At 61.6% G+C, this 57671-nt stretch carries 44 protein-coding genes, 1 rRNA gene and 3 pseudogenes (1 of these 48 running past the window's edge); 18 read left to right on the top strand and 30 right to left on the bottom strand.

The annotated features are described in order from the left end of the window. The 3 genes from GCM43_RS14095 to GCM43_RS14085 form a co-directional block, all read right to left on the bottom strand. A protein-coding gene (locus GCM43_RS14095) for a paraquat-inducible protein A (RefSeq protein WP_152245314.1) crosses the window boundary here: on the bottom strand, nucleotides 1-1073 show its 5' portion. It extends 232 nt beyond the left edge of the window; 1073 of the gene's 1305 nt are visible here — the first part of the coding sequence; it begins with the start codon at nucleotides 1071-1073; the stop codon falls past the left edge of the window. Nucleotides 1074-1192: 119 nt separating this feature from the next. Further along, nucleotides 1193-2437, bottom strand: coding sequence for an ArgE/DapE family deacylase (locus GCM43_RS14090; RefSeq protein WP_152245312.1), 1245 nt, complete (start codon nucleotides 2435-2437; stop codon nucleotides 1193-1195). Next, nucleotides 2434-3666, bottom strand: coding sequence for a urate hydroxylase PuuD (locus GCM43_RS14085; RefSeq protein WP_152245310.1), 1233 nt, complete (start codon nucleotides 3664-3666; stop codon nucleotides 2434-2436). The genes GCM43_RS14090 and GCM43_RS14085 overlap by 4 nt, the downstream gene beginning before the upstream one ends. A gap of 142 nt (nucleotides 3667-3808) precedes the next feature. Between GCM43_RS14085 and GCM43_RS14080 the strand changes: the two genes are divergently transcribed. Beyond that, entirely contained in the window at nucleotides 3809-4747 is a 939-nt protein-coding gene (locus tag GCM43_RS14080; protein WP_152245308.1) for a LysR family transcriptional regulator, read from the top strand. Between the two features lie 74 nt (nucleotides 4748-4821). Next, complete coding sequence (locus tag GCM43_RS14075; RefSeq protein ID WP_152245306.1) at nucleotides 4822-6579, top strand: allantoate amidohydrolase; 1758 nt, start codon at nucleotides 4822-4824, stop codon at nucleotides 6577-6579. Nucleotides 6580-6753: 174 nt separating this feature from the next. Here the strand turns inward: GCM43_RS14075 and GCM43_RS14070 are convergent, their stop codons facing one another. The 8 genes from GCM43_RS14070 to aptA all read right to left on the bottom strand — a co-directional run bounded on the left by GCM43_RS14070 (nucleotide 6754) and on the right by aptA (nucleotide 18086). After that, nucleotides 6754-8100, bottom strand: coding sequence for a tetratricopeptide repeat protein (locus tag GCM43_RS14070; RefSeq protein ID WP_152245304.1), 1347 nt, complete (start codon nucleotides 8098-8100; stop codon nucleotides 6754-6756). A gap of 32 nt (nucleotides 8101-8132) precedes the next feature. After that, nucleotides 8133-9377: a Zn-dependent hydrolase gene (locus tag GCM43_RS14065; protein ID WP_152245302.1), complete on the bottom strand. Its 1245-nt coding sequence runs from the start codon at nucleotides 9375-9377 to the stop codon at nucleotides 8133-8135. Then, complete coding sequence (hydA, locus tag GCM43_RS14060; protein WP_226929487.1) at nucleotides 9374-10813, bottom strand: dihydropyrimidinase; 1440 nt, start codon at nucleotides 10811-10813, stop codon at nucleotides 9374-9376. Before hydA ends, GCM43_RS14065 begins: the two co-directional genes overlap by 4 nt. A gap of 22 nt (nucleotides 10814-10835) precedes the next feature. Further along, the gene (locus GCM43_RS14055; RefSeq protein ID WP_152245300.1) at nucleotides 10836-12317 is read right to left on the bottom strand and encodes an NCS1 family nucleobase:cation symporter-1; all 1482 of its coding nucleotides are present in this window, start codon (nucleotides 12315-12317) and stop codon (nucleotides 10836-10838) included. A gap of 118 nt (nucleotides 12318-12435) precedes the next feature. After that, nucleotides 12436-13716, bottom strand: a complete 1281-nt coding sequence (gene preA / locus GCM43_RS14050; RefSeq protein ID WP_226929486.1) for an NAD-dependent dihydropyrimidine dehydrogenase subunit PreA — start codon at nucleotides 13714-13716, stop codon at nucleotides 12436-12438. Then, nucleotides 13716-15083, bottom strand: coding sequence for an NAD(P)-dependent oxidoreductase (locus tag GCM43_RS14045; RefSeq protein WP_152245296.1), 1368 nt, complete (start codon nucleotides 15081-15083; stop codon nucleotides 13716-13718). Before GCM43_RS14045 ends, preA begins: the two co-directional genes overlap by 1 nt. A gap of 45 nt (nucleotides 15084-15128) precedes the next feature. Further along, nucleotides 15129-16631 (bottom strand): CoA-acylating methylmalonate-semialdehyde dehydrogenase, encoded by a 1503-nt coding sequence (locus GCM43_RS14040; RefSeq protein WP_152245294.1) that lies wholly within the window; start codon nucleotides 16629-16631, stop codon nucleotides 15129-15131. 138 nt (nucleotides 16632-16769) lie between these two features. Beyond that, complete coding sequence (gene aptA / locus GCM43_RS14035; RefSeq protein WP_152245292.1) at nucleotides 16770-18086, bottom strand: omega-aminotransferase AptA; 1317 nt, start codon at nucleotides 18084-18086, stop codon at nucleotides 16770-16772. A gap of 184 nt (nucleotides 18087-18270) precedes the next feature. Here aptA and GCM43_RS14030 point away from each other — a divergent pair, with 184 nt between their 5' ends. Then, on the top strand, nucleotides 18271-19749 hold the full coding sequence (locus GCM43_RS14030) for an aminotransferase-like domain-containing protein (protein ID WP_413770956.1): 1479 nt from the start codon (nucleotides 18271-18273) through the stop codon (nucleotides 19747-19749). A gap of 4 nt (nucleotides 19750-19753) precedes the next feature. Continuing rightward, a complete protein-coding gene (locus tag GCM43_RS14025; RefSeq protein ID WP_152245290.1) occupies nucleotides 19754-20431 on the top strand; it encodes a TetR family transcriptional regulator C-terminal domain-containing protein in 678 nt (225 codons plus the stop codon). Between the two features lie 28 nt (nucleotides 20432-20459). Here the strand turns inward: GCM43_RS14025 and GCM43_RS26570 are convergent. Continuing rightward, nucleotides 20460-20558, bottom strand: a pseudogene (locus tag GCM43_RS26570) (PEP-CTERM sorting domain-containing protein); the annotation flags it as partial. A 42-nt stretch (nucleotides 20559-20600) separates the two neighbouring features. Further along, a pseudogene (locus tag GCM43_RS14020) lies at nucleotides 20601-21374 on the bottom strand (choice-of-anchor A family protein); the annotation flags it as partial. Between the two features lie 368 nt (nucleotides 21375-21742). On the opposite strand from GCM43_RS14020, the gene GCM43_RS14015 reads away from it, so the two are divergent. From GCM43_RS14015 to GCM43_RS14000, 4 genes are all read left to right on the top strand, one after another. Continuing rightward, entirely contained in the window at nucleotides 21743-22156 is a 414-nt protein-coding gene (locus GCM43_RS14015; protein ID WP_413770958.1) for a hypothetical protein, read from the top strand. Between the two features lie 116 nt (nucleotides 22157-22272). Continuing rightward, nucleotides 22273-22530 (top strand): hypothetical protein, encoded by a 258-nt coding sequence (locus GCM43_RS14010; RefSeq protein ID WP_152245286.1) that lies wholly within the window; start codon nucleotides 22273-22275, stop codon nucleotides 22528-22530. Between the two features lie 78 nt (nucleotides 22531-22608). Continuing rightward, nucleotides 22609-23031, top strand: a complete 423-nt coding sequence (locus tag GCM43_RS14005; protein ID WP_152245284.1) for a VOC family protein — start codon at nucleotides 22609-22611, stop codon at nucleotides 23029-23031. Then, nucleotides 23025-24212 (top strand): dipeptidase, encoded by a 1188-nt coding sequence (locus GCM43_RS14000; protein WP_226929485.1) that lies wholly within the window; start codon nucleotides 23025-23027, stop codon nucleotides 24210-24212. Before GCM43_RS14005 ends, GCM43_RS14000 begins: the two co-directional genes overlap by 7 nt. Here the strand turns inward: GCM43_RS14000 and GCM43_RS13995 are convergent. From GCM43_RS13995 to xapA, 5 genes are all read right to left on the bottom strand, one after another. Continuing rightward, nucleotides 24209-25426: a nucleoside deaminase gene (locus GCM43_RS13995; protein WP_152245282.1), complete on the bottom strand. Its 1218-nt coding sequence runs from the start codon at nucleotides 25424-25426 to the stop codon at nucleotides 24209-24211. The genes GCM43_RS14000 and GCM43_RS13995 overlap by 4 nt on opposite strands. Nucleotides 25427-25440: 14 nt before the next feature. Then, complete coding sequence (locus GCM43_RS13990) at nucleotides 25441-25848, bottom strand: cytidine deaminase (RefSeq protein ID WP_152245280.1); 408 nt, start codon at nucleotides 25846-25848, stop codon at nucleotides 25441-25443. A gap of 154 nt (nucleotides 25849-26002) precedes the next feature. After that, on the bottom strand, nucleotides 26003-27325 hold the full coding sequence (deoA, locus tag GCM43_RS13985) for a thymidine phosphorylase (RefSeq protein WP_152245278.1): 1323 nt from the start codon (nucleotides 27323-27325) through the stop codon (nucleotides 26003-26005). Nucleotides 27326-27336: 11 nt separating this feature from the next. After that, nucleotides 27337-28530 (bottom strand): phosphopentomutase, encoded by a 1194-nt coding sequence (locus tag GCM43_RS13980; protein WP_152245276.1) that lies wholly within the window; start codon nucleotides 28528-28530, stop codon nucleotides 27337-27339. Between the two features lie 114 nt (nucleotides 28531-28644). Next, nucleotides 28645-29484 carry a xanthosine phosphorylase gene (gene xapA, locus GCM43_RS13975; RefSeq protein WP_152245274.1) on the bottom strand — a complete coding sequence of 280 codons (840 nt, stop codon included), beginning with the start codon at nucleotides 29482-29484 and terminating at the stop codon, nucleotides 28645-28647. 270 nt (nucleotides 29485-29754) lie between these two features. On the opposite strand from xapA, the gene GCM43_RS13970 reads away from it, so the two are divergent. The 7 genes from GCM43_RS13970 (at nucleotide 29755) to GCM43_RS13940 (ending at nucleotide 37763) form a co-directional block, all read left to right on the top strand. After that, the gene (locus GCM43_RS13970) at nucleotides 29755-30891 is read left to right on the top strand and encodes a carbohydrate kinase (protein ID WP_152245272.1); all 1137 of its coding nucleotides are present in this window, start codon (nucleotides 29755-29757) and stop codon (nucleotides 30889-30891) included. 19 nt (nucleotides 30892-30910) lie between these two features. Beyond that, the gene (locus GCM43_RS13965) at nucleotides 30911-31840 is read left to right on the top strand and encodes a pseudouridine-5'-phosphate glycosidase (protein WP_152245270.1); all 930 of its coding nucleotides are present in this window, start codon (nucleotides 30911-30913) and stop codon (nucleotides 31838-31840) included. A gap of 78 nt (nucleotides 31841-31918) precedes the next feature. Further along, entirely contained in the window at nucleotides 31919-32818 is a 900-nt protein-coding gene (locus GCM43_RS13960) for a LysR family transcriptional regulator (RefSeq protein WP_152245578.1), read from the top strand. A 288-nt stretch (nucleotides 32819-33106) separates the two neighbouring features. Next, complete coding sequence (locus GCM43_RS13955; protein ID WP_152245268.1) at nucleotides 33107-34102, top strand: BMP family lipoprotein; 996 nt, start codon at nucleotides 33107-33109, stop codon at nucleotides 34100-34102. A gap of 80 nt (nucleotides 34103-34182) precedes the next feature. Continuing rightward, on the top strand, nucleotides 34183-35712 hold the full coding sequence (locus GCM43_RS13950) for an ABC transporter ATP-binding protein (protein ID WP_152245266.1): 1530 nt from the start codon (nucleotides 34183-34185) through the stop codon (nucleotides 35710-35712). After that, complete coding sequence (locus GCM43_RS13945; RefSeq protein ID WP_152245264.1) at nucleotides 35709-36788, top strand: ABC transporter permease; 1080 nt, start codon at nucleotides 35709-35711, stop codon at nucleotides 36786-36788. Before GCM43_RS13950 ends, GCM43_RS13945 begins: the two co-directional genes overlap by 4 nt. A 3-nt stretch (nucleotides 36789-36791) precedes the next feature. Continuing rightward, nucleotides 36792-37763, top strand: a complete 972-nt coding sequence (locus GCM43_RS13940; protein WP_152245262.1) for an ABC transporter permease — start codon at nucleotides 36792-36794, stop codon at nucleotides 37761-37763. 511 nt (nucleotides 37764-38274) lie between these two features. Here GCM43_RS13940 and GCM43_RS26155 read toward each other — a convergent pair. Next, nucleotides 38275-38856, bottom strand: a pseudogene (locus tag GCM43_RS26155) (NUDIX domain-containing protein); the annotation flags it as partial. A gap of 83 nt (nucleotides 38857-38939) precedes the next feature. On the opposite strand from GCM43_RS26155, the gene GCM43_RS13930 reads away from it, so the two are divergent. After that, nucleotides 38940-39713: a DeoR/GlpR family DNA-binding transcription regulator gene (locus tag GCM43_RS13930; RefSeq protein ID WP_152245258.1), complete on the top strand. Its 774-nt coding sequence runs from the start codon at nucleotides 38940-38942 to the stop codon at nucleotides 39711-39713. Here GCM43_RS13930 and GCM43_RS13925 read toward each other — a convergent pair. The 4 genes from GCM43_RS13925 to GCM43_RS13910 form a co-directional block, all read right to left on the bottom strand. Further along, on the bottom strand, nucleotides 39700-40773 hold the full coding sequence (locus GCM43_RS13925) for a S1/P1 nuclease (RefSeq protein ID WP_152245576.1): 1074 nt from the start codon (nucleotides 40771-40773) through the stop codon (nucleotides 39700-39702). The genes GCM43_RS13930 and GCM43_RS13925 overlap by 14 nt on opposite strands. Next, a complete protein-coding gene (locus GCM43_RS13920) occupies nucleotides 40773-41993 on the bottom strand; it encodes a phospholipase D-like domain-containing protein (protein WP_152245256.1) in 1221 nt (406 codons plus the stop codon). Before GCM43_RS13920 ends, GCM43_RS13925 begins: the two co-directional genes overlap by 1 nt. Nucleotides 41994-42009: 16 nt before the next feature. Continuing rightward, the gene (locus tag GCM43_RS13915; protein ID WP_193315619.1) at nucleotides 42010-43710 is read right to left on the bottom strand and encodes a bifunctional metallophosphatase/5'-nucleotidase; all 1701 of its coding nucleotides are present in this window, start codon (nucleotides 43708-43710) and stop codon (nucleotides 42010-42012) included. Nucleotides 43711-43822: 112 nt separating this feature from the next. Next, entirely contained in the window at nucleotides 43823-47239 is a 3417-nt protein-coding gene (locus GCM43_RS13910) for a TonB-dependent receptor (protein ID WP_152245254.1), read from the bottom strand. 559 nt (nucleotides 47240-47798) lie between these two features. On the opposite strand from GCM43_RS13910, the gene GCM43_RS13905 reads away from it, so the two are divergent. Then, nucleotides 47799-47996: a hypothetical protein gene (locus GCM43_RS13905; RefSeq protein WP_152245252.1), complete on the top strand. Its 198-nt coding sequence runs from the start codon at nucleotides 47799-47801 to the stop codon at nucleotides 47994-47996. Nucleotides 47997-48024: 28 nt separating this feature from the next. Here the strand turns inward: GCM43_RS13905 and GCM43_RS13900 are convergent, their stop codons facing one another. The 6 genes from GCM43_RS13900 to puuE form a co-directional block, all read right to left on the bottom strand. After that, nucleotides 48025-49533: an adenosine deaminase family protein gene (locus tag GCM43_RS13900; protein ID WP_152245250.1), complete on the bottom strand. Its 1509-nt coding sequence runs from the start codon at nucleotides 49531-49533 to the stop codon at nucleotides 48025-48027. A 42-nt stretch (nucleotides 49534-49575) separates the two neighbouring features. Beyond that, entirely contained in the window at nucleotides 49576-50889 is a 1314-nt protein-coding gene (guaD, locus tag GCM43_RS13895) for a guanine deaminase (RefSeq protein ID WP_152245248.1), read from the bottom strand. A gap of 9 nt (nucleotides 50890-50898) precedes the next feature. Next, nucleotides 50899-51942, bottom strand: coding sequence for a xanthine dehydrogenase accessory protein XdhC (xdhC, locus tag GCM43_RS13890; protein ID WP_152245246.1), 1044 nt, complete (start codon nucleotides 51940-51942; stop codon nucleotides 50899-50901). Then, on the bottom strand, nucleotides 51939-54281 hold the full coding sequence (gene xdhB, locus GCM43_RS13885; protein ID WP_413770957.1) for a xanthine dehydrogenase molybdopterin binding subunit: 2343 nt from the start codon (nucleotides 54279-54281) through the stop codon (nucleotides 51939-51941). The genes xdhC and xdhB overlap by 4 nt, the downstream gene beginning before the upstream one ends. Before the next feature lie 26 nt (nucleotides 54282-54307). Beyond that, a complete protein-coding gene (xdhA, locus tag GCM43_RS13880) occupies nucleotides 54308-55774 on the bottom strand; it encodes a xanthine dehydrogenase small subunit (protein ID WP_152245242.1) in 1467 nt (488 codons plus the stop codon). 97 nt (nucleotides 55775-55871) lie between these two features. Beyond that, a complete protein-coding gene (gene puuE / locus GCM43_RS13875; RefSeq protein WP_152245240.1) occupies nucleotides 55872-56825 on the bottom strand; it encodes an allantoinase PuuE in 954 nt (317 codons plus the stop codon). 111 nt (nucleotides 56826-56936) lie between these two features. On the opposite strand from puuE, the gene uraH reads away from it, so the two are divergent. Next, a complete protein-coding gene (gene uraH / locus GCM43_RS13870; RefSeq protein ID WP_152245238.1) occupies nucleotides 56937-57290 on the top strand; it encodes a hydroxyisourate hydrolase in 354 nt (117 codons plus the stop codon). Nucleotides 57291-57571: 281 nt separating this feature from the next. On the opposite strand, the gene rrf is transcribed toward uraH, so the two are convergent. Continuing rightward, a 5S ribosomal RNA gene (gene rrf / locus GCM43_RS13865) occupies nucleotides 57572-57671 on the bottom strand; the annotation flags it as partial.

Genomic DNA, 57671 nt, shown 5'->3' with positions numbered 1-57671 from the left:
ATCGACCAGCGGCCGATAAATTCAACCATCCGATAAAGGCGCGTGCGCTGCTCCGGGCGCCAGTGCGAACGGCGCTGCGAGGTCCAGGCCAGCAGCGCCAGCGTGACCAGCTTGAGCATCGGCACCACCACGCTGGCAATGAAAATAATGATGGCCAGCGCTTTTGAGTCAGAAGTCCAGAACAGCACCACGCCGCTCATGATGGTGTCTTCTTCCGCCCCCAGCAGCGTCCTGGTATGCATCACCGGCAGCAGATTGGCGGGGATATACAGGATCACGGCGGCAATCAGCAGCGCCCAGGTGCGGTTGATGCTGTCGGGCTTGCGGCCATGCAGGGTGCTGCCGCAGCGCGCGCAGGCCAGATGACGGCCACGGGCGACGGGCGGCGCCACCAGGCCGCAGCAGTGGCAGGGCAACACCGGCGTATCGGGCGCCAGCGGCTTGTAGCGGATGCCGGGCAGCACCTGGCGGATCTGCTGGTCGCCGATATTCCACAGCGCCTTCGGGTCGAACGACACCACGATGGCCAGCAGCAGCGTCAAGGCGCCAAACGCAAACAGGCCCGGTTGCGGCACCACCGTGGCCAGGCTGGTCATCTTCACGACCGTAATCAGGATGCCGATCATCAGCACTTCCGTCATGCCCCAGTCGCGCGACATCTGCACGGCGCGCAGCACACGGCTGAAACCGGCCACCCGGATGCCCACGCGCAGGCCCAGTGCCACATACAGCAGGGAGCCCAGCTCGATGGCCGGAAACAGCATCGTAAACAGGAACACCATGGTGGCCACGATATGCATCTGCTCATGCCATAGCACGCGGATGGAACCGAGCAGCGTGGCACTGGAAGTCAAGCCATTGACCTCGAGTTCGACGATGGGAAAAAATTGCGCGATCAGGAAGACGAACAGCGTGCCCAGGGTCAGCGCCACCACCCGTGTCAGGTCGGCCGAGGTGCCGCGATACAGCACGGAGCGGCAGCGCGCGCAGCGCGCCTTCTCGCGCGGGCGCAAGGGGCGCTTGCGATACAGCACGCCGCAGTCGTGACAGCTGATCAGATCGTATCGATACACAGTGGGTTGGTCGCCGCAGGGTTGAATGTTGATACAGCTCAATATCACAACATCATACGACAAACCACCGCATTAGCTGCGACACCGCATGAAACGGACAGCGGCGAGTGTGCGCTGCGCTACCGGCCCAGTAAATCGAACAGTGTCATTGCCACGATCTTGCTGGCCTTGCGCAGATCGTCCAGCGCCAGGCGCTCGTCGGCTTTCTTGGCGTTCGATTCAGGCACCGAACGCGGACCGGCGCCATACAGCACGGCCGGGATGCCATGCTCGCCATACAGGCGCGCGTCGGCATACAGCGGCGTACCCTGTGCGGGAATGGCTTCGCCCAGGATCGCCAGCGCGTTTTTCTGCAGGCTGGCCACCAGTTCTGCCGCGCCTGGCAACGGGCGCAACGCCTGCGACAGCAGCAGGCGGCGTATCTCGATGCTGATGCCCGGTTCGCCGCGCACGGCATCTTCGATCAGCGCGCGCACCTGCGCTTCAACGGCCACCGGGTCTTCCTCGGGGATCATGCGCCGGTCCATTTTCATCACCACGTTGCCCGGCACCACATTGGTGTTGGTACCGCCGTCGATGCGCCCGATCAGCATGGTGGGCGAACCGATGCCTGGTACCTGCGATTTTGTCTTCTTCAGCTCGGGCAACTGGCCGTAGATGGCGTTCAGTATCTTGCTCGCTGCCTGCAGCGCATCGACGCCCGTCTCCGGCATGGCGCCGTGCCCCGACTTGCCATGCACGGTGATTTCCAGCTGCAGGCAGGCGTTATGGGCGGTGACGATCTGATAGCTGAAGCCGGCCGCAATCACCAGGTCGGGCCGGCTCAAACCCTGTTCAAGCAGCCAGCCGGGGCCCAGCAGGCCGCCAAACTCTTCGTCGTAGGTAAAGTGCAGTTCGAGCTGCCCCTTGAGCGGCACGCCCAGCGCTTCGAGCGCGCGCGTGGCAAACACATAGGTGGCAAAGTCGCCTTTCGATACTGCCGTGGCGCGGCCATAGATATGGCCGTTATCGATCTGCCCCCCATACGGCGGATACGTCCAGTTCTCGCCGGGCGGCACCACATCGCCATGGGCGTTCAGCGCCACCGTCGGTCCGCCGGCGCCATACGGGCGGCGCACGATCAGGTTGGTAATGCTCTGCATGCCGTAGGCGGCTACCTGGTCAGCCGGGACGGCGTGCTTTTCCGCCTGCCAGCCGTAGTCGGTCAGCAGCTGCGCGACCAGCTCGGCATGCGGCGCATTATTGCCGGGCGGCGTGTCGGTCGGCTGCTGCACCACTTTTTGCAGGAACGCCACTTCTTCGTCAAAGTGCTGGTCGATCCAGTCGCTCAGGCGCGCTGCCATATCGGCTTGTACGGTACTCATTTTTTTCCTTGCAGGTTCTGTTGCAGCCAGGCGCCCAATTGCGCGCGCTCGGCCTCGGTCATATTGGTCAGGTTGCCGATCGGCATGGCTTTCAGTTCGATCGCCTGCTTGTAAATCTGCGCCGCATGCTGGCGGATTTCGGTTTCATTGTCGAACATGATACCGGCCGGTGCGGTGGCGAAGCCGGCCTGGGTCGGATGCGCCGAATGGCAGGTGGTGCAGCGCTGGGCAACAATCGCGCGCACCTGCTCGAAAGCGGCGCCCTGTTCGCTGGCCGGCGTGGCGGCAACGGCGGCCGGCCGCTTCGGTGCAATCGCCACGGCCACCGCCAGCAGCAGGGCCACGCCGATCACCGGATAGCGCCATTCCACGCGCCCCTTGTGGCGCAGGTTGAAGAAGTGGCGGATAAAGACGCCGGCCGCCATGATCATGGCCAGCACCAGCCACGCATGCTGGTGGCGATAGGTCATCGCATAGTGGTTGCTGATCATGATAAACAGCACCGGCAAGGTAAAGTAATTGTTATGCACGCTGCGCTGCTTGGCCTTCTGGCCGTGGCGCGGATCGGGCAGCTTGCCAGCGGCCATGGCTTCGACCATCTTGCGCTGGCCGGGAATAATCAGCATCAGCACATTGGCCACCATGATGGTACCGATCATGGCGCCCACATGGATGTAGGCGGCGCGCCCGCTCAGCAAGTGCGTCAGCACATAGGCGGCGCCGACGATCAGCGCAAAGATCGTCACGCCAAACCACAGTTCATGGCGCGCCAGCGGCGAGCGGCACAGCAGGTCATACACCGTCCAGCCGATCACCAGGGTAGCGATGCCGATGCCGATCGCCTGCCAGCTCGACAGGTCGGCCACCGATTTGTCGATCATCATGGCCTGCGCGTTGAAATAATAGGCGATGGTCAGCAGGGCAAAGCCGGACAGCCAGGTCGAATACGCTTCCCATTTGAACCAGTGCAGCTCCTTGGGCAATTCGCTTGGCGCCACCAGGTATTTTTGCGGATTGTAAAAGCCGCCGCCATGCACCGCCCACAGTTCGCCAGCCACGCCTTTTTTCGCCAGCTCGGAACCGGGCGCCGGCGGACGGATGGAATTGTCGAGCCAGACAAAATAGAACGAGGCGCCGATCCAGGCGATGCCGGTGATGACATGCAGCCAGCGCACCAGCAGGTTCAGCCATTCGAGGCCATAGGGGATCAGGTCAGCCAACACATCCATCGGTATCCTCGCAAAGAACGGAGCAAAAGCGGCGCAAAAACGCACGCCAGTTTGCACAAGATAAAACGGATTAGCCGACTACACATGAAAAATCACGTATATTTGACATATCCAAAATCATATACAAACAAATTCGCCTCTTATGTCCAGCCTGCCGCAGCACCTCGACCTGCACCTGATCCGCATACTGTATCTGCTGCTGATCGAGAAAAACGTCTCGCGCGTAGCGCTCAAGCTCAACCAGCCGCAGCCCTCGATTTCCGCCTCGCTGCGCAAGCTGCGCGAACTGACGGGCGATCCGCTGCTGGTGCGCGGCGCGCGCGGCATGGTGCCGACCCAGCATGGCGAAAGCCTGCTCGATCCGGCCAAACGCATCCTCGACCAGACCGAAAGCTTGTTTATCAAGAAAAGACCGTTCGTGGCGCAGGAGGAAGCGCGCACCTTCCATATTGCGGCCCCCGATTATCTCGACAGCCAGTTCCTGCCCAACGTGGTGGCGATGCTGCGCCGCGGCTCGCCAAGAAGCCGGGTGGTACTGCACAGCCAGGGGCCGGGCGTGGACCATGTGCGCCAGTTGTCCGATGGCGACCTTGACCTGGTCATCGCCAACTGGGAAGAGCCGCCAGCCCACCTGCATATGTCCAAGTTGTTCGAAGACCCGATCATCTGCGCCATGCATGCGGAAAACGCCTATGCGCGCCGCACCGCCAGCGATGCCATGACGGTGGACGACTATCTGAGCCTGCCGCATGTGGCGCCCTCGCCGATGATGCCCGGCTACCACGGCGTGATCGATACCTTCCTCGAACGCCAGAACATGCAGCGCAATGTGGTGGTGGAGTCGGCCTATTTCGGCCTGATTCCGTATATGCTGACGCAGACCGACCTGGTGCTGACGACCGGGCGCCAGTTCGTGCGCTTTCATGAAAAAACGCTGCCGCTGAAAACCTTTACGGTGCCATTGAAGTTTCCGCCGATGCGCTTTTACCAGTTGTGGCACCAGCGCGTACACCAGGCGCCCGAACACAAATGGCTGCGCGACCAGGTCAGCGCGGCGGCCAAGGCGCTGATTAAAAAATAAGGTCTATCAGCATGGACTTATAATCAAAGCGGCAGCCGGCGCTATCATCACAGCTTGCATGATCGGACCCAACCATGACCAGCCTTTCTGACCTGAACGCCAGCAGCCCTGCCCACTTTGTCGAACAACTGCATGGCGTCTATGAACTCTCGCCATGGATCGCCCAGCGCGCAGCGAGCAGGCGGCCGTTCGCCAGCGTGACGGCGCTCAAGACTGCCTTGCAGCAGGTGCTGGCGCAAGCCTCGCCGGAAGAGCAGCTGGGACTGATCCGCGCCCATCCCGAACTGGCCGGCAAGGCGGCCATTGCCGGCCAACTGACAGCCGAATCGACGCGCGAGCAGGCCAAGTCGGGCCTGCACCTGTGCAGCGCGGAAGAATTCGCCACGCTGCAGCGGCTCAATAGCGACTACAAAGCCAGGTTCGGCTTCCCCTTTATCCTGGCTGTCAAAGGGCCGACCGGCCAGGGACTGACGCGCCAGGACATTATCGCCACCTTTACACGGCGCCTGAAGAACCGCCGTGCCGATGAACTGGCCGAGTCGCTGCGCCAGATAAAGCGCATCGCCGAACTGCGGCTGAACGACCTGCTCGATGTGCGCCTGCCGTTCGGCCCCGCCATCATGCAGCAGGTGGAAACGCTGGCCGGCTGGAGCGACAGCGGCTACAACCTGACCTGCGCCTACCTGACTGCGGCGCACCAGAAAACTGTCGCGCAACTGGCGGCCTGGATGAAGGACGCAGGCATGCAGGTGCAGATCGACGCGGTCGGCAATGTGGTGGGCCGCTACCTGTCCGACGCACCGGATGCCAAAACGCTGATCACCGGCTCGCACTACGACACCGTGCGCAATGGCGGCAAATACGATGGCCGCCTGGGCATCGTGCTGCCGATCGCGGTGGTGCGCCATCTGCACGAACGTGGCGAAAAACTGCCCTTCCATCTTGAAATCGTCGGCTTTGCCGAAGAAGAAGGCGTGCGCTTCAAGAGCACTTTCTTGGGCAGCACTGCCGTCACCGGCCATTTCGACCTGGCGCTCTTGAACCAGTACGACAGCGAGGGCGTGAGCATGCGCGACGCACTGGCCGCCGCCGGTCACGATGCGCGCCAGATTGCCGCGATTGCGCGCAAGCCGCAGGACCTGCTCGGCTTTGTGGAAGTGCATATCGAACAGGGGCCGGTGCTGCTCGAACGCGACCTGCCGCTGGGCGTGGTCACGGCCATTGCCGGCAGCTCGCGCTACCTGCTCAAGCTGACCGGCGTCGCCAGCCACGCCGGCACCACGCCGATGACCATGCGCCGCGATGCAGCCAGCGCTGCCGCTGAAATCATTATGCTGGTCGAACAACGCTGCAGCCAGGGCGAAGCATTGGTGGGCACGGTGGGCCAGCTGCAGGTGCCCAATGGCTCGGTCAATGTGATTGCCGGCGCCTGCCAGCTGTCGCTCGACATCCGCGCCGCCAGCGATACGGTGCGCCAGGCCGCCGTCGACGATATCCTCGATGGCATCGCCGCCATCTGCGCGCGGCGCCAAATCGATGTGGAAACTGAACTGCTGCTGTCAGCCAACGCGGCACCGTGCGCGCCGTGGCTGATGGCGCAGCTCGAATCGGCAGTAGCAGCGGTCGATATTGCGCCATACGCCCTGCTCTCCGGCGCTGGCCACGACGCCATGGCCATGGCCGCCATCACCGATGTCGCCATGCTGTTCGTCCGCTGCGGCAACGGCGGCATCAGCCACAACCCGCTGGAAACCATGACCGCCGACGACGCCGATATTGCGGCGCAGGCACTGCTGCATTTGCTGCGTCACTTTCGGGGCGATGGTGTTTGACCAGGCCCGCGGATGCACAGGGCCGTAATCCGAAAACATCATTGACGCCAACGGTGTTTGACGTGACCCATGATCGTCACCAGGCCGTAGGTCGGATTAGGCCCCAAAGGGGCCGTAATCCGACAACACCGCTGACGCCAACAATGTTGTCGGATTACGCGGGGCTTTGCCCCGCTAATCCGACCTACGCTTTGAAAAATCCCGCAGCTTATCAGCCACGTGCGCAATCAATGCCTCCCACCCGCCAAACGCCGGCTGGCGGAATAAGCGCATCGTCGGATACCACGGGCTGTCATTGCGTCCGGCCAGCCAGCGCCAGTCGCACAGGTAGTCGGGTAGCAGCAGCCAGCACGGTTTGCCCAGCGCGCCGGCCAGGTGGGCCACGGCGGTATCGACGCTGATCACCAGATCGAGGCCGGCGATCAGCGCGGCCGTGTCGGCCATATCGCCGAGCGCCGCGCCACCGCTGACAAAGCTGATGGCGCTGCACACCTCATTTTCGCCGGCGCCTTTTTGCAGACTGAAAAATTCCACGCCTGCTACCTGTCCCAGCGGCGCCAGCATATCGAGCGAGGCAAGCGAGCGTTCACCATCGTTTTCATGCCGGGGATTGCCTTTCCATGCCAGGCCAATGCGCAGCTTCGCCCCAGGCTCGCGTGCTTCTGCGTTTGCAGGCAGCTGCAGATAGGGCAACTCGGCCGGAATTGTTTCGAGCGTAGTGCCGCACAGGCCGGGCAGGCTCAGTACCGGCAGCCACCAATCCCAGCCCGTGCTGGGTACCGGCTCGCCAATCGCCATCACCTCATCGATGCCAGCCGCACCGCGCAGCAAACGAGCCAGCGGCGCATGGCACAGCAGCGATATGCGCGCAGCGCCCATCGCCTTGAGCAGCGGCGCATAGCGGCACAGCATCAGCATATCGCCCATGCCCGCCTCGGGACAGATCAGAATGGTACTGCCGGCCAGCGGCTGTCCATGCCAGCGCGGGAACGCAAAATAATCGGCAAAATTGCTGGCCTGCCCACGCGACTCGAGCATCTGCCAGCCTTCCGGCCAGCGGCCCTGGCGCAGCAGCAGATAAGACAAGTTATAGCGCGCCTTGGCGTAGCTGGCGTCCAGTGTGATCGCGTGGCGGTAGCAGCGTTCGGCCGCCGTTTCGCGCTGCATGGCGGCATACAGCGCACCGAGATTGGACCAGCCAGCTGCCAGTTCGGGCGCCAGCAGCACCACGCGCTGCATGACGCGCTCGGCGTCAGCGCTGCGGCGCAAGCGCATCAGTACAACGCCGAGATTTTGCAATAGATGCACATCGTCGGCAGCAGTATCGAGCGCGCGCAGATACAGGCTTTCGGCCTCGGTCAGCCGTCCCTGCTGCTCGCGCAGCCAGGCTAGATTCGACAGTGCAAACACCTGGCAGCTGTCCAGCACCAGCGCCTGGCCGAACAGCGCTTCGGCGCCAGCGATGTCGCCGGCGGCCAGCAACTGGCCGCCCTGGCTGGCAAGCGTATCGGAAGAAGTCATGCGGGCAGCATAGCACCGCCCGCCAGCGGCGACTAGAGCACCTCGGCCCGTTCCAGCATCGCATGCAGCAGCACATTGCAGCCCGCTTCGAGGTGCCCGGGTTTGGCGTCCTCGATTTCATTGTGGCTGATGCCGTCCTTGCAGGGCACGAAGATCATGCCGGCCGGCGCCAGGCGCGCTGCATAGATGGCGTCGTGGCCGGCGCCGGAGACCACGTCCATGGTGGAGTAGCCGAGCTTGTCGGTGGCGCTGCGCACGGCGCCCACGCAATCGAGATGGAATGGCGTCGGCGCAAAATACGATACCTGCTCGATGGCGATGGCAAGGCCGGTATCGGTCTCCTGACGCTCGATAAAGGCGCGGATATCGGCGTCCATGGTGTCGAGCAGTTCATCGTTGACGTTGCGCAGGTCGATGCTGAATTTCACTTCGCCGGGAATGACGTTGCGGCTGTTTGGAAACACCTGCACCATGCCCACCGTGCCGCGGCCGTAGGGCGGGTAGCGATGAGCAATCGCCACCACTTCCTGCATGATGGTGGTAGCCACCTGCAGCGCATCGCGGCGCAAGCCCATCGGCGTCGGGCCGGCGTGCGCCTCCATGCCCTTGACGGTGCAGTCGTACCAGCGCAGGCCCATCACGGCCGGTACCACGCCGATCACCTTGTCGGCGTCTTCCAGCACCGGGCCCTGTTCGATATGCGTCTCGAAATACGCGCCGATCGGATGCTGGCCCGGCACCTGCTCGCCACGGTAGCCGATGCGCGCCAGCTCTTCGCCGACCGTTTTGCCTTCGGTGTCCTTGGCAGCGTACGCCGTCTCAAGCGAGAAAGCGCCGCAGAACACGCCAGAACCCATCATCACGGGAACAAAGCGCGAGCCTTCTTCATTGGTCCAGAAGGCCACCTCGATCGGTGCGCGCGTTTTGATATGCAAATCGTTCAGCGTGCGCACCACTTCCAGCCCGGCCAGTACGCCGTAGTTGCCATCGAATTTGCCGCCGGTGGGCTGGGTGTCGATATGGCTGCCGGTCATCACCGGCGCCAGCGTGTTGTCCTCGCCGTCGCGGCGCATAAAGACATTGCCGATCTGGTCGATGGTAATGCTCATACCGGCCTCGCGGCCCCAGCGCACCACCAGGTCGCGCCCTTGCTTGTCCAGATCCGTCAGCGCCAGGCGCTTGACGCCTCCCTTGGCCGTGGCGCCGATCTGCGCCAGTTCCATCAGCGCGTCCCACAGGCGCGCACCGTTGATGCGCAGGTTGTCGATGCTGCTCATGCTACTGCTCCTGTAAAAGCCGGCCGTTCGATATAGCGCCCTGCCCCTTCGACGGCCATCAGTTCGCCCTGATGAAATACCACCTTGCCGGCCGCAATCGTGGTGACCGGAATGCCGCGCACAGTGCGCCCTTCGAATACATTGAAGCCGCCTTTGGCAAACTGGGTCGCGGCCGAAATGGTGCGCGTGCCCTGCGGGTCCCACAGTACGATATCGGCGTCGCTGCCGGCGGCAATCACTCCCTTGCGCGGATAGATATTGAAAATCTGCGCCGCGTTGGTCGAGGTGACCTTGACGAATTCGGACGGTGTCAGCTTGCCGCTGTTGACGCCGCCGTCCCACACCACCGCCATGCGTTCCTCGACGCCGCCGCAGCCGTTCGGAATGCGCGTGAAGTCGTCCTTGCCGGCCGCCTTCTGGTCAGCGCAAAAGGTGCAGTGATCGGTAGCGGTGGTATGCAGGTTCCCGCTTTGCAGCCCGTGCCACAGCGCGCCCTGATGGTGCTTGCTGCGAAACGGTGGGCTCATTACATGGCCGGCCACGTAATCGAAGTCGTCGCTCTGGTAGACGCTGTCGTCGATCACCAGATGGCCGGCCAGCGCCTCGCCATACACGCGCTGGCCATTGGCGCGGGCGCGCGTGATGGCGTCGAGCGATTCGGCGCACGATACATGCACGATATAGACAGGCGTGTTGAGTACATTGGCAATCGCGATGGCGCGGTTGGCCGCCTCCGCTTCCACGGCCGGCGGGCGCGACAGCGGGTGGGCCTGCGGCCCGGTGATACCTTTCTTCAGCAGTTCCTGCTGCAGCTGGAACACCAGCTCGCCGTTTTCCGCATGCACGGTCGGCAGCGCGCCCAGTTCCAGCGCGCGGGTAAAGCTTTTCACCAGCGTTTCATCGTCGGCCATGATGGCGTTCTTGTAGGCCATGAAGTGCTTGAAGCTGTTGACGCCATGCTCGCGCACCAGCACGCCCATCTCTTCCCTCACCTGCTCGCTCCACCAGGTGACGGCCACATGAAACGTGTAGTCGCCAGCCGATTTGGCCGACCAGGCGCGCCACTGGTGATAGGCCTCGAGCAGCGACTGCTTGGGCGCCGGGATCACGAAGTCCATAATGGTGGTGGTGCCGCCGGCCAGTCCGGCGGCGGTACCGGTAAAGAAGTCGTCGGAGGTGACCGTGCCCATGAACGGCAGGTTCATGTGCGTATGCGTGTCGATCCCACCCGGCATCACATACAGGCCGCCGGCATCGATCACGGTGGCGCCGGGCGGCGCGTCAAGCTGCTCGCCGACGGCGACGATCTTGTCGCCAGCGATCAGCACATCGGCGCGAAAGGCACGGTCGGCGTTGACAACGGTGCCGCCGCGTATCAGCGTATTTGCAGCCGGGTTTGCAAATGCGTTTGCGGACGAACTGTCGGACATGGTCATGCTCTGCCTCCTTGGTTATCGGTCAGGCTCCTGACGGCTGCACCAGCGCGCCTGCCTTGCCTTTCATCATGACGCCGTAAACAACAGCGGCAATGGCCACGCCGACAAACCAGGCGTAGGTGTAAATGGTCTTGAAGCCTGCCGATACGTCCGGGAACGAGGCTGGAAACGCCGCGTTCAGAAAACCCGGAATATTGGGCAGCACCGCAATCACGAACGCGATCAGCGCGGCCATGTTCCAGCCGCCCCGATACGAGTAGACGCCGTCGTCGCGGTACAGCTGGCCCACATCCAGGCGCGTCTTGCGCACAAAATAGTAGTCGACGATAAGGATGCCGGCGATCGGCCCCAGCAGCGCCGAGTAGCCGATCAGCCAGGTAAAGATATAGCCCTGGGTCGATTCCAGCACCTTCCACGGCATCATCACAATGGCAATCGAGGCGGTGATATAACCGCCCATCTTGTACGAAATCTGCTTGGGCGCCAGCGCCGAAAAGTCATATGCCGGGCCGACCAGGTTGGCCGCAAGGTTGACGCTGACGGTATCGATCATGAGGATGATCAGTGCGATCAGCACGGCTGCGCCGGTCATGCGGCTTGCCAGGTCGACCGGGTCCCAGATGGCCTTGCCGTACATGACGACCGAACCGGCCGTCACGATTACGGCCAGCATAGCCAGCAAACCCATCGGTACTGGCAGGCCGACCGACTGGCCGATAATCTGGTCGCGCTGGGTCTTGGCAAAGCGTGTGAAGTCGGGAATATTCAATGCCAGCGTGGCCCAGAAACCGACCATCGCCGTCAGCGACGGCCAGAACACCACCCAGAACTGGCCGGCCTTCTTGCCGCCTTCGCCGAACTGCGATGGCTGGTCGAGCAGGGAACTGACGCCGCCAGCCTTGCTGTGCACCCAGTACAGCAGCACGAAGCAGATCAGGATTTTCAGCGGCGCGGTATAGGTTTCAAGCTTGCGGATCGACTCCATGCCGTGCAGGATGTAATAGAACTGGATCGCCCAGAACGCCAGGAAGCACAGCAGCTGGCTGAAGTTGATGCCGAGGCCTGCGATCTTGTCGCCACCGAGTTCATGGCCGACCAGCACGCCCATCAGCGTATAGATCATCTGCCCGCCAAACCAGGTCTGGATGCCGTACCAGCCGCAGGCCACGATGGCGCGCATCAGCGCCGGCAGCTTGGCGCCACCGGTGCCGAACGAGGCGCGCGCCAGCACCGCATACGGAATGCCGTACTTGGTGCCGGCATGGCCGATCAGCAGCATCGGCAGCAGTACGATGGCGTTGGCCAGGAACACCGTGACGACCGCCTGATAGCCCGACATGCCGCTGTCGATCAGACTGGCCGACAGGGTATAGGCAGGAATGCACATCACCATGCCGACCCACAGCGCCGCGAAGTGATACCAGCGCCAGGTACGCTGGGCCGCGGTGGTGGGCGCCAGGTCTTCGTTCCATAGCTGGGTGTTGCCAGAGTAGTCGTGGTTCACAGGAGAGGCTCCGTAGATGGGGTGGATGGGTGGCGTCCTAGCTTACCGTAAAGACGGCCGCATGTTGACAAAAAACAGATGCAAAATGCATGCCGTCCGCCATACCACAGAAAACCGGCTAAACCGTTTCCACTACCGCCCGGGGATTGCGCGGGTCCTGCGTCCAGTTCATGTAAGGCTTGCCGGTGGCCTGCGGCACCATGGTGATGCAGCCCTGCACCGGACAGGTGATTTCGCACAGGTTGCAGCCCACGCATTCATCCTTGATGACCTCATAGCGGCGCGTACCGAGCGCATCGATGCTTTGCGCAATCGCCTGGTGCGAGGTGTCTTCGCAGGCCACATAGCATTTGCCGCACTGAATGCAGTCGTCCTGATTGATCTGCGCGATGACCTGGTAGTTCATGTCCAGGTATTTCCAGTCGGTGGTATTGGGCACGGCCTTGCCGGCAAAGTCGCTGATGCGCTCATAGCCCTTCTCGTCCATCCAGCGCGACAGGCCATCTTTCATCTCGGTCACGATGCGAAAGCCATGAAGCATGGCAGCCGTGCAGACCTGCACGCAGCCGGCGCCCAGCGCCATGAATTCGGCCGCATCGCGCCAGTTGCCGATGCCGCCGATGCCGGAAATGGGCAGGCCGCGCGTCATCGGATCGCGCGCAATTTCCGCCACCATATTGAGCGCGATGGGTTTGACGGCCGAACCGCAGTAGCCGCCATGGGTGCTGGCGCCGCCGACAATCGGCAGGGCCACCATGCGGTCCAGGTCGAGCGAAGTGATCGAATTGATGGTGTTGATCAGCGAGACGGCGTCGGCGCCACCGGCCAGCGCCGCGCGCGCCGGCATGCGCACATCGGTGATATTGGGCGTGAGCTTGACGATCACGGGCAGGCGGCTGTGCTTCTTGCACCAACTTGTCACCATCTGCACATACTCGGGCACCTGGCCGACAGCGGCGCCCATGCCGCGCTCGGGCATGCCGTGCGGGCAGCCGAAATTGAGTTCGATGCCGTCGGCGCCGGTAGCTTCGACCTTGGGCAGGATATCGGCCCAGTAATGCTCTTCGCACGGCAGCATCAGCGACACGATCATGGCGCGGTCGGGCCAGTCCTTTTTCACCTGGGTGATCTCGCGCAGATTGATCTCCAGCGAGCGGTCGGTAATGAGCTCGATATTGTTGAAGCCGACCACTTCGCGGTTCTTGCCGTACAGCGCCGAATAGCGCGATGACACATTGACGGCGGCCGGGTCCTCGCCCAGCGTTTTCCACACCACCCCGCCCCAGCCGGCTTCAAAGGCGCGCACCACGTTATACGCCTTGTCGGTCGGCGGCGCGGAGGCCAGCCAGAACGGATTGGGGGCCTTGATGCCGCAAAAGTTGATGCTCAGGTCAGCCATTATGCAGCCTCCACATTGGACAGAAGATCGTGATGAATGGCCAGTGCGGCCAGCTTGCCGTGCTGTACCGCCTGCACCGTCAGGTCCTGCCCCGGCGCCACGCAGTCGCCGCCGGCGTAGATGCCGGGCAGCACCGTGCGAAAGCCCGCATCGACCGCGATCTTGTCGCCCTCGCGGCGCAGCAGGCCGGCCATCGGGTCCTGCAACACGTCGGTGTCGAGGCTCTGGCCGATGGCCTTGAAGATGGCGTCGGCCGCTACCTCGAATGTCTCGCCGGTGCCGGCCAGGCGGTTGCCGTCAAGCCGTGTTTTTTCAAAGCGCATGCCGGCCACATGGCCAGCGGCGTCGACCAGCACCTGCTGCGGCTGGGCCCAGGTCAGCATGCGTACCTGGTTGGCCTTGGCGATTTCCTGTTCATGGTGGGTGGCGGTCATGGCGTCAAAGCCGCGCCGGTACACCAGCGTGACTTCTTCGGCGCCCAGGCGCTGGATCTGCACGGCCATGTCGATGGCGGTATTGCCGGCGCCGATCACGATGGCGCGCCGCGGCACCGGCAGCGTGGCCAGGTCGTCGGCCTGGCGCAGCGCAGCGATATAGTCGACCGCTGCCAGCAATCCTGGAGCGTCTTCACCGGTCAGCCCGAGCTTGCGGCTGGCGCCCAGCCCCAGGCCGAGAAACACCGCATCGTATTGCGCATGCAGATCGCGCAGCTGCAGATTCTCGCCCAGCACCTGGCGACATCGGATGGTGATGCCGCCCACTTCGAGCAAAAACGCCACTTCCTTCTGCGCGAAGTTATCGGTCAGCTTGTATTTGGCGATGCCGTATTCATTGAGGCCACCGGCCTTGTCTTCCTTTTCAAAGATCACCACCTCGTGGCCCAGCATGGCCAGCCGGTGCGCGCAGGACAGTCCGGCCGGGCCGGCGCCGACGATGGCAACCGTCTTGCCGGTGGACGGTTGGCGCTTGAACGGATGACTGGCAAAGCGCATATGGTCGACCGCGTAGCGCTGCAACAGGCCGATTTTCACCGGCTGGCCCTCGGCGTCGTGATTGCGCACGCAGACGTCCTCGCACAGGATTTCGGTCGGACAGACGCGCGCGCAGCTGCCACCCAGGATGTTTTGCTGCAGGATGCCGGCGGCAGCGCCGTTGATGTTCTTGTCGTGCAGATTGCGGATAAAGCTGGCCACGTCAATTTCCGAGGGACAGATGCGGCTGCACGGCGCATCGTAGCAGTACAGGCAGCGGGCGCTTTCGATGGCCGCCTGGCGAGCCGTCAAAGGCGGCGCCAGGTCGGTAAAGTGGCCTGCCAGCTCCGCGCTGGGCAAGGCAGGATGCGGCAGATAATGCAATGAAGTGATCATTTCGCGTTCCTTGTCGGTGCTGCAGTGGAGAGAACTACCGGGCACTTACTTCATCTGTGGAAAAGCAAACTCTGCGCCAGCACTGGCAGTGTTGGGCCAGCGTTGCATGACGGCCTTGTGGCGCGTGTAAAAGCGCACGCCTTCGGGGCCGTAAGCATGGTGGTCGCCAAACATGCTGCGCTTCCAGCCGCCAAAGCTGTTGAAGGCCATCGGCACCGGCAGCGGTACGTTCACGCCCACCATGCCGACCTGGATCTGGCGCACGAATTCGCGCGCCACGCCGCCGTCGCGCGTATAGACGGCCACGCCGTTGCCATATTCGTTGGCGTTGATCAGGTCGACCGCATGAATGACGTCAGGCACCCGCATCACGCACAGCACCGGGCCGAAGATCTCTTCCTTGTAGATGCTCATGGCCGGCGTCACATGGTCGAACAGCGTGCCGCCGACAAAGAAGCCGTTTTCGCGCCCCGGCACCTGGAAATTGCGGCCATCGACCAGCAGAGACGCGCCCTGCTCGACGCCTTCATCGATCAGTTTTTCTATCCGGGCCTTGGCTGCGCTGGACACCACCGGCCCCATTTCAGCGCCCGCTTCCATGCCGTCGCGCACTTTCAGTGCGGCCGTGCGCTGCGCCAGTGCGTCGACCAGCTTGTCACCGGCGTCGCCCACCGCCACCACCACCGAGATGGCCATGCAGCGCTCGCCGGCCGAACCGTAGGCGGCGCCGATCAGCGCGTCGACGGTCATGTCCATGTCGGCGTCGGGCATCACCACCATATGGTTCTTGGCGCCGCCCAGCGCCTGCACCCGCTTGCCATTGGCACTGGCGCGTGCATAGATATACTCGGCAATCGGCGTGGAGCCGACAAAGCTGATGGCCTGCACGGTGCGATGGTCGAGTAGCGCGTCGACAGTGATCTTGTCGCCCTGGATAACATTGAAAACGCCATCGGGCAGGCCTGCTTCTTTAAGCAACTGCGCGTGCAGCAAGGACGCCGACGGATCGCGTTCGGACGGTTTCAACACGAAGGTGTTACCACAGGCGATGGCCAGCGGGAACATCCACATCGGCACCATCACCGGAAAATTGAAGGGGGTAATGCCGGCCACCACACCGAGCGCCTGGCGCATCGACCAGGCGTCGATACCGCGTGAAATCTGGTCGGTAAATTCCCCTTTTAGCAGCTGCGGTATGCCAACGGCAAATTCAACCATCTCGATGCCGCGCGCCACTTCTCCCTGGGCGTCGGCAAAGGTCTTGCCGTGCTCGCGCGTGAGCATGGCGGCAAATTCATCGGTATGCTGCTGGCACAGCTGCAGGTAGCGAAACAGCACGCGCGCCCGCGTCAGCGGCGGTGTGGCCGACCAGGCCGGAAAGGCGGCAGCGGCAGCCTGCACGGCCGCATCGACTTCGTCGCTGGTGCCGAGCGCCACGCGCGCTACCGGCTCGCCCATGGCCGGGTTATACACGTCGCCATAGCGGCCGCTGGTGGTATCGACTTTGGCGCCGTTGATGTAATGGGTAATGGTATCGAGATCGTTCATGGTTATCCTCATTCGTCGCTGCCGGGGCCACGCGTATCTGGTAGGTCGGATTAGGCCCCGCAGGGGCCGTAATCCGACAACACCTGCGTCGCCAACAAAGTTGTCGGATTACGTGGGGCTTTGCCCCACTAATCCGACCTACCCAAGATTCTTCAGCACTGTCGCCAGCTTGCCGAACAGCTCGTCAATATGCTGCTTCTCCAGCACCAGCGGCGGCGACAGCGCGATAATGTCGCCGGTGGTGCGGATCAGTACACCATCGGCAAACGCCTGCTTGAAGGCGTTGAAAGCACGCACGCCGGGTTTGCCGGCAATCGGCGCCAGCTCGATGCCGGCGATCAGGCCGATGCAGCGCAGGTCGATCACATGCGGCAGGCCCTTGAGCGAATACACGGCATCCTGCCAGTACTGCTGCATCTCTTGAGCGTGCTGCAAGATGCCCTGCTCCTCGAACACCTGCAGCGTGGCCAGCGAGGCGGCGCAGGCCAGCGGATGGCCGGAATAGGTATAGCCATGGAACAGCTCAATGCCGGGTGGCGCCTCCATCAGCGCATCGTGGATAAACGCTTTGCTGAACACGGCGCCCATCGGCACCATGCCGTTGGTCAGGCCCTTGGCAGTGGTCATCAGGTCCGGCTCGACGCCGAAATAATCAGCTGCAAATGGCGTCGTCATGCGGCCAAAGCCGGTAATGACTTCATCGAAGATCAGCAGGATACCGTGCTTGGTGCACAGTTCGCGCAGGCGCTTCAGATAGCCTTGCGGCGGTATCAGCACGCCGGTCGAACCGGCCACCGGCTCGACGATCACGGCGGCGATGGTGGAAGCATCATGCAGCGCGACGATGCGCTCGAGTTCATCGGCCAGGTTGGCGCCATGTTCGGGCTCGCCACGCGTATAGGCGTTTTTTTCCAGGTTGTGCGTATGCGGCAGATGGTCGACGCCGGGCAGCATCGGGCCAAAGCTCTTGCGGTTGCCGCCGATGCCACCGACCGAAATGCCGCCAAAGCCCACGCCATGGTAGCCGCGCTCGCGGCCGATCAGGCGCGTGCGCCCGCCTTCGCCACGCGCCTTGTGGTACGCCAGCGCCATCTTCAGCGCCGTATCGACCGCTTCGGAACCGGAGTTGGTATAGAACACATGGCCGAATTTGTGGCCCGTATAGTCCATCAGTTTTTCGGCCAGGTCGAAGGCGGCCGGGTGACCCATCTGGAAGGTCGGTGCAAAGTCGAGCTGGCCGACCATCTCGCGGATGGCGCCGACGATCTTCGGCTGCGCGTGGCCACAGGGCACGCACCACAGGCCGGCCGTGCCGTCGAGCACGCTGTTGCCGTCGACATCCTTGTAGTACATCCCTTCGGCCGAGACCAGCAGCCGCGGATGGGCCTTGAAGTCGCGGTTGTTGGTAAACGGCATCCAGAATGCCGACATCGATTCCGGCCTTGCTGTGTTCATGGGCTGCTCCTGTAGGCGGTGGCGTGTTTGGGAAAGCGTTTTTTACAAAGCGTAAAATAATTTACCAGTTGGCAAAAAGCTGATCTAATCATAGTCAGGCCCAAAGGCACGGCACAGATACACAAACGGCAAAGTGTTCCAACCGTACAGGCCAAAAAACCAATACAGTTTTGTGCAAGGCAGCATGGGAGCCACCACGATGCACAAGGAAAACGACAAGGAAAATGACGACGCGCCCGCCCTGCCAGGCTGGCCGGTGCTCGATATCGGGCGCGAAAAAAAAGGTGCGCTGGTCGAGCAGATCGTCGCCGCCGTCAGCGTAATGGTGGGCAGCCGCGCCCTGCGCATCGGCACGCGCATGCCGTCGGTGCGCCAATTTGCGCGCTGCAATGGCGTATCGACCTTTACGGTGGTCGAATCGTATGACCGGCTGGTCAACCTGGGCCTGCTGTCGTCGCGGCGCGGCTCCGGCTATTTTGTGGCCCGCCATGAGATTGCCGGTACGCCGCAGGCTGCCGTGCCGGCCAGTCCGACGGCCATCGATGCGCTGGCGCCGGATTTATATTCGGGCGTCTCGGAAGCGCTGCCGGTCGGCGCCGGCTGGCTGCCGCCCGAGATGTATGGCGAGGCCACCGTGCTCGACGCCGTGCGCCAGGCCATGCGCGTGCCGGCCAGCCGGCTGCGTGGCTATGGTCACCCACTGGGGTTTCCGTCGCTGCGCCAGCACCTGGCATTGACGCTGTCGGAAGAACTGTTCCAGCTGGAAGCGGACCAGGTGCTGCTGACCCATGGCGCCACCCATGCGTTCGACCTGATCCTGCGCAGCCTGACCAAGCCGGGCGACACGGTGCTGGTGGAAGACCCCGGCTACAGCAACCTGCAGTCGCTGATACGCCACCATGGCTGCATCCCGGTGGGCGTGGCGCGCGGCGAAAACGGCCTGGACCTTGATGCGCTGGCGGCGCTTGCAGCCGAACGCCAGCCCAAGCTGATGTTCGTCAATACGGTGCTGCAAAATCCGCTCGGCACTTCGCTCAGCCAGGCCCAGGCGCACCGCTTGCTGGCGCTGGCCGAGCAGTTCGATTTCTGGCTAGTGGAAGACGATATCTACCGTGAGCTGGCGGCGCGCGGCGAAGCATCGCTGGCGGCCATGGACGGCCTGCGCCGCGTGATCCGTGTCGGCAGCTTTTCCAAGACGCTCTCGCCGGTGCTGCGCGTGGGCTCGATCTGCGCGTCGCCCTCGCTGGTGGCCGAACTGGTGCGCGTAAAAATGCTCGCTGGCCTGACGACCTCCGAAATCAATGAGCGTGCCGTGTATCACGCCATCTCGGCGCGCCCCTACCGGCGCATGGTCGAGCGGCTGATTGCCCAATTGGCCGATGGCCGCGAGCGCAGCATCGAGCTGCTGGTGCAGGCCGGCATGGCACCGCTGGCGCGTCCGCGCGGCGGCATGTTTGTCAGCGCGGGCTGGCCCGACCGGCAAACGCCGCAATGGCACGGCAAGCTGGTGGCCGATCTGGCATTAAAGAGCGGCATCCTGCTTTCGCCGAACGAATTTTTCATGCTGCGCGCGCCCGATACCGTCTGGTTCCGCTTTAACGTGGCCTACACCGACAATCCGGTGCTGCTGGCCTTTCTGCAATCGATACGCCCTGTGAGGTAATGCCATGGACAGCGAGCAGTCTTCAAGCGTGAAAAACGGCAGCCAGCGGCGCCTGCAGAACCGCGACCGCGTGCAAAGCGATATCCTGCAGCAGGCCGTGCGGGTGTTTGCGCAAAGCGGTTACGAGGGGGCGTCGGTGGCCGCGATTGCCTCTGCTAGCGGCATGTCCAAGCAGAACCTGATGTACTATTTCCCGTCCAAGCAGCTGCTGTACCAGCGCGTGCTCGACGATGTGCTCGATGAGTGGCTGGCGCGCATGGACACGCTGGCGCGCGAGGAGCAGCAGCCGGCCGACGTGCTGCGCGCCTATATCGGCGCCAAGCTGCGCTTCTCACGCGAGCAGCCATGGGCCTCGCGCGTCTATGCACTTGAAGTGATCAACGGTGCGCCGCTGTATGGCGAACAGATACGCGAGCGCGTGGTGCCGCTGCTGCGCAAGGATATCGCCGTGTTCGAGCGCTGGATTGCCGACGGGCGCATCGCCCCCGTCAACGCCACCCATCTGATGTTTGCCATCTGGGCCATGACGCAGTCGTATGCCGACTTTTCAACCCAGATGGCGCTGGTGCTGGACCGCGCACAATTGACCGATAACGACTATGCCGACGCCGAACGGCTGGTCACCCAGATGGTACTGGCCGCCGTCGGCGTGGCGCCGGCAGGCGAAAAAAAACCGCCGTGATGGCGGTTTTTCATGGAGCCGGCAGCGCTTAAGCTGCTGCAGCCTTGTTCTTGCGACGGCGGGCGGCAAAACCGACCAGGCCCAGGCCAGCTAACAGCATGGCGTAGGTTTCCGGTTCCGGCACGGCCGAAACAAAGCCTGCCACGTCGCTGGCAACAAAGGCTTTGTTACCCAGCGTCAGGGTGGAGTTCCAGTCGCCGGCGACCACAGTGCCGGTGATACCGCCGTTGCCGCCACTAATCAAGGCATTGGGCGCCAACACGCTGCCCAGCACCTGGATACCATTGAAATTGACGCTGGTCGCGTCAGTGAAATTGAACAGCACGTTGTAGCCACCCAGGACACCCATGCCCATATTGCCCCAACTGGCATTGCCGCTCACATTGAAAATCAGCGACTTGGTGATGCTGCTGTCCAGCGTCGACTGCAGGTTGTTGATCGATGCAAACTGGCTTGCCGTCATATTGAATACTTCCACCGACTTGGCGCCACCGGCACCACTGGACAGCGTTACTTGCTGTGGCGCATAGGGATTGAGTATCCGGGCGTTGCCGGTTGCCGCCAGGGCGCCAATGGCGCTCGATGTCTTGACCACTTCGCTCGATGTGCTGGCAAACGACATCGCTGGCGCAGCCGAGGCCGGCGTATTGGGCAGGTTGATATTCGATGAAATGGTAGCGGTGCCGCCAGCGTAATAGCCGCCAGCCAGCGAACCATTGGAATAATTAAAATTATTGCCAGCAATGACGGAATAATTACCGTATGCACCTGTGCCGACACTGTGCGAGCTGACAGAAATATTGCCAGCAGCAGCAATGCCGCCACCGATGCTGTTGTTGCCAACAACGATATTGTGCAGGGAATACAGATTGGCATTGCCCACCAGGCCGGACAGGTCTAGCACGTCTGCCTGGGCGGTGCCGGTGGCAAATACGGTGGACATCAACAGCAGCGCTGGTACTTTGGACAAGGTGATCATTTTAATTTCCAAATTGAACATTAACTTACCATCAGGATATCATACTTAAGGGCATTAAATTGTCGTGTAAACAGCACAAAATATAATAAATAAGCAATATTCATTTGCCATAAGGCAATAGTATAAATCTGCCTGGCAGAATGAAATTTACAAACAGCAATATTCCAGTGATAGCATGGCGCGCTGCAGGCTTATACCGACATCACACAAGAAGGACAGGCATGAAACAGATCAAACAGCGCGCGTGGGCGCGCCGCGTCGCCATACTGAGTCAGGCAACAGGCGCAGTCTTGCTGGCGGCGGCGTCGACGGCGCAGGCGCAGACTTTCTCCATGATCGAGAACCAGCCCTTGAGCGAAACCTGGCTCAACGCCGGCTTTTACTCGTATCACTTCCAGCGCGACAAGAACCTCAACGACAGCAATCCTGGTCTGGGCGCCGAGTACCGTTTTTCCACGGTTGCCTCGGCCACGGCCGGCCGCTTCTATAACAGCGACCGCGCCTACTCCAATTACCTGGGTGTGTACTACCAGCCGTTTCGCGTCGGTCCGCTGCGCGTCGGTGCGGTAGTCGGCGGCTTTAACGGCTACCCGAAGATGCGCGATGGCGGCTGGTTCCCGGCCCTGATTCCAACTGTCAGCTATGAATACGAGCGCGTCGGCCTCAATATCGCCATCGTGCCCTCCTACAAGGACCGCCTGTATGGCGCACTGAGCTTCCAGCTCAAATTGAAGATATTTGAATAACGTCTTGTCGCTTCCAGCCGTGGTTCAGGGGCGCAATCGTGCAGTTTGTCGCAAGCCAACTGCCGTTTGACTGGTGTCACGCTACAGTAGACACATCAACTCACCAGGAGAACGGCATGAAAGACATCAACGACGCACCGGGCAAAAGCACCTTCAACGACCTTTGGCAAACGCTGTGCTCACTGGCGCGCCAGGGCATGCAGGCCATCGGCGCCATGTCGTGGCCGACGCTGCTGGCCTGCGCCATCGGCCTGGCGATCTTCATGACCATTTTGCCGCTGGTGCTGACCCTGTTTGTCTTCTTCCTGCTGTTCAAATGGGCCAGCAACGCCGATGGCTTTTGCTGGAGCAAGAAAACCACCCCGCCACAATAGGAAACCGCGCTTGTGGGATGGCAGCGACTCGCTTATGCTGGCGATCCACGCTGCTCCCACCTTGCCAGGAGTTTCCTCATGAGCTCGACTGCAAAAGCAACCCGCGCCACCACCATCACCTGCCTGCGCTATGACGATGCGCCTGCGGCCATCGACTGGCTGTGCGCTGTATTGGGCTTTGAAAAACAGCTGATCGTGCCCGACAACGATGGCGGCATCGCGCATGCCCAGCTCAGTTTTGGCAACGGCATGATCATGCTCGGCTCGGCGGTCGACAGCCCCTACGGACGCTTGATGAAACAGCCAGCCCAGATCGGCAACGCCAATACGCAAAGCTGCTATCTGGTGGTGCAGGATGCCGATGTGGTGTATCAGCGTGTGCTCGCTGCCGGCAGCGAGATCGTGCTTGATATCGAAGACCAGGACTACGGCGGGCGCGGCTTCACCTGCCGCGACCCGGAAGGCCATCTGTGGAGCCTGGGAACCTACGATCCATGGTAAAACGTCGCACCATGATCATTACCGCCTCCCTCTCTGCCGCCGCCATGTTCGGCGCCCTGCTCGCTGCGCCGACGCTGGTTGATCGCCAGATCAACCAGGTGTATCCGGCCACGCCGCCAGCGCCGTCAAAACAGGCTTTGGCGCTGCACCAGAGCCTGTGGATCGCCGACCTGCACGCCGACAGCCTGCTATGGCAGCGCCAGTTGCAGCAGCGAGGTGCCGGCCATGTCGACTTGCCGCGCCTGGCCGAGGGCAATGTCGCGCTGCAGGCATTCTCGGTGGTCACCAAGACGCCGCGCAAGATGAACATCGAACACAACGATGACGACAGCGACAATATCACCGCGCTGGTGATGGCGCAGGGCCTGCCGCCACGAACCTGGAACAGCCTGCTGGCGCGCGCCAGCTACCAGGCGCAGCAGTTGCACCAGCTGGCCGGCGCCAGCGACGGCGCGCTGCGCGTGATCGGCAGCCGCGCCCAGTTGCGCCAGCTGATTGCCGATCGCGACAAGGCCACCGGCAGCCAGGCAAAACCGATAGGCGGCTGGCTGACGCTGGAAGGCGCGCATGCGCTCGAAGGCAAGCTGGACAATATCGAGGTGCTGTACCGCGCCGGCTACCGCATGGCTGCCCCCACGCATTTCTTCGACACCGAGCTGTCGGGCTCACAGCACGGCATGAAAAAAGGCGGCCTGACGCCGCTCGGCAAACGCTGGCTGCGCGCCATGGAACAGCGCAAGATGATCGTCGACCTGGCGCACGCCTCGCCGGCCACCATCGACGAGGTGCTGTCGCTGGCCACGCGGCCGGTGATCGTCTCGCATACGGGCGTGCGCGGCACCTGCGCCAACGGTCGCAACCTCAGCGACAGCCAGTTGAAACGCATTGCCGCACAAGGTGGGCTGGTGGGCATCGGCTTCTGGCAGACGGCTGTTTGCGGCAAGGATGTCAAGGCGATTGCGCGCGCCATCAAATATACGGTGTCGGTGATCGGCGCCGAACACGTGGCTTATGGTTCGGATTTTGACGGCGCCGTCACCACCGCCATCGACGCCGCCGGCCTGCCGCGCCTGACCCAGGCGCTGCTCGATACCGGCCTGACAGCCGATCAGATACGCCGCATCGCCGGTGGCAATGTGCGCGACTTCCTGTTGAAAAACCTGCCTGACGACGACGCCTAGGCCAGCGCTGCAATCAATGCCGCATCGGCTACCTGGCGCGGTTGCACGCGGATCAGATGACGGTACAGCGGCGGCAGCGCGGCGCACAGCGCCAGCAGATCGGGTTCCGGCATGGCGGCGCGCGCATACTGCAGCGGCGCCAGGTTGGACGCCGGCAGCGCGCCCTCCATGGTCGAGCCAAAGGCGCCCAGCTGCATGAAGCTGGCGGCGCTGGCGTCGGGTCCGTTGACCAGTATGAAGGTGCCATATTTGGGATGCGCCAGGTAGCGCGCGATCTGCTCCTGCTCCTGCTGTGGGGCCGATGCGCCGGCCATCAGTTCATGGCGCAGCTGCGCATACTGGCGCGTGCATTCCATAAAGGCCGTGCGGATCGGCGAGACGGCCAACTGACCCGGCACGCACAGCAGCAGATTGCCGAAGGCATCGAGCAGGGCCGCTGCATCGCCGGCGCCGCCGTGATCGCGGTCCTGCTTGATCGCTGCCTGCAAATAAGGCGCCAGGCCAGCGTCGGGCCGGCCGGGTGCGCAGCGGTAAGTCAGCGCATCGCGATAGCGGGCGCGCAGCGCGCGAACCAGCGCATGGTCGGCAGGCAGCGTGGCGGGGTCCGACAACGGCGTGTCGCCGTCGGCGTTTGACAACGCCATCACCTGCTCGCAGGTCGATTCAAACACCAGCGAACACAGGGCCTGCGTGGCCTCGCTGATGTTCTTGCCGATAAAAAAAGTAGCTGGCGCCGCGCCGCTGGCCGCACGTGCATAGGGGCTCTCGCCATGCACGGCCGGGTAGCAGAAGTTTGCCGCAGCCCTTGCCGCCAGTGGCGCCGGCAAGGCGGCAAAGCTGGCCGACTGATCGTAATTGATGCCGGCGCGTGCGTCCGGGGCCGCCACCACCACGCGAAAGCCGGCGGCCAGCAGCGCGCCGGTACACATGCAGCAGGGGTCGAGCGAGGTGACGATGGTCAGTTCTGATGGCGGCGGCAGCGCCCTGCCCTGGGCCTGCTGCGCAAAATACCAGTCCACCAACTGGCGTTCGCCATGGGCGGTAGGATCGGCTACCAGGCCATCCTTCACCACATTGTTATGCATGGCCTGCAGCACATTACCGGCGCCATCAAGCAGCACGCCGCCGACGCCAAAGGTGCCTTGCGTCCTGGCTGCCAGCGCCTGGGCGGCGGCAATGGCCACGGCAGCCTGGATGTCGATGGTACGGTTCAAGACCGGCTCCGGTTTTACTTCATGTCCAGGTCGGAGCTACCGAAACCATGCGGCAGCAGCCAGCCGGCCGTGACCGCCATGATGTCGTTTTTCTGGTTGGTCAGCACCACCGGCAAGTCGGCGCCACCGAGTTCGAAGATCACCTGGCGGCAGGCGCCGCACGGCGAGATCGGCTCGGCCGTGTCGCCGGTGACGGCCAGCATGGCAAACTCGCCCGGCTTGCAGCCCTGCGCCACGGCGCTGAAAAACGCCGTTCGCTCGGCGCAGTTGCACAGGCCATAGGCGGCATTTTCCACGTTACAGCCCCGGAATACACGGCCGTCTTTTGCCAGCAGCGCCGCGCCTACTTTAAAACGCGAATACGGCGCATAGGCCAGTTCGCGGGCAGCGTTGGCTTCGTTGATCAGTTCTTGTTGGTTCATGTTTTATGCTTCGATGTATAGGTGTTCGTAGGTCGGATTAGGCGGAGCCGTAATCCGACAACATTGTTGGCCTTAATCCGACAACATTGTTGGCGTCAGCGATATTGTCGGATTACGCGGGGCTTTGCCCCGCTAATCCGACCTACGTGCTTATTCAAGGCCGGATGGTACGATAAATCACCGGATTCGGAGCCAGCGCCACCGGGCTGATCTCATACGCGGCCTGGATTTCCCGCACCGCCTGCTGCGCTGCCGCTTCGGTGCGTGCGTGAACCATCGCCAGCGGCTGGCCCTTCGCAACCTGCGCGCCCAGTTCCACCAGTTCGGTCAGGCCGACGGCAAAGTCGATCTCGTCTGTGGGGCGACGGCGTCCGCCACCGAGCGATACCACGGCCAAGCCGATGGCGCGGCAGTCGCGTACATTGGCGTAACCATCGCTCAATGCTGGCGCCGGCACCACGAACGGCGCCTGCTCCAGGTGCTTGTCGGGCTGATCGAGCAGGTCGGCCGGGCCACCGAGGGCCGACACCATGCGCGCAAAGCGCTCGGCCGCTTCGCCCGAATCGAGCGCCGCCACCAGCTTGGTGCGCGCTTCTTCTTCGGTGGCGGCCAGGCCGCCCAGCACCAGCATTTCGGCGCACAGCGCCAGCGTGACTTCATGCAACCGTGCCGGGCGCGCGCGGCCGGTCAGGTAATCCATCGCACCGCGCACTTCGAGCGCATTGCCGGCATACGGCGCCAGCGATTCGTTCATGTCGGTCAGGATGGCCGAAGTCTGCATGCCGGCGCCATTGCCCACCGCGACGATGCTCTCGGCCAGCTCTACCGATTTGTCGTAGGTCGGCATAAAAGCGCCGCTGCCCACTTTCACGTCCATCACCAGCGCATCGAGCCCGGCCGACAGCTTTTTCGACAGGATCGAGCCGGTAATCATGGCCACCGATTCCACCGTGGCGGTCACATCGCGGATGCTGTAAAAGCGCTTGTCGGCCGGCGCCAGTTGCGCCGTCTGGCCAATAATGGCCACGCCCACGTCCTGCACCACCTTGCGGAACAGTTCATTGTCGGGCACCGTGCTGTAGCCGGGAATGGCGTCGAATTTGTCGAGCGTGCCGCCAGTGTGACCCAGGCCGCGGCCCGAGATCATCGGCACATAGCCGCCGCAGGCTGCAATCATGGGGCCCAACAGCAGGGAAACCACATCGCCCACGCCGCCGGTTGAATGCTTGTCGACCACCGGGCCTGGCAGGTTGAGCGCACGCCAGTCGAGCACCTGGCCCGAATCGCGCATGGCCAGCGTAAAGGCCACGCGCTCGTCCATGTTCATGTCATTGAAAAACACAGCCATGCCCAGCGCGGCGATCTGCCCTTCGCTGACGCTGCCATCGGTAATGCCGCGCACGAAAAACTCGATTTCCTCGGCGCTCAGCACACCATTGTCGCGTTTCTTGCGGATGATTTCCTGGGTTAAAAACATGGATGCTCCCTTCACAACACGTTATGGCCGTTGGCCAGCGGCGCCACGCCCAGATGGTGCGCCAGCGTCTGGCCGATATCGGAGAAGGTTTCCGAGATGCCCAGCGCGCGCGGCGCCACGCCCGGGCCGAAGAAGATCATCGGGATATGTTCGCGGGTATGGTCCGAGCCGTGCCAGGTCGGGTCGCAGCCATGGTCGGCGGTGATGACGACCAGGTCGCCGTCCCTGAGCTTGGCCATGAATTCGGGCAGGCGCGCATCCATTTCGCGCAGCGCGTCGGCGTAGCCTTCGGTATTGCGGCGATGGCCGTAGGCCTGGTCGAAGTCGACGAAGTTGACAAACGTGAGCGACTTGTCGCCCACTTCATCGGCCGTTTTCAGCAGCGCTTCGAACAGCGCCATATTGTCGACGCCCTTGACCACGCGCGAGATGCCCTGGGTGGCGAAAATATCGCTGATCTTGCCCAGGCCGACGACTTCGCCGCCGGCGTTCTTCACATGGTCAAGCAAGGTCTTGCTTGGTGGTGCCACCGCATAATCGTGACGGTTGGTGGTGCGCGTGTAGTTGCCGTTGCTGCCCTTGAACGGGCGCGCAATCACGCGGCCGATATTGTACGGTTCGACCAGCTTGAAGGCCATTTCGCACACTTCATACAGGCGCTCAAGGCCAAACGATTCCTCGTGCGCGGCGATCTGCATCACCGAGTCGCCCGAGGTATAGATAATGAGCTTGCCGGTGGCCACGTGCTCGTCGCCGTGCAGGTTGATAATGTCGGTGCCCGACGCGTGGCAGTCGCCCAGGAAGCCCGGCACGCCGGACATGGCTTTGAGTTTGTCGGTCAGGTCCTGCGGGAACGATGGCGTGGTGCGCGGGAAGTAACCCCAGTCGAATTCCACCGGCACGCCGGCGATTTCCCAGTGGCCGCTCTGGGTGTCCTTGCCGGTCGAGCGTTCGCGCGCGGCGCCATAGGCGCCGGTAAAGCCGTCGCGCTGCTCGAAGCCGGCGGCCCATTCGCCGCTGGCCTGCTGGGCGGCGGCGGCCAGGCCCAGGCGTTCCATGTTCGGCAGGCTCAAGGTCTTGCCGCTTTTGGCGACAGTGCTGGCAATATGGCCAAAGGTATTGGCGCCTGCGTCGCCGTATTTGGCCGCGTCGGGCGTGGCGCCCAGGCCGAAGGAGTCGAGCAGGAGAATAAATGCGCGTGACATGATAAGGCTCGCTTTAGAATAATACGGAATGCACAATGCGGTCAGTGTAGGCCAGATACGAACGGCCTGCCGCGCGCAAGCGCCAGTCGGCTTGCGCGCGGCACAAAGTGAAACTTAGGCTTGCGGCTTGGCGGCAACGGTAGCCAGGAAGGCCAGGATCAGCTTGACCAGGTCCTTGGCGCCGATGGCGGCGTATTTCAGGGTCTGCTCGTGCGACAGCGCAAACGGCGACAGGCCTTCTGCCAGATTGGTGATAACCGACACGCCCACCACTTTCAGGTCGCAATGGCGGGCCGACACCACTTCCGGCACCACCGACATGCCGACCGTATCGGCGCCCAGGCGCGACATCATGCGAATCTCGGCGGCGGTCTCGAAGTTCGGGCCGGGGTAAGCGACAAACACGCCTTCATGCAGCGTGATGCCGTTGGCGGCTGCGGTGTCCTGCACCTGCTTGCGCAGGTCGGCATCGTAGGCATTGGCCATGCTGAAGAAGCGCGGGCCGAAACGGTCGTCGTTCGGGCCGACCATCGGCGTACCTGGCAGCAGGTTGATATGGTCGCTGATGGCCACCAGGCTGCCGGCATCGACTTCAGGACGCAGCGAGCCGGCGGCGTTGGTCACGAACAGCATTTCGCAGCCCAACAGCTTGAGGGTACGGATGGCGCTGGTCATCACGCCCATGCCGTAGCCTTCGTAGAAATGGCCGCGGCCCTTCATGCAGACCACCGCCACGCCCGACAGCGTGCCCACCACCAGTTCGCCGGCGTGGCCGTGCACGGTGCTGATCGGGAAACCTGGCAGCTCGTCAAAGCCGATGGTCACCGCGTCGGTCATCTGCTCGGCCAGCACGCCCAGGCCCGAGCCGAGGATCATCGCCACGCGCGGCTTGAAGTTGGCGGGAACGCGGGCGCGGATGATTTCGGCGGCGTGGAAGGGAGCGTTGTTCGACATGGTTATCCTTGTGGTGTCCGTGTAGGTTCGGTGATGGAGTCTGGTAAAGCGTGCTGGGCAGACGGGTGTTGCCACTGGTGGCCGCTACTATGCATCAACGGCCAGATGGTGAGCAAATACCATTTTTCTTGCCCATTTATTCAAACCAGATATAAATGGCCGACATTATAGTGCAAGCACCAAGCCTCCTGTTATCGCCATACGCCGTATTGTTGACACCATAAAGACAAATGTTTACAGTATCGGACAATTGTTTAAAACAGGCAGGCCGTGACCGATATCAATAAAAAAGATCAGCTGTATGCACTGATCCGCCAGAATCCGTTTATCTCACAACAGGAACTGGCCGACCAGCTTGGCCTGTCGCGCTCGGCCGTGGCCGGCCATATCGCCGGCCTGATCCGCGAGCGCCGCCTGCTGGGACGCGCCTATGTGCTGCCCGACAGCCGCCCGGTGCTGTGCCTGGGCGCGGCCAACCTTGACCGCAAGATGCGCACGCTGGCCAGCCTGCAGATGGGCACCTCGAACCCGGTGCGCACGCAGGAGGTGTTTGGCGGCGTGGCGCGCAATATCGCCGAGAACCTGGCGCGCCTGGGCCTGCCCACGGCCCTGTTGACCGCGCTGGGCGACGACGCGGCCGGCCACGCACTGCAGGCGCACGCCGAAGAAGCCGGTATCGACCTGCGCGGCAGCCTGCACCTGGCGGGCACCAGCAGCGGCACCTATACCGCCGTACTCGACGAGCACGGCGAAATGCTGCTGGCCATGGCCAATATGCAGCTCTATGAAGAACTGACGCCGGCTTTTCTGCACAGCCGCCAGCCCCAGCGCGCACAGGCCGCTCTGACTGTCTGCGACCTCAATCTCGGGCACGACAGCGTGGCGGCCCTGCTGGCCGATGCACGCAGCGCTGCCAGTCCGGCAGCACCGCTGGTGATCGTGGCCGTGTCGCAACCGAAAATGGCGCATCTGCCGCAGGACCTGACGGGACTGCATTTGCTGATCCTTAACCGGGGTGAGCTCGAAACGCGCGTGGCGCGCACCCTGCCCACTGCCGCCGATCTGCAGGCAGCCTGCCAGCAGGTGCAGCAGCAAGGCGCGCCCCAGGTGATCGTGACCTGCGGCGCCGACGGCGTGTATTTTGCCAACGCCGATAGTGCCGCCTTTGGCCATCTGCCGGCGCAAGCAGTCGATGTGGTGGACGTAACGGGCGCCGGCGACGCCTTTTCCGCCGCCGTCTGCTGGTCGCTGTGCCACGACAGCGACGACCTGGCGCTGGCCTGCCGACGCGGCCAGCAACTGGCCGCCCTGACCATTGCATCGAGCGCAACCGTTTCGCCCCAGGTTGGCCCGGGCTTGCTTGACACCATCGGCACGGCCACGCCGGCGCCCTCCTCCCAACCTTGATACATCACTGGAACCGACCATGACCCAATACCAATCTTTCCTTTCGTTCTCGCAAGAAGTGCTGGACGCACGCACCGCCGGCAAGGCCATCGTGGCGCTGGAGTCGACAATTATTTCGCACGGCATGCCGTATCCGCAAAACGTTGCCATGGCGCGTGAAGTCGAGCAGATCATCCGCGACGGCGGCGCCGTGCCGGCCACCATCGCCATTATTGGCGGCAAGATCTGCATCGGCCTGTCCGATGAACAACTGGAATTGCTAGGCACCTCGCCCGACGCCATGAAAGTGAGCCGCCGCGACCTGCCGTTCGTGCTGTCGCAAGGCAAGTTGGGCGCCACCACCGTGGCTGCCACCATGATCTGCGCTGAACTGGCCGGCATCGAGGTGTTCGTTACGGGCGGCCTGGGCGGCGTGCACCGCGGCGCTGAAACCAGTTTCGATATCTCGGCCGACTTGCAGGAACTGGCGCAGACCTCGGTGGCCGTAGTGTGCGCCGGCGTCAAGTCGATCCTCGATATCGGCCTGACACTGGAATACCTGGAAACCCACGGCGTGCCGGTGCTGAGCGTGGGCCAGCAAGGTTTCCCGGCGTTCTTTACGCGCGAAAGCGGCTTCAACGCCGATTTCCGCCTCGATACGCCAGCCGAACAGGCCGCCTTTATCAGCACCAAATGGCAGCTGGGCCTGAAAGGCGGCGTGGTCGTCAGCAACCCGGTGCCGCTCGACCAGGCCATGCCGAAAGAAGAGATCGACGCCATTACCAGCCAGGCGCTGCAGGAAGCCGATGCCGCTGGCATCAGCGGCAAGCGCGTGACGCCGTTCCTGCTCTCGCGCATCAAGGAGCTGACCGACGGGCGCAGCCTGGCCACCAATATTGCGCTGGTGAAAAACAATGCGCGCGTGGGCGCCGCATTGGCCATTGCCATGCCGGGCGTTACGGCACGATAATAGGCCTGCTGTAACGACAGGCGGCCGGCCTGGCAGACAGCGCCCTGCGCTTATATGCCAGGCAACGCCAAGGACCGCATGTCGATCGACCTGAAACAGTTAAAGTATTTTCTGGCTGTCGCCGAAGAAAAAAGCTTCAGCCGCGCCGCCGAACGCCTGCATATTTCGCAGCCGCCGCTGAGCCAGCAGATCATGAAACTGGAAAGCGAACTGGGCGTGCGGCTGTTTGCACGCACCACGCGCACGTTCGAGCTGACCGTGGCTGGCAAGGCGTTGATGAGCGAAGCGACCGAGCTGCTGGCGAAGATGCGCATGACCATCGACACCATCCGCCAGATCGACCGCGGCGAGGTGGGCCGTTTGCGGGTCGGCATCGTCGGCTCGGCCATGTGGGGCCCCATCCCCAGCCTGCTGGAGCAATTCCAGACCCGTTTTCCACGCGTGACCTGGACCATCCACGAACTTGGCCCCACGGTGCAGTACGAAGCGCTGCGCGCCAGGCAGATCGACGTGGGCTTCTGGCGCGAGCCGCGCCTGAACGATGACGAGCTGCGCCACCACAATCTGCGCCAGGACTTGTGCTACCGGGAAAACGTCTGCGTGGCCGTCAACGAACACCACCCGCTGGCCAGGCAGGCCGCCATCGAACTGCTGGACATTGCCCACGAGCCCATGCTGACGCTGGCGCTCGACAAGTCGGCCTTTCCGCGCTACCTGCTGCAATGCTGCGTCAACGCCGGCTTCGAACCGGTGATTTTCCAGGAAGCCAACGAGCCGCAAACGCTGCTGGCCATGGTCGGCGTGGGCCTGGGCGTGACGCTGGTGCCTGAGACGACCAGCCGCATCGGCTGGCCCGGCGTGGTATTTCTGCCAATCAAGACCAATCCGCCTTCGGCCAATCTCTATATCAGCTATGCCACGCTCGATGATGCGCCCGTGGTGCGCGCCTTCCTCAATATTCTGAAGCCGGGAATTTAAGCTCGTTTATATTTTCAACATATAAATCGTCAAGCTAAAACGTATTTGCCTCCACCTCTGACATGGTGCATATTGCTTCCAACGTCAGAAGACGGGGGCGTGCGTGTTGTTGTATCGGTAGCACACTATGGCCAGAAATGCATTCATGACCAGCAATGTTCTTGTGGTTTACAGTGCTAGCTTGACAAGAAACCATCGGCAGCTGCATGAAAAACAGGCTAAATCGCCCCCAAATTATTTGTTTCTCCTATAAAAAATATACAATATCGATCTTCCAGGAGCCAATTCATGAAACTTACACAATTTAGTTTGACGATCGCAGCCGCTTTGCTGGCTGCTCAAGCGTCCGCGGCAAACCCTAAGCTGGGTGTCGTGTATGACGCGGGCGGCAAGTTCGACAAGTCGTTCAACCAATCCGCTTTCGAAGGCGCAGAGCGCTTCAAGAAAGATACCGGCATCTCGTTTATCGAAGTGCAGGCCTCCAGCGACACGCAGGCCGAGCAGGTCATGCGCGGCCTGGCCCGCAAAAAACTCGACATGATTGCCGCCATCGGCTTTGCGCAAACGCAAGCCGTACAAAAGGTTGCCAAGGAATTTCCCAACGTGAAATTCGTGCTGATCGACGGCCAGGCTGCCGGCGCCAACGTCAACTCGGTGGTGTTCAAGGAAGAAGAAGGCTCCTATCTGGTGGGCGTGGCTGCAGCCATGGCCAGCAAGAGCAAGAAAGTCGGTTTCATTGGCGGCATCGATATTCCGCTGATCCGCAACTTTGCCTGCGGTTACGCGCAAGGCGTCAAAGCCGTCAATCCGAAAGCGGAAGTGACGCAGAACATGGTCGGCACCACCTCGGCCGCCTGGAACGACCCGGCCAAGGGCGGCGAACTGGCCCGCTCGCAATTCGAACGCGGCGTGGACGTGGTGTTTGCCGTGGCCGGCGGCAGCGGCATGGGTACGTTGCAGATGGCCAAGGAAAAAGGCAAGCTGGCCATCGGCGTCGATTCCAACCAGAATCACCTTTACCCTGGCAGCATCCTCACTTCCATGGTCAAGCGCGTCGACAACACCGTCTATGACAGCTTCATGCAAGTGAAAAACGGCACCTGGAAAGGCGGCACCAGCTACAAGGGCCTGAAAGAAGGCGGCGTGGACTGGGCGCTGGACGCCAACAACCGCAAGCTGATTACGCCGGAAATCGAAAAGCGCGTACTCGGTGCGCGTAAAGACATTATCGACGGCAAGATCAAAGTGATCGATTACCGCGTCGGCAGCAGCTGCCCGGTCTAAGTCCACACAGTATCTCTAAGCGCGCCGCCGGGGCCAGTCTCCGTGCGGCGCGTTTCCATGAAACTATCCATAACGAGCCTATGCAGCCAGCAGTAGAATTTCGCAGCATCTCCAAGCACTTTGGACATGTGAAGGCGAACACCGACGTCAGTTTCTCCATCGCCAAGGGCAGCATCCACGGCCTGGTGGGCGAGAACGGCGCCGGCAAATCCACCCTGATGAGCATCCTGTACGGCTACTACCGTGCCGATGGCGGAGAAATCCTGCTCGACGGAAAAGTACAACCGATCCGCAACAGCCAGGAAGCCATCAGTCTCGGTATCGGCATGGTGCACCAGCATTTCATGCTGGTCGAAAACTTCACCGTGCTCGACAATATCATGCTGGGCACGGAAGGCGGTTTTCGCCTGGCCAGCCACCGCGCCGAAGCCGAAGCGCAGTTGCGCGACATCTGCGCGCGCTACCGGCTCGATGTCGACCCGCTGGCCAAGATCGAAGACCTGTCGGTCGGCGCGCAGCAACGCGTGGAAATCCTCAAGCAGATTTACCGCAGCGCCAATATCCTGATCCTCGACGAGCCAACGGCCGTGCTGACGGCGCAGGAAACGGCGTCGCTGTTTGAAATCCTGCGCCTGTTCAAGGAACAGGGCAAGACGATTATCCTGATCACGCATAAATTGCAGGAAATCCTGGAAATCACCGACAACGTCACCGTCATGCGTGGCGGCACGGTGGTCGGTGCGGTGGCGACTGCCGGCACCTCCAAGGAAGAGTTGGCCAACATGATGGTGGGCCGACCGATCCAGAGCCATCTGCCGCGCGCGCCTTACAATCCGGGCGAGACCGTGCTCGAAGTCGATGGTCTGCAACTGGCCGACGACCAGCAGGTCAAGCTGCTGGCCGATATCGGCTTCAATCTGCGCGCCGGCGAGATCGTGGCGATTGCTGGTGTGTCGGGCAATGGCCAGAGCGAGCTGATGGAGATTTTGTCGGGCATGCGCCTGCCGACTTCGGGCAAGCTGCGCTTCCAGGGCAAGGACCTGCCATTCGGCAAGCGCCATGACGCCGACGGCCTGCCATTGACGTTTCGCAACCTCGGTATTGCGCATATTCCGGAAGACCGCCTGCGCGATGGCGTGGTGAAAAATTTCTCGGTGATGCAAAACACCATCCTCGGCTACCAGGACCACCTGAAAAACCGCTGGGGCCTGTTCAACTTCAAGGCCATCGGCGCGCGCTGCGCCGAACTGCTGAAAACGTTTGACGTACGCCCGGCCAATCCGGACCTGCGCATCGGCCTGCTGTCAGGCGGCAACCAGCAAAAGGTGGTGATTGCACGCGAAGTGCTGGCCAAGCCCAAGCTGATGCTGGTCGGCCAACCCACGCGCGGCGTCGATATCGGCACTATCGAAAGCATCCACACGCAACTGCTGGCCCTGCGCGACGCTGGCGTGGCCATTTTGCTGGTGTCGGTGGAACTGGAAGAAGTACGGGCGCTGGCTGACCGTATCCTGGTCATGTGCGGCGGACGCATCACTGGCGAACTGAACATTGAAGAATTCGATACCACCCGCATCGGTCTGTTGATGGGGGGAATGCATAAATCATGAATAACGACTTGCCACGCTGGGCGACAGCCTTTGTCATGCCCTTGTTAAACCTGATGTCGGCCCTGCTGGTGGCCGCGCTGGTTATCTATATGCTCGGCGAAGACCCGGGCGAATCGCTGGGGATCCTGGTCAACAGCGCCATCCTCAATCCGGAAGGCCTGAGCTACACCCTGTTCTACGCCAGCACCTTTATCTTTACCGGCCTGTCGGTATCGGTGGCGATGCAGGCCGGCCTGTTCAATATCGGCAGCGAAGGCCAGATGTATATCGGCGGCCTGGGCCTGACAGCCGCCATGCTGGCGTTCGACCAGACCCTGCCGGCCTGGGTGCTGATTCCCGTGGCCATGATTGGCGCAGCGCTGTTTGGCGCCTTATGGGGCTTTCTGCCTGGCTACCTGCAGGCAAAACGCGGCAGCCATATCGTGGTCACCACCATCATGTTCAACTTCATCGCGGCCAGCCTGATGAACTTTGTGATCGTGAAATACCTGATCCCGCCGGGCGAACAGAATACCGCCAGCCGCGTGTTTGCGACGAGCGGAGAAATGCCGCGTCTCAATACCTGGTTCCCGGGCCTGGGCGATACGCCGCTCAATATCAGCTTTATTCTGGCCATCGTTGCGCTGGTGATCTACGGCGTGATGGTCTGGCGTTCGTCGTGGGGCTTCAAGCTGCGCGCCACCGGCCTGAACAAGCACGCCGCGCACTATGCCGGTGTATCGATCAGCAAGATGATCATTATCGTGATGCTCATTTCCGGCGCTCTGGCCGGTCTCGGTTCGGTCAACTCGATTATGGGCTCGACCCACTATCTGTCGCTCAATTTTGTCGGTGGCGCCGGCTTTATCGGCATTGCCATTGCGCTCATGGGCCGCCAGCATCCGGTCGGCATCTTTCTGTCGGCCGTGCTGTTCGGTGCGCTGATACAAGGCGGGTTTGATTTGTCGCTGGAAAAACCGAATATTCCAACCGAGACCTTTATCTTTATCCAGGGCCTGATCATCCTGTTCTGCGGCGCGATGGAAAACTTCTATGCACCGGCCATTTCCGCCCTGCTCAAGCGTAACAAAGGCTAAACCATGACACTCGACGACTTTCATTTCGCCAGCATCCTGGTGTCGACCGTGCGCAATGCGCCGGTACTGATCTTTGCCGCCATGGCCGGCCTGTTTGCCGAACGCAGCGGCATGATCGATATCGGCCTGGAAGGCAAGATCCTGGCCAGCGCCTTTGCCTCGGCGGCGGTGGCCTACACCACGCAAAATCCGTATTACGGCATGGCTGCCGGCATGGTGGTGTGCGTGGCACTGGCGCTGCTGCAGGCCTATGTGAGCATTACGCAAAAGGGCAATCAGCTGGTGGCCGGCATGGCCATCAATATCGCCATGAGCGGCCTGACGTTCGTGCTGGCGCAGTTTTTCTTCCAGCAAGGCGGCCGCACGCCCGACCTGGGCACCGCGCGCCTGTTCGATGTGGTGCTGCCCGGCACGCAATATGTGGAAAACATTCCGTTTATCGGCTGGGTCTACGCGCACCTGATCGGCGGCCACTCGATCCTCGTGTATGTGGCGTTCCTGCTGATTCCGCTGGTGCACTGGCTGCTGTACCACACGCGTTTCGGCCTGCGCCTGCGCGCCTGCGGTGAAAACCCGCACGCGGCCGACTCGGCTGGCGTCAGCGTGGAGGCGACGCGCTATATGGCGATGCTGGTAGCCGGCATTCTGTGTTCGTTCTCGGGGGCATACCTGGCCATCGTGCAAAGCGGCTTTTTCCTGCGCGACATGTCGGCCGGCGCCGGCTACCTGGCGTTGACGGCGATGGTGTTCGGCAACTGGCGTCCTGTCTATACCTTCCTGGGCTGCCTGATGTTCGGCTTCTTTGCCGCCATCCAGATCCAGATCGAAGGCGTCGACCTGCCGGTGGTAGGCCGCATCCCCGGCTCGCTGATCCAGATGGTGCCGTATGTGGTGACCGTGATCGTGCTGGCCGGGTTGATGGCCAAGTCGGTAGCGCCGAAGGCGATTGGTATTCCGTTTGTGAAGTCGCGGTAATCTCTTAATGCCTCAATGACGAGAAATCGTAGGTCGGATTAGGCCCTCCGGGCCGTAATCCGACAACACCTCTAGCGCCAACAATATTGTCGGATTACGGCCTCTCCGGGGCCTGCGCGGCGCGGCCTAATCCGACCTACTCCGTCTTTGCAACCTCCTCCAGCGAGTAATACACCGGCAAGCCCAGCTTGCGCGCTACCTCTACCATCAGGTCGGCGCCGCCCGACGCTCCACCTATCCGCAACACCGCATCGCAATGGCCCAGCAGGCGCGTGGCATGGGCGTGGAACAGTTGCTCGTAGACGGCGTCGCCCACCGCTTGCGATCCGGCCAGCGCCAGCATCGGCAGGGCCAGCCATTCGCCCAGCACCGGCAGATGGCCGGCCAGGTATAGCGGCAGGCACAGCGCTTCCATGGCCGCCACATTGGCTGCCATCAGCAGCGGATCGTCACCGGTGCCGGAGCGGTAGGGCCCGGCAATCAGTATCTGCAGGCCACGCTGGCGCGGCAGCAGATGCAATTGTGCATGCTGCAGCAGCATAATGGTCTTGCCGTCGCAGATGCGCCCGTCCTGTACCATGGTCATGGCGTGCGCGATCGGCAGTTCCAATACTTCGATATCCTCGCCTTCATGCGCCAGGCCGCCGCCATCGCTGACGCGGCTGGCCGGATCATATTGGGCAACAAAGAAATGCAGCCGTTCGGTGACGGAGCCGGGGCTCATGAAGGCCTCGAATACCTTGTGCACCTTGCCTACCTTGTAGCCGGTTTCCTCTTCTACTTCGGCGCGGATGCGCTGCTCGGGACTGGCTTGTTCGAGCAAGCCGGCGGCCGCCTCGATCAGGAAGCCATCGTGGCCGTCGCGCCAGGTGGGAAAACGGAACTGGCGGATCAGGATCACCGTGCGCCGCTCACGGTTGTACAGCAAGATGGTGGCGCCATCGCCGCGGTCATAGGTCTCGCGCGTCTGCGTCTGCCACTGACCATCGCGGCGCAGATAATCAAACGTGGTTTTTTTCAGTACATACCAGTCATCGGACAGCGTTTCGACGCGCTCGATGCGAACTCGTTCAATCGGGTTTTCCTGTCGCATAAGGTCTCCTTGGGCTTGCGTGCGCCGACTATATCATGCAAACTTATGCAATATCATGCAAATTCAAGAAAATACGTGAAAATATGCTGACACACCAACGCAAACAATTTCTGCTCGATCTGCTGGCACGCGAAGGCCAGATCGTCGCCAAGCCGCTCAGCGCCAGCCTGGGCCTGTCGGAAGACACGATCCGGCGCGACCTGCGCGAACTGGCTGCCGAGGGTCTGTTGCAGCGCGTCCACGGCGGTGCTCTGCCGATGTTGCCTGTCCTGCCGGCCTCGCCGGCGCTGGCGCCGTTTGCGGGCCGCGAACAGCTGGCGCAGGACGCCAAGGCCGCCATCGGGCGCGCAGCTGGCGCCATGATCAAGCCGGGCCAGCTGGTGTTTATCGATGGCGGCACCACCGCCGTGCAGCTGGCGCGCCAGCTGCCGCGCGACCTGCAGGCCACCGTGGTTACGCACAGCCCGTCGATTGCGGTCGAACTGGTGCAGCATGCGCTGATTGAAGTGGTGATGCTGGGCGGGCGCCTGTACAAGCACTCGATTGTCAATGTGGGCGCGGCCACGGTGGAAGCGATCGGCCGCATCCGGGCCGACTGGTATTTTATGGGGGTATCGAGCCTGCATCCGCAGACCGGCATCACTACCGGCGACTTCGAGGAAGCCGCGGTCAAGCGTGCGCTGTGCGCGGCATCGGCGCGCACAGCGGTGCTGGCGTCGCCGGAGAAACTGCAGACGGCGTCGCCGTTCCAGATCGCGCCACTGAGCGAGGTCAGCGATATCGTGACCTCGCAACAGGTTGATGAGGTGCTGCTGGCGCCCTATCGCGAGCTGGGTATCACGATTACTTTGGCGTAGGCCAGATCGCCTGCAGCAGTGCGGTCAGGTGATAGCCGGCCTCGGTCAGCTGCTGGCGCGCGAGCGCCGAGCTCGGTACCGGGTAATTGTCCGGCACCGTCAGGGACCACACTTTGTAGACGTCGCCTTTGCGGCTGGTCTGCTCATAGGCCGGGCCGGCCACCACACCGGCGTAGGCGATCTTTGATGCAGCCAGCGAGGCATCGGCCCACTGGTAAGGCCAGCCGAGCGGCTCGCCCGTATTGATAATGACGGCCGGCGCGCCGGCGATCATGGCCTGCGCAAACTGTTGCGGCGTGCGGGTGCTGGAGCGGCGAATGGCGTAATCGACCACCGTGCTGTCCCAGTAGGAGTGGAACGGTTTGGTGGGCGACTTCAGTGCAGCGGGTTTGGCGTCCGGTCTGGCATCAAGCTGCGCCGGCGGTATCACCGCGTCGGACGCTGCAGTCATGGCGGCATCGTCCAGCAGCAGATTGTTGCCGCCGCGCGCATCGAACATGGCAATGCCGTCGATCTGCGCCTGGCTCGTTGGCACCACATAGCTGCCGTCTTTCGCCACATAGGCGGCGCCCACGTGCAGCGGCTGGTGGATATCGCCAACCAGATGCGTGACCAGGATCAGCGCCTGGCGCTGGCTGAAGTCATGCGGATTGCTGGCCGCATCGGCTTTTCCCTGCAGCACCAGGATCGCCTGTTTGAGCGTTTGCACGATATCGTCGTCGGCCGTACCCACGCCATGGTCGTGGTAGTGGGCATCCTGGAACGGCACATCGGTGTAGTGGTACTCGCTGTGCTTGGGGTTCGCTGTCACATAGGCCAGCATTTCCGGCGTTTGCGGACCGCAATACGTGCCCTTCACGCAGTCGGCCCAGGTAGCGATTTTTTCCAGGCTTTCACCGGGCAGCAGCAAGGCGGCTACCTGCGCCTGGGCGGGCGTGCCCTTGAGCAATTGATCGGCCATGGCGCCGACGGCGCGGTGACCGTCATTGCCCCAGGCCAGCGCCTGGCCGGAGGTAAACGCTGCCGACAGCGCCAGCGCGCAAGCGAGTTTTCTGTGCATCATTCCGGTGTGCCTTTCGCTGGTTTCGGATAGGGCTTGTTGATATCGATCGGCTGGGCGTAAGACGAACTCCAGGTTTGCTCGTGCAGGGCGGCAATGCGCTGCGCCATGGCTTCGCTGCGCAGCACCACTTCCAGGTTGCGCGACAAATCAAGATAGCCGCCGGCCCAGTTGCTGGTGCCGACCCAGGCCAGCTTGCCATCGATGCTCATGGTCTTGCTGTGGATCACGCGGGCAAACGGAATAAAGCCGGTCGAGGCCACTGGCAGCGTAACGATGCGAATTTCCACGTTCGGCACCAGCGCCAGCGATTTGAGGTAGGCAATCGCCGGCGCTTCGGTATTCCAGTTCGACACCATCAGCTTGATCTTCACGCCGCGCGTGGCGGCTGCGCGCACGGCATTGTCGATCACCGCATAGTAGGGACGCGTGCGGTTCGGGCCGTACGACAGCGGCGCATAGTCGAGCAGCTGGATGCGCACCTCGCTTTTGGCTTCGGCCAACAGCGCCGGCAGGCCGCTTTGCGAGTCGCCCACGCCAGGCGGATTGTAGGCGTTCGGGCTGGCCAGCAAAAAGGCATTCTGCGCGTAGTTGGCCGGCACGGTGGTGCTGTTGCGCACGGTGGCTGGCTCGCCTTTTGCGGTCAGGGCCTGCGCCTGCCAGTCCTGCTCGAATATCGCCTGCACCTGCCCTACCATCGCCGGCTCGGTGATTTTCAGGCCGGTCTCATGGATATGCTCGAACGAGCGCCAGTCGAAATTCTGGCTGCCGATATAAGCGACCTTGCCGTCGACTGCCAGGTATTTGGCATGCACGATGCCGTTGCCGGTGACCTTGTTGAAGTCGATGATGCGCAGCTCGAGGTTGGGAATCGCCTTGAGCTGCGCAATGGTCGATGCTTCCGACAGGCCTACGCCCTTCTGGTCGAGCAGGAAGCGGATTTTGACGCCGCGCTGGCCGGCCGCAGTCAGACTGGCCAGCACTTTTTCAAACGCCGTGCCAGGTTTACTGACGGCATAGAACTGGGCAATCACGATCTCGGATTTCGCTCCATCGAACAGCTCGCTCCAGACTTGCAACGGCTCGCGCAGGTCGGGGTTGGTCAGCGTGGTTTCCACCGGCGAAGTATGCACCAGCTCGTAGCCAGGAATAGTGAAATCGGCATGGGCGCTGCCGGCAAACAGGCTGGCAACAAGAACGGAAAAGTAAAGACGACGCATGGGTATTCCTTTGCTGTTATTTGACGCGCAAGATGCGGCCCAGCGCGGCGCTGCTGCCGGCCGGCTTGCCGGCGCGCGCGCGCTCGATCAGGTAATCGCTGAAGGCATCGATATCGCGCACGCCGGTGTCCAGGCGGCGCGTGCCGTTGGCCAGTACGGTAAAGCGGTCGCCGCCGCCGGCCAGAAAACTGTTGGCCGCCACGCGGTACTGTTGCTGTTCATCGACAGGTTTTCCATTGAGCATAATGCTGCCCGCGACCACGCGCTGGCCTTGCGGCTTGGTGCTGTCCCAGCGATATGAAAAGCCTTCCGACACCTGCAGCAGATTGCCTTCATCGGCCTCGGCGCCCGGCCACTGCTGCTCAAGCAGCGTGCGGATTTGCGCGCCGGACAGGCTGACCACGATCAGGGTATTGCCAAACGGAACCACCGCCTGGTTCTGGCCGACATTGGTCATCAGATCGGCGTCCGACTCCAGGTCCTTGCGGATGCCGCCATTATTCATCAGGCCAATTTGCGCACCGGCAGCACGCGCGCCAAACAGCGTGCTGTCTGCCACCAGGTCGCCCAGCGCCGACTCGCCGCTGCCCTTGGTGCTGCGCCCGACCAGCGGCACGGCAATTTTCGCCACCGGACGCGACAGCTCGGCCGCACTGCGCTGCTTGACCGCCGCCAGATAGGCGCTGACCGCCGGGTCAGGCTCATAGACGCCAGGCAGCATCACCACGTTTTGTGCCTGGGCATCGATCAGCGCATTCTTGCCCGGATCCACGCGCAGCTTGATGCGCGTCATCATATGCCCGCCCATCTGCGCCTGCGTCACCAGCCGGCCATCGACGCGGCACAGATAGCCCTGGTGAGAATGGCCGCTGACCACCACGCGGATGGCCGGATCGAGCCGTTTGACGACATCGACCACATCGCCCTTGAGCGCGCTGCAATCGGGCTGGTCGACATATTCCTTCGTTTCGCCGCCCTGATGCAGCAGCACCACGAATACGCCGACGCCCTGCGCGCGCAGCGCCGGCAAGGTGGCGTTGATGGCGTCGGCTTCATCGATAAACTGCAGGCCGGCAATACCAGCGACCGTCACCACCGATGGCGTATCTTTCAGCACGGCGCCGATCAGGCCCACCTTCACGCCATTCGCTTCTTCGATGCGATAGGCTGGCAGCAGCGGCTTGCCGGTCTGGCTGTCGATCACGTTGGCGGCCATATAGGTGTAGCTGGCGCCGGCAAAATCAGGTGCATATTTGCAGGCCTTGTCGGCGCGCAACGACTCGCAGCCGCCGCGCTGCTGGCGCAGCAACTCCGCCTTGCCCTGGTCAAATTCATGGTTACCGACCGAACTGGCTTTCATGCCCAGCATATTCATGGCCACGATGCTCGGTTCGTCCGCCCACAGCGCCGACATGGCCGGGCTGGCGCCGACCAGGTCGCCATTGCCGACAAAAATCAGCTGCGCGTCATCCTTGCGCCAGGCCTTGAGCGCCCCGGACAGCACATCGATGCCGCCGGCCTGCACCGTCACCTTGCGCGCCGGATCGGCCACGCTGATATAGGTAAATTTGCTGCTGTCGAGATTGCCGTGGAAATCATTGAGCGCGACCAGATTGATGTCGACCGGCGCGCGTGGCGCGGTAGCGCAACCGCCCAGCACAGCCAGACTCATGATCAGGGCGGCCTGTGCCAATGGGGTACGTGGTAAGTGGACCATGGATTTTTTACTCTGGAGAAAAAGGGAAAGGGTAAACCATCTTGCGCAATAAAAAAACGGCTGGTGTCGCCACCAGCCGTTTTTCAGTTTGCAGCTACGCTGTCATCACGAATCAGAATTCGTATTTGACGGTTGCCTGCAGTGCCCATTGCGATTCGCCTTTGACCTGACGCGTTTCCAGGCCTTCCACGACCGCACGGGTGTTGTACACATACTTGCCGTTTTGCATACCGACATAGTCAACGAAGCTGCGTACCTGGCCGCCTGCACTCTGGAAGCCCACTTCATCAATGCGGCCCCATTTGCGGTTCAGCAGGTTGCCGAAGTTCAGGATATCGAAAGTCAGGATGCCTTTGTTACCCTTGAAGAAGCCTGGCACTTCCTGGCTCATGCGCACGTCAAAGCTGTTGGTCCATGGAGCAAAGCTTTCGTTACGTCCGATGACGCCACCCTTGGCTTTACGCAGGTCGCCATTGGCGTTGACCACTTTCCAGAACGCTGCCTCGTTGGCAGCGCGTGCTGCTGGCGTGGCACCGGCAAACACCACTTCGCCCGAACCTGGCGCGCTAGGAATGTACATCAGGTCGTTACCAGCCAGGCCGTCACCATTCAGGTCGTTGTTGATGGTCCAGCTGTACGGCTTGCCGCTGCGGCCTTCATAGAACAGACCGAAAGTGGTCTTGTATTCGCCGAAGAAACGCTTGGTCCAGTTGACGTTGGCGGTAAAGCGGTCCTTGACCAGGTAGTTCGAGTTCGACGCCACGTTTTCGTTCGGATTGAACACGGCGCGACCACCCCAGTTCGAGCTCGAGGTCGACGACGTCAGTGGCGACACTTCCGTGCCGTCGGTATAGGTGTACGACGAACCCCACGACAGGCCGTCACGGGTCGGGCTGCGCACCGACAGGGTCACGACATTCGACTCGCCCTTGTCGGTATTTTTAGCCATCAGTACCTGGCCAAACGCCGCATTGCTGCCGGCCTTGGTCAAGGCGCTGCAACTAGCGCCGCCGATAAGGCTGCCGTTGGAATTCCAGCAAGCGGCATTGTAGGCGTTAGGACCGTAGTACAGAGGACGACCGTCGCTGCCGGTCGCCGTTGGCGCACCCATGTTCAGCTCTTCGTAATAGATCGCGCTCTTGGTTTGGAAGCGCAGGTACTCAGCGCTGACAATCAGACCCATCCATGGCAGTTCATGTTCGATGGCCAGGTTGGCTTTCCACACCGAAGGCTGGGCCAGATCATTGCTCAGGGCATCAACCTTCATCGCAGGAATCACTGCAGGCACGCTCGTTGGCTGCTTGGTCGGATCTGGATTGAAGAAACCATCGGTGGTCGGGCAGGTGCCGGCCGACGAGGTGCAGGTAATGTTCTGCGTTGCCATACCGGTATTCTGGTATGGATTACCCAGCCAGACGCTCATGGCTGCGCCCTGGAACAGGCCGAAACCACCACGCACCTGGGTCGGACGTGCCGACTCGAGCTTGTAGTTGAAGCCAAAGCGTGGCTGATACAGATTCTCGCCATCAATGGTGTGCGAGTTATCGATACCGAAGCCGCCGGTCTGGCGACCGGTTGGCGTGGTACGGGCGATGGTTGCCTCTGCTGCACGGGCGTTGTAGATCGGCTTTTCACCGATACGGGTGCCATCGACGCGCAGGCCGGCCGTCAGCGTCAGCTGCTTGTTGACTTCCCATGTATCTTGCAGGAACAGGCCGATGTTTTTCAGCGAGAACGTTGCAACCGCGTCATCGAGCGTACGGCCAGCTTGTGGCACCTGGTAGGTGTACGAGCTAGGACGGCCACGGCTGAAGTTTTCCAGCACGGCTGCCTGGATTTGCGCCGCCGTCGTCGTGGTCGCGCCGCAGTTGATGGCGCCGAACGAGTAGGCTACCGTTGCGCTGCTGTTGATACAGCCAAACGTGTAGTTACCATTGACGTTTTGCAGGAAGGCATTGTAGATGTCGTTCTTGCTGTAGTCGGTACCGAACTTGACTTCATGGTCGCCCAGCGACCAGGTGCCGGCTGCGTAGAAATCCTTGGTTTTGGTGCCCAGAATGTTGCGCTGACGACTCTGTTCGGTACCGAAATTGAGGAAGCGGTTACCGGTAGCCAGACTAGCCGGTGCGCCAGCTGGCAATGCGCCGCTGAACTGCAGGCCGATTGACGGCAGATAAGCGTTGTTGCGCGGCACGCTGTCATAGTCGCGCGACGAAACTTTGACTTCGGTCGAGAAGGTTGGGGTCCACTCGGCGGTCCATTGGCCTACCAGCGTTTCCAGGCTCTTGTTCTGGTCATACCAGTACGAGCTCAGCGACAGACCGGTACCCGAGAAACCGGTATAGATCGGCTCGGACTGCTCGGTTTTGGTGTAACGCAGCATCAGGCGCTGGGTATCGGTCAGATTCCAGTCCAGTTTGAGCAGCTTTTCCGTCGCCGTGAATTCGGAGCCGGAAGGCACTGCCGACGTACCGGCATCGATGCCGTAATTATTCTTGGCAATGGCAATTGCGCTGTCGATCGCGGCCTGGGTAATGGCAACGTTAGTCTGTGCGCTGCCGACAGGACCGAACGCTGGCGCGCCGCGCGAACTGGAGGTCTTTTCGTAGTTGGCAAACAGGAACAACTTGTCTTCGATCAGCGGGCCGCCCAGGGTAATACCCTTGGTGGTGTCTTTCGATTTTGGCGGCGCGTAGTAGGTGTCGTTCGTGCTGTTAAAACGGTCACCAGCGGTGCTGTCGTTACGGAACGTGTAATAAACGCTGCCCTTGACCTTGTTGGTACCCGATTTGGTCACGGCGTTGACGTTCGCGCCGGTGTAGCCTTTTTGCGTCACGTCGTAGTTGGCAACGTTGACCTGCACCGACTGGATCGCCTCGATCGAGATCGGCTGCTTGCCGGTGGCGGTACCCGATGCTTCCAGACCGAACGTGTCGTTCACGGCCACGCCGTCAATCGTCATCGAGTTGTAGCGCGAGTTTTGGCCGGCAACGGAAATTTCACCGCGCTCTTTGTCGGTTTGCGACAAGCGTGGGTCGGCACGGGCGTAGTCTTGCAGGCTGCGCGAGATCGATGCCTGGGTCGCCAGTTCGGTCGGGCCGATATTGGTGCCGGCTCCCATGTTGGTACGATTGAAAACCTGGTTGCGAATAGCATTGGTGTTTACTTTCACCACTTGCATCTCAGCGCCCAGCGTGGCGTCGACGTTAGCCGTTTCGGCCAGCGCGATATACACGCCTTCGCGTTTTTCAACCTGGCCATTTTTGGTAATGGTAATGGTGTAAGGACCACCGGCACGCAGGCCGCGCGCAACGTAACGGCCTTCCGCATCGGTAGTCACGTTGCTGGCCGAGCCGGACTCAACGTGAACGATATTCACTTGAGCGCCGGAGGCTGGCTGGCCATCGGTGGAGGAAATGCGTCCGCCAATCGAGGATGTCGTATTCTGTGCGAACGATGGTGCGGCCGCCAGTGCGATAGACAGGCTTAACGCGATTTGCGTCAGCCGAAGTCGTTTGTGATTGATCATCTTGTAACCCCAAAAAAGACTATTATTTTTGAAAATACGGTGATTGCCTCACTGCCCGGCTGCGCCGCACAGCAACACAAACACAACATTTCCTCTTTACTATGCTGCAACTGTTACACCGGCTGGTAACGGCTGCCAGCCTTGACGGGGCCGGCGGCACTGATGTTTCCATGGCTGCCACAGTCATCGATATTCAAGCAAAACTGGACGACGCCCGAGGCTGTCATCCCACTGTCACAAGGCGCTAGCTCCTGTGACATGCAGCTCCCGGCATGAACCGGCCAAACCGACCAAGCCGAGAGTGTAATTGTTAAATATTTCAAGACTGTGACACGGTTGTGACCATCGTTGGATTTCGACACATTTGTCGATGCGCTCGAATTTCACTCTGTTTGTCACATAAATCTCTTGCAAATACCCGCTTGTAGCTCTTGCCAACAACCAAAATTGTGACTTTTTACCATGACTCCATCTCACTATGCATCATCGAAAAATGGATGACAAATACGTTTTATTTTAATTATTAAGACAATAAAAATATAAATGACAGTGAAGTTGCATGCAAAAAACACGCTCTGAGAAGGCGGCGGGTCTATGGCGCGAAATTATAAGTGAGCACTATGTGCTTGAAATTGTTTCATCTTCGAAAAAAGTAAAAGACGCGGATATGCCCGGGATTGTGTCGCTTCGTCGCCACAAAATTATCAGGAAAACATCACGGAAAAGACAGCGCAGCCGGCGCTTGCCGGCTGCGTGAAGACAGTCAGTGAAGACTGAAGAAGGACTTACGGTTGTTGCTTTTTGGCAGCCTGGTCGGCTGCCGCGATGGCCGCTTCGAATTTGGCAAAACGCCCTTCAAGCGCCTTGAGCAAACGTTGTTTATCCGCCTCAGCCAGGAAAGAATAGCGCAGGCTGTTAAACGACAGCTTTTTCACTTCTGCGTAGTCGGTCTTGTACTGGCTGGCAAACAATACGTACTCGTTTGACAAAGTGTTGCGCGAGACGCCGGCGTCATCGGTGGAGATCACGAACGGCACGCCGTACTTGCGGTACAGCGTAATCGGGTGGGCCTGGCCCTTGACGCCCAGGATATAGTCGTTGCTGGTCAGATTGACTTCCACGGGAATACCGCGCTCGCGCATCTTCTGCATGGTCGCCAGCGCATTGGTTTCATACGCGATATCCATGCCGTGACCGATACGGTTGGCGCCGGCCACCTCGACCGCTTCGGCAATATGGAAACTCATGCCTTCAGGCGGCACCATGCCCAGCGCCAGCTCGCCCGCGTGCAGCGCAATCTTGACGTTTGGATACTTCGCCTTGAGGAACTTGAACATCTCCATATGCAGGCTGTAGTCGCGCATGGAAATATTGACGCTTTCCTGGCCCACGATATTGACGCCCACCACCAGCGGATTGAGGCTGGCCGCCTTGAAAGCAGCGAGCATCGACGAATACACTTGTGACGGCGACAGGAAGCGCAGCACATAAGCCTGGTAGCGCATGGTAAAGCTGGCGTCGTCGATGCCGGCGCTGCTGGTATTTACATTGTCGTTGTAGGCAGTCACGCTTTTCTGGAACGACGCATCCTGCTCCAGCTGCTCAGTCCAGTTGGCCAGCACGGCCTGCAACTGCGCCGAAGGCAAGCCCGGCTTTAATACCTGCTGGTCGAACTGCGCATTCGAGACAAACGGCGACAGCTCGAAGATCGTTTCGATATAGCTGAGGTTTTCGGCAATCGCGCGCTGCTTGAGCGTTTGCAGGCCTTCGGCCGTATTGGTGGAGGCAACCGGGCCGAAATAGCCGAAGGTGTCAAAAAAGGTCCGGTCAGGCGGCGTCTGCAGGCCGCTGTGATTGTAGAAATCCTTGGTCGACCAGCGCTGCAGCAGTTCGGCGTACAGGCCGGCATCGGCAAACACTTCGCCGGACGACAGGCAGCTGCGCTGGCCGGCCGGCTTGGCGCGCTCGGCCGCCACCACGTCCTTGTTGCTTTCAATCCGGTAGGTGCTCTTGTTGACGCAGTAGTTTTCCTTGTCGACCCAGTCCAGGAACTGCTCGGCATAGATGGCACCCGAGTAATGGTGATGCAGGTCGCCGCCCTTGGGCATCATGGAAAAAAACAGGCTCAGTTCGGCCGTCTTCGGCGTGCTGCCTGCCACCAGGGCGGCGAAATGGCGCGCCGTGGCTGCTTCATTGCTGTTGCCAGCCGGTTTGGCTGCCTGGGCAGTAGCGGAGAAAGCCAGCGGAATGGTCAGCGCCATGGCCAGCGCGACGCCAGTGAGTTGTTTTTGCATCAGCACTCTCGATCAGGATAAGGTAGTCGGACGAAACAGGCGCTACTGCTGCCGCACATGGACGCACGCGCCACCGGAATAGGTGGCCGCCACCACGCGGTCATCGCCCAGCAGCGCCAGCGCAAACAGCAGCTCTTCAAGGCTCTGGCAACCGGCCGTGCGGCGTTCCAGCAAGGGCGTTGCCTTCTGGTCAAGCACGATGAAATCCGCTTCCGCGCCGACACTGAAATTGCCCAGCGTGCCTTCAAGCTGCATGGCCCGCGCCGCACCCAGCGTTGCCAGGTAAAACATGCGCAAGGCAGGCAGGTAGCTGCCTTTCAAGCGTGCTACTTTATAGGCTTCGTTCATGGTTTGCAACATTGAGAACGAAGTGCCGCCACCCACGTCGGTGGCCAGCGACATCATCATGCGCGCCGCATCGGCCTGCTCGAAATCAAACAGGCCGCTGCCGAGAAACAGGTTCGAGGTCGGACAGATGGCAGCGGCCGCGCCCGTTTCAGCCATGCGCGCGCGGTCGTGCTCGTCAAGCCAGATGCAGTGGCCATACATGGCGCGCGGTCGCAGCATGCCGTACTGGTCATAGACATCGAGATAGCTGCGCGACTGCGGATGGAGCTGATGGACCCAACGGCATTCATCCTGGTTTTCCGATACATGGGTCTGCAGGAAGGTGTCGGGATAAGCACGCGCCAGTTCTCCTGCCAGGTGCATCTGCTGATCGCTGGAAGTGGGCACGAAGCGCGGCGTAATGGCGTACAGCGAACGGCCGCGCTTGTGCCAGCGGCCGATCAGCGCTTCGGTATCGCGCGCGCTCGATTCGGCCGTATCGCGCAGGAACTCGGGACAATTGCGGTCCATCATCACCTTGCCCGCCACCATGCGCAGGCCGCGCGCTTCGCTGGCGGCAAAAAACGCATCGACCGATTGCGCATGCACGCTGCCATACACCATGGCGGTGGTGGTGCCGCAGCGCAGCAGCTCATCGAGGAAAAATTCGGCCACATCGCGCGCGTGCAGCGGGTCTTCAAACGCGCGTTCAGTGGGGAAGGTATAAGTTTCCAGCCATGGCAGCAGGCCCGGTGCTGGCGAGGCGATCATTTCCGTCTGTGGAAAATGCACGTGGGTATCAATAAAGCCGGGCACGATCATCTTGCCGCGATAGTCGACCACGTCGCAGCCCGGTGGCACCGTGGCAAGCAGTTGCGCATAGTCGCCGGCAGCGAGCACCTTGCCATCGGCCACGATCAGCAAGCCATCCTGGTGCCAGGCATGCGCATCGGGGCTGAAGGCCGGATCGGCGTGAAAGTGCAGCAAGCTGGCACGGTAAGCTTGCACGGAGGCAGGGACGATCGACATGACTTCTTTCTATATTGAATAAATTGCGCGCTGCTGTCGCGGCGCTGACGGGGCGACATGAGCGGCATCGGCGGCAGCTTCCCATACCTGCAATAACTGGCAGGCCACCGAGGCGGCAATCACGGCCGGCTCCTTGCCTTTGATACCGGGCACGCCGATCGGACAGACCATGGCGGCGATGCGCTGTTCAGCCACGCCGCGCGCGCGCAGGCGATGTTCGAACTGGCGCCGCTTGGTCAGCGAGCCAATCAGGCCGAACCAGCCGGCATCGTCGCGCGCCATGATAGCCTGCGTCAAGCGCTGGTCCAGTGCATGGCTGTGTGTCATGACCAGGAAACTGGCGCCCGGCGGTGCCAGTGCAACCTGTTCTTCGGGCATGTCGCTGGCAATCACCCGTGCATTATCCGGTATTTGCGCGGGGAACATGTCCTCGCGTTCATCGACCCAACTCACCGTGCACGGCAAATGCGCCAGCGCACGCAAGATGGCGGCGCCCACATGGCCGGCGCCAAACAAAACCAGGTGCGCGCGCGGCGCCAGGCAGGCGTCGACCAGCCACCGCCGGCCTGCGGCATCGTGCATCAGATGCGTGCCACGCTCGCGTGAAAAACTTTGCGGCGAGCCCAAGGACGAACCGGCCAGCCATGCGCCATCGGCATCGTGGAGCGCTGTTGCTTGAGCGCCCACGGCGCTGACGCGCCAGCTGTCTTGCTGGCGGCGCTGTTGCAACTGTTGCCACCATGGCGTACCGGCATGGACTGCTTCAAAGGCCAGATAGACCACGCCGCCACAGCATTGTCCAAGGCTGGGTCCCAGCGCCAGGCGCTCGATGCGGGTAGCTGTGTCGCCCGTCATCAGCATGGTCTTGGCGATCTCCACGGCGCGCAGCTCCAGATGGCCACCGCCGATGGTATCGACCTGGCCATGCAGGCCCACACGCATTTTTGCCCCCGCTGCACGCGGGCCGGAACCTTCAACCATGGCTACTGTCACCAGAATCGAATCTGGCGCTTCGCCGGAAATCGTACTGAGCGCACTGAGCCAGTCGCTCATGCCGGCCTCGCGCCAGCGGCCTGCACCGCCATTACCGCCTTGAGGATTTCCTCGCTGGTGGCTGGCGCATTCAATGGCGGCTGCACCGCATGGCCGGCCACGCTGGAGACGGCGTCGCGTATGGCAAAAAACACAGAAAACGGCAGCAGCAGCGGCGGCTCGCCCACCGCCTTGGAACGGTGGATGCTGTCTTCCACATTGCGGTTCTGGAACAACTGCACGCGAAAATCTTCGGGGCAATCGGAAATGCCCGGTATCTTGTAAGTCGAGGGCGCGTGCGTCATCAGTTTGCCCGCCTCGTTCCACCACAGCTGCTCGGTAGTGAGCCAGCCCATGCCCTGGATAAACGCACCTTCCACCTGGCCGATATCGATGGCAGGATTGAGCGACTGCCCCGCGTCATACAGGGCGTCGGCGCGCAGCAGCTTCCATTCGCCTGTCAAGGTATCGACCACCACTTCGGCTACGGCCGCGCCATACGCGTAATAGCTAAACGGGTGGCCGGTCATGGTCTTGGCATCCCACGACAAGCCTGGCGTGGCATAGTAGCCATCGGACCATAACTGCACGCGCGCCAGATACGCCTGCTGCACCACCTGCTCGAACGGCAGCGCCTGGCCGTTCACATGAATCCGGTTACTGAAAAAGCGCACCTCTTCGGCCACGCCGCCATGGTGTTTGACCGCATATGCGGCCAGACGTTCCCGGATCTGGCGCGCCGCATCCTGCGCGGCCTTGCCATTGAGGTCGGCGCCGGTCGAGGCGGCGGTAGCCGAGGTATTGGCCACCTTGCTGGTATCGGTGGCGGTAATGCGCACGCGTTCCAGGTCCAACCCCAGCTCATGCGCCACCACTTGCAGCACCTTGGTATGGATGCCCTGCCCCATTTCCGTGCCGCCATGATTGACCAGTACCGAGCCATCGACATACACATGCACCAGCGCGCCAGCCTGGTTCAGGTGCGTGACATTGAACGCAATGCCGAATTTCAACGGCGTCAACGCCAGGCCTTTTTTCAGCACCGGACTGGCTTCGTTCCAGGCATCGATGGCAAGGCGGCGCGCGCGATAGTCGCTGCTCGCTTCGAGTTCGGCCATCAGTTCAGGCAGCACATTGTCGACGATGACCTGGCCGTAGGGTGTGACGTTGCGGCCGTCCTCGCCATCGCGGCCGTACAGGTTGAGCAGGCGGATATCGAGTGCGTCGCGCCGCAAGTGGCGGGCGATTTCATCGATGGCGTACTCGATGGCAATCGCGCCCTGCGGCCCGCCAAAACCGCGAAACGCCGTGTTCGACTGGGTATTGGTCTTGCCGCAGGCGGCGCGGATGTCGACATCCGACAGGTAGTAAGCATTGTCGAAGTGGCAGACGGCGCGCGTGGCCACCGGGCCCGACAGGTCGGCCGAATAGCCGGCGCGTAGCGTCATGTCGACGCGCGCTGCCAGTATCTTGCCCTGGTCGTCATAAGCAACTTCGTACTCGTAATAAAAACAATGGCGCTTGCCGGTGACCAGCATATCGTCGTCGCGGTCGGCGCGCAGCTTGACCGGACGCTTCAGCCTGGCAGCGGCAATCGCGGCAGCCGCCGCCCACAGGGCCGACTGCGACTCCTTGCCGCCAAAACCACCGCCCATGCGACGGCACTCCACCGCCACATGATGTGAATGCAAGCCCAGCGCATGGGCGACTACATGCTGCATTTCGCTCGGATGCTGGGTCGAGCACAGCACCTGCATGCCCTGCCCTTCCTTTGGAATGGCATAGGCAATCTGGCCTTCCAGATAAAACTGTTCCTGGCCGCCCACAAACAGCTGCCCGCGCACGCTATGCGGCGCTGTGGCAAACGCAGCCGCTGCGTCGCCGCGCGCCAGCCGCATTGGCGGCAGCACATAAGACTGCGCGGCCTTGGCCGCCTGCGGGGTCAGTATCGCCGGCAGTTCTTCATAGCTGACCTGCGCCAGGCGCGCGGCACGGCGCGCGTGATCGTGACTGTCGGCCACTACCAGGAACAGTGGCTGGCCCACATACTGCACCAGGCCGTCAGCGAGGATGGGGTCGTCATGAATAATCGGGCCGCAATCGTTGGTACCCGGAATATCCTGGGCCGTGTACACAGCGAGCACGCCGCGCGCCGCGCGCACGGCCGACAAATCCATGGCAGTGATGCGCGCATGCGCCTTTTGCGACAGCCCCAGCGCCGCATGCAAAGTGCCCTGCAGTTCGACGATATCATCGGTATAAGTGGCCTGGCCCAGCACATGCAGCTGCGCCGATTCATGTGCGCTGGGCTTGCCGACGGCGCTCCAGTCAGCTGCCTGCAAGGCCTGCATGCCGGGCATGAGAGGATGGTTCATACTGTTTCCTTTCAGGCGCGGCAAGCGTAGGCGTTCAATTCAATGCGCTGCAGCGGTGCAGTGCGGCGCGTTTCCAGCCAGAAGCGGCGCAACAGGTTTTGCGCGGTCGTCATGCGATAGTTGCCGGAGGCCCGCATGTCCGACAGCGGCGCATAGTCGTCGCGCAGCAAGCCCATGGCAATCACCAGATTGTCTTCCGTCCAGGCTTGGCCACACAGGAATGTTTCGGTTTGCGTGGCGCGCTGGGGTGTGGCCGCCATGCCGCCAAACGCGATGCGCGCTTCAATAATCTGTTCGCCCTCAAGCGTCAAGGCAAACGCGGCGCAGACGGCTGAAATATCCTGGTCAAAACGCTTGGCCAGTTTGTAGGTACGGAACTGCACGTTCACGCGTGGCAACGGCACGCGCAAGGCTTGCACGAATTCCGTCGGCTGCAGGTCTTTCTTCTGGTAGCCAAGGTAAAAATTCTCCAGCGGCATCACACGCTGGCCGGCAATACTGCCCAGGACGATCTGTGCACCCAGCGCGATCAGCCACGGCATCGAGTCACCGATCGGCGAGCCATTGGCGACATTGCCGCCCAGCGTGCCGGCATTGCGTATCGGCAGGGAAGCAAAGCGTTGCCACAGTTCCGACAATTGCTCCGGATAATGCTGGCACAGCGCCGCATAGGCATCGTTCAGGCTGGCGCCGGCGCCGATCTCCAGTTGGCCGTCAGCGACCGTGATGGCTTTCAGCTCGGCGATATTGCCCAGATAGATGATTTCTTTCAGCTCGCGTAATTGCTTGGTGATCCACAAGCCAACATCGGTGGAGCCGGCCAGCAGGCAGGCTTGGGACTTGTCGGCACGCAGCTGCGCCAGTTCGGCCACAGTGCGCGGCGCATGAAATTGCTGGCCTGCATAGTCATAGGTCATCAGACGATCACGCTGCAGCGCCTGCAGTTGCTGCGCCAGCGCCTGGCGGTCAAAACTGACGGCGGGCAACTCGCTCATGCGCCTGGCCGCGTCGATAATCGGACGATAGCCGGTGCAGCGGCACAGATTGCCGGACAGGCCATCGTCGATCTCGCAGCGCGTTGGTGCCGCGCCCTCTTTCTTCAGATACATACCCCACAGCGACATGGCAAAGCCGGGCGTGCAAAAGCCGCATTGCGAAGCGTGGCATTCCACCAGCGCCTGCTGTACCGGATGCAAGGCGCCGTCGTGCTGCTGCAGGTCTTCCACGGAAAACAGCGCCTTGCCATCGAGTGCCGGCAGCAACTGGATACAGGCGTTAACGGTTTTCAGCTCGACCTGTCCATCGACCAGGCTACCGACCACCACCGTACAGGCGCCGCAATCGCCTTCGGCGCAGCCTTCCTTGGTGCCGGTGCAATGCAAATCCTCGCGCAGATGCTGCAGCACAGTCTGTGTGGTTGCCGCATTTGACACTTCCTGTACGGCACCACGGTAATAAAAGCGGATCGGATCTGACATGCTGGCCTCGTTCGTGTTCAGTGGTGCAGATTAACACCGGCACACCATACAACTATATGCAAAGGCTGATTTTACTTATCACGATTGATCAATAGCGTCATGCCTGGCAGGGATGATGGACGTGCCAGTGCTCGGCAATATCAATGCGGCGCGTAATCCAAACTTGTTCATGCTGCTGCACATAGTCAAGGAAACGCGCCAGTGCCGCCGCACGCGCGGGCCGTCCGACCAGCCGGCAATGCAGGCCGACCGACAGCATCTTGGGCTGGTTCAATCCGTTCGGATCGCCTTCCGCATACAGCACGTCAAACGCATCTTTCAGATAGTCAAAAAACTGCGTACCCGAGTTAAAACCTTGCATCGCCGCAAAACGCATATCATTGGTATCGAGCGTGTAGGGCACGATCAGCTGCTGTTGGACCGCAGGTTTGCCGGCGGCATCGGTAAAGGCGACCGGCTGCCAGAACGGCAAATCGTCGCCATAATAATCGGCGTCATAGCGAAAGCCGCCATGCTCGACTACCAGACGGCGGGTGTTGGGCGAGTCGCGCCCGGTATACCAGCCTTGCGGCGCCGAGCCGGTCAGCTCACGGATAATCTGCACAGCCTCGCGCATATGCTCGCGCTCGCTTGCCTCGTCCATATTCTGATAGGAAATCCAGCGCAGACCATGGCAGGCTATCTCGTGGCCGAGCTGCTGGAACGCGGCGACCGCTTCCGGATTGCGCTGCAGGGCCATCGACACGCCAAACACCGTCAGCGGCAGCTTGCGCTCTTCGAACATGCGCAGCAAACGCCACAGTCCGGCACGCGAGCCATATTCATAAATCGACTCCATGCTCATGTGACGCGCCGGAAAGGCAGCGGCGCCAATGATTTCAGATAAAAACGTTTCCGAAGCGGCGTCGCCATGCAGCACGCAGTTTTCACCGCCCTCTTCATAGTTGAGCACGAACTGCAGCGCAATCCTGGCCTTGCCGGGCCATTGCGGATGCGGTGGCCGGCGGCCGTAGCCGACCAGATCGCGCGGATAGTTGTCGCCAGTACCCATAACTGCCTGCCTCGCCAATAGGAAATAGTGGTTCAATCATATAGCCGCGCGCTGCCACAGGTATATGATTTGTGCGATAAGCACATTCACCCTCAACGTATAGGAAAGCAAATGGGAAAACTCAGCACGCATGTACTCGACATCGCCCACGGCAGGCCAGGCGCTGGCGTCAAGGTGGCGCTGTTTTCGGTAGCGCCGGAAGGCAAGGTCCTGCTGAAGATGGATGTGACCAATATGGACGGCCGCTGCAGCACGCCGCTGCTCGAAGGCGACAGCATGAAAGCAGGGCAGTATGAACTGGTCTTCAACGCCGGCGACTACTTTGCCGGCCAGGGCGTACAACTGCCGTCGCCGCGCTTTATCGACCTGGTCACGCTGGCTTTCGGCATTGCCCATACCGATGAGAATTATCATGTGCCGCTGGTGGTGTCGCCGTGGTCGTATTCGACTTATCGGGGGAGTTAAAACGGGCTATTGTCGGATTATTGGATGATGCGTCGGTCGGATTATCACGCCAATCGAATCATCACGCCAATCGAATTGGCGCGTAGGTCGGATTAGCGCGCAGCGCGTAATCCGACAACACCGCTGACGCTAACCATATTGTGCCGCCAACAATGTTGTCGGATTACGGCCCGAAGGGCCTAATCCGACCTACCCGACCCACCGACCAACGTGGTTTGCAAAAGTAGCAGACGTAAAAAAACCCCAACCGGATTACCGATTGGGGTTTTTTCGAATAACAAGCCTGACAATAACCTACTTTCACACTGGTTGCAGCACTATCATCGGCGCAAAGTTGTTTCACGGTCCTGTTCGGGATGGGAAGGGGTGGGACCAACTTGC

Origin of the sequence: Janthinobacterium aquaticum (assembly GCF_009208565.1) — a bacterium.
In the GTDB taxonomy this organism is placed as follows: Bacteria; Pseudomonadota; Gammaproteobacteria; order Burkholderiales; family Burkholderiaceae_D; genus Janthinobacterium.
Note: the sequence above shows the minus strand (reverse complement) of the source record. Positions and strands in the feature narration are given on the sequence as shown.

What these genes read in the sequence shown, in the direction of transcription:
- aptA (WP_152245292.1), bottom strand. Translation starts at nt 18,086, where the DNA reads ATGAACACAGCAAGGCCGGAATCGATGTCGGCATTCTGGATGCCGTTT.
- GCM43_RS13945 (WP_152245264.1), top strand. Translation starts at nt 35,709, where the DNA reads ATGAATAACGACTTGCCACGCTGGGCGACAGCCTTTGTCATGCCCTTG.
- GCM43_RS13960 (WP_152245578.1), top strand. Translation starts at nt 31,919, where the DNA reads ATGTCGATCGACCTGAAACAGTTAAAGTATTTTCTGGCTGTCGCCGAA.
- GCM43_RS14070 (WP_152245304.1), bottom strand. Translation starts at nt 8,100, where the DNA reads ATGACTTCTTCCGATACGCTTGCCAGCCAGGGCGGCCAGTTGCTGGCC.
- uraH (WP_152245238.1), top strand. Translation starts at nt 56,937, where the DNA reads ATGGGAAAACTCAGCACGCATGTACTCGACATCGCCCACGGCAGGCCA.
- xdhC (WP_152245246.1), bottom strand. Translation starts at nt 51,942, where the DNA reads ATGAGCGACTGGCTCAGTGCGCTCAGTACGATTTCCGGCGAAGCGCCA.
- deoA (WP_152245278.1), bottom strand. Translation starts at nt 27,325, where the DNA reads ATGTTTTTAACCCAGGAAATCATCCGCAAGAAACGCGACAATGGTGTG.
- GCM43_RS13980 (WP_152245276.1), bottom strand. Translation starts at nt 28,530, where the DNA reads ATGTCACGCGCATTTATTCTCCTGCTCGACTCCTTCGGCCTGGGCGCC.
- GCM43_RS14030 (WP_413770956.1), top strand. Translation starts at nt 18,271, where the DNA reads ATGGGAGCCACCACGATGCACAAGGAAAACGACAAGGAAAATGACGAC.
- GCM43_RS13905 (WP_152245252.1), top strand. Translation starts at nt 47,799, where the DNA reads ATGCAAAAAACACGCTCTGAGAAGGCGGCGGGTCTATGGCGCGAAATT.
- GCM43_RS13910 (WP_152245254.1), bottom strand. Translation starts at nt 47,239, where the DNA reads ATGATCAATCACAAACGACTTCGGCTGACGCAAATCGCGTTAAGCCTG.
- preA (WP_226929486.1), bottom strand. Translation starts at nt 13,716, where the DNA reads ATGGCTGACCTGAGCATCAACTTTTGCGGCATCAAGGCCCCCAATCCG.
- GCM43_RS14025 (WP_152245290.1), top strand. Translation starts at nt 19,754, where the DNA reads ATGGACAGCGAGCAGTCTTCAAGCGTGAAAAACGGCAGCCAGCGGCGC.
- puuE (WP_152245240.1), bottom strand. Translation starts at nt 56,825, where the DNA reads ATGGGTACTGGCGACAACTATCCGCGCGATCTGGTCGGCTACGGCCGC.
- hydA (WP_226929487.1), bottom strand. Translation starts at nt 10,813, where the DNA reads ATGACCATGTCCGACAGTTCGTCCGCAAACGCATTTGCAAACCCGGCT.
- GCM43_RS13915 (WP_193315619.1), bottom strand. Translation starts at nt 43,710, where the DNA reads ATGGTCCACTTACCACGTACCCCATTGGCACAGGCCGCCCTGATCATG.
- GCM43_RS14090 (WP_152245312.1), bottom strand. Translation starts at nt 2,437, where the DNA reads ATGAGTACCGTACAAGCCGATATGGCAGCGCGCCTGAGCGACTGGATC.
- GCM43_RS14045 (WP_152245296.1), bottom strand. Translation starts at nt 15,083, where the DNA reads ATGATCACTTCATTGCATTATCTGCCGCATCCTGCCTTGCCCAGCGCG.
- GCM43_RS14000 (WP_226929485.1), top strand. Translation starts at nt 23,025, where the DNA reads ATGGTAAAACGTCGCACCATGATCATTACCGCCTCCCTCTCTGCCGCC.
- GCM43_RS13920 (WP_152245256.1), bottom strand. Translation starts at nt 41,993, where the DNA reads ATGCGTCGTCTTTACTTTTCCGTTCTTGTTGCCAGCCTGTTTGCCGGC.
- GCM43_RS14040 (WP_152245294.1), bottom strand. Translation starts at nt 16,631, where the DNA reads ATGAACGATCTCGATACCATTACCCATTACATCAACGGCGCCAAAGTC.
- GCM43_RS14015 (WP_413770958.1), top strand. Translation starts at nt 21,743, where the DNA reads ATGATCGAGAACCAGCCCTTGAGCGAAACCTGGCTCAACGCCGGCTTT.
- xapA (WP_152245274.1), bottom strand. Translation starts at nt 29,484, where the DNA reads ATGTCGAACAACGCTCCCTTCCACGCCGCCGAAATCATCCGCGCCCGC.
- GCM43_RS14080 (WP_152245308.1), top strand. Translation starts at nt 3,809, where the DNA reads ATGTCCAGCCTGCCGCAGCACCTCGACCTGCACCTGATCCGCATACTG.
- xdhB (WP_413770957.1), bottom strand. Translation starts at nt 54,281, where the DNA reads ATGCCCGGCATGCAGGCCTTGCAGGCAGCTGACTGGAGCGCCGTCGGC.
- GCM43_RS13950 (WP_152245266.1), top strand. Translation starts at nt 34,183, where the DNA reads ATGCAGCCAGCAGTAGAATTTCGCAGCATCTCCAAGCACTTTGGACAT.
- GCM43_RS13925 (WP_152245576.1), bottom strand. Translation starts at nt 40,773, where the DNA reads ATGCACAGAAAACTCGCTTGCGCGCTGGCGCTGTCGGCAGCGTTTACC.
- GCM43_RS13940 (WP_152245262.1), top strand. Translation starts at nt 36,792, where the DNA reads ATGACACTCGACGACTTTCATTTCGCCAGCATCCTGGTGTCGACCGTG.
- GCM43_RS14065 (WP_152245302.1), bottom strand. Translation starts at nt 9,377, where the DNA reads ATGAGCAGCATCGACAACCTGCGCATCAACGGTGCGCGCCTGTGGGAC.
- GCM43_RS13965 (WP_152245270.1), top strand. Translation starts at nt 30,911, where the DNA reads ATGACCCAATACCAATCTTTCCTTTCGTTCTCGCAAGAAGTGCTGGAC.
- GCM43_RS14075 (WP_152245306.1), top strand. Translation starts at nt 4,822, where the DNA reads ATGACCAGCCTTTCTGACCTGAACGCCAGCAGCCCTGCCCACTTTGTC.
- GCM43_RS13990 (WP_152245280.1), bottom strand. Translation starts at nt 25,848, where the DNA reads ATGAACCAACAAGAACTGATCAACGAAGCCAACGCTGCCCGCGAACTG.
- GCM43_RS13930 (WP_152245258.1), top strand. Translation starts at nt 38,940, where the DNA reads ATGCTGACACACCAACGCAAACAATTTCTGCTCGATCTGCTGGCACGC.
- GCM43_RS13955 (WP_152245268.1), top strand. Translation starts at nt 33,107, where the DNA reads ATGAAACTTACACAATTTAGTTTGACGATCGCAGCCGCTTTGCTGGCT.
- guaD (WP_152245248.1), bottom strand. Translation starts at nt 50,889, where the DNA reads ATGTCGATCGTCCCTGCCTCCGTGCAAGCTTACCGTGCCAGCTTGCTG.
- GCM43_RS13900 (WP_152245250.1), bottom strand. Translation starts at nt 49,533, where the DNA reads ATGCAAAAACAACTCACTGGCGTCGCGCTGGCCATGGCGCTGACCATT.
- GCM43_RS14010 (WP_152245286.1), top strand. Translation starts at nt 22,273, where the DNA reads ATGAAAGACATCAACGACGCACCGGGCAAAAGCACCTTCAACGACCTT.
- xdhA (WP_152245242.1), bottom strand. Translation starts at nt 55,774, where the DNA reads ATGTCAGATCCGATCCGCTTTTATTACCGTGGTGCCGTACAGGAAGTG.
- GCM43_RS14005 (WP_152245284.1), top strand. Translation starts at nt 22,609, where the DNA reads ATGAGCTCGACTGCAAAAGCAACCCGCGCCACCACCATCACCTGCCTG.
- GCM43_RS14085 (WP_152245310.1), bottom strand. Translation starts at nt 3,666, where the DNA reads ATGGATGTGTTGGCTGACCTGATCCCCTATGGCCTCGAATGGCTGAAC.